Annotated in this window: 55 protein-coding genes, 1 tRNA gene, 1 pseudogene and 1 riboswitch (2 of these 58 cut by a window edge); of the genes and pseudogenes, 36 read left to right on the top strand and 21 right to left on the bottom strand. The window is 60.9% G+C overall.

The features are described 5' to 3' along the window. Positions 1-1,082: the 5' portion of a hypothetical protein gene (locus tag VOI21_RS01400; protein ID WP_323766953.1), read on the bottom strand. The gene continues 277 nt to the left of window position 1, outside the view; only the first 1,082 of its 1,359 coding nucleotides appear in the window; it begins with the start codon at positions 1,080-1,082; its stop codon lies beyond the left edge, outside the window. Positions 1,083-1,441: 359 nt separating this feature from the next. Here VOI21_RS01400 and VOI21_RS01395 point away from each other — a divergent pair, with 359 nt between their 5' ends. Both VOI21_RS01395 and groL read left to right on the top strand, forming a co-directional pair. Next, entirely contained in the window at positions 1,442-1,753 is a 312-nt protein-coding gene (locus tag VOI21_RS01395) for a co-chaperone GroES (RefSeq protein WP_323766951.1), read from the top strand. Between the two features lie 75 nt (positions 1,754-1,828). Beyond that, positions 1,829-3,472: a chaperonin GroEL gene (gene groL / locus VOI21_RS01390; protein WP_323766949.1), complete on the top strand. Its 1,644-nt coding sequence runs from the start codon at positions 1,829-1,831 to the stop codon at positions 3,470-3,472. 199 nt (positions 3,473-3,671) lie between these two features. Here the strand turns inward: groL and VOI21_RS01385 are convergent, their stop codons facing one another. Next, positions 3,672-4,112, bottom strand: a complete 441-nt coding sequence (locus VOI21_RS01385) for a gamma-glutamylcyclotransferase family protein (protein WP_323766947.1) — start codon at positions 4,110-4,112, stop codon at positions 3,672-3,674. Between the two features lie 172 nt (positions 4,113-4,284). On the opposite strand from VOI21_RS01385, the gene VOI21_RS01380 reads away from it, so the two are divergent. From VOI21_RS01380 to VOI21_RS01350, 7 genes are all read left to right on the top strand, one after another. Then, positions 4,285-4,614, top strand: coding sequence for a hypothetical protein (locus VOI21_RS01380; protein WP_323766945.1), 330 nt, complete (start codon positions 4,285-4,287; stop codon positions 4,612-4,614). Between the two features lie 93 nt (positions 4,615-4,707). After that, complete coding sequence (locus VOI21_RS01375; protein WP_323766943.1) at positions 4,708-5,838, top strand: hypothetical protein; 1,131 nt, start codon at positions 4,708-4,710, stop codon at positions 5,836-5,838. 46 nt (positions 5,839-5,884) lie between these two features. Next, entirely contained in the window at positions 5,885-6,514 is a 630-nt protein-coding gene (locus VOI21_RS01370; protein WP_323766941.1) for a ribonuclease HII, read from the top strand. Between the two features lie 89 nt (positions 6,515-6,603). Further along, positions 6,604-7,713 (top strand): site-specific DNA-methyltransferase, encoded by a 1,110-nt coding sequence (locus tag VOI21_RS01365; RefSeq protein WP_323766939.1) that lies wholly within the window; start codon positions 6,604-6,606, stop codon positions 7,711-7,713. A gap of 176 nt (positions 7,714-7,889) precedes the next feature. Next, a complete protein-coding gene (locus tag VOI21_RS01360) occupies positions 7,890-8,561 on the top strand; it encodes a cupin domain-containing protein (RefSeq protein ID WP_323766937.1) in 672 nt (223 codons plus the stop codon). Between the two features lie 74 nt (positions 8,562-8,635). Beyond that, positions 8,636-9,526, top strand: a complete 891-nt coding sequence (locus tag VOI21_RS01355; protein WP_323768394.1) for a DMT family transporter — start codon at positions 8,636-8,638, stop codon at positions 9,524-9,526. A gap of 108 nt (positions 9,527-9,634) precedes the next feature. Next, positions 9,635-11,620, top strand: a complete 1,986-nt coding sequence (locus VOI21_RS01350; protein WP_323766935.1) for a methyl-accepting chemotaxis protein — start codon at positions 9,635-9,637, stop codon at positions 11,618-11,620. A 16-nt stretch (positions 11,621-11,636) separates the two neighbouring features. Here VOI21_RS01350 and aroC read toward each other — a convergent pair whose 3' ends face one another. Next, complete coding sequence (aroC, locus tag VOI21_RS01345) at positions 11,637-12,752, bottom strand: chorismate synthase (protein ID WP_323766933.1); 1,116 nt, start codon at positions 12,750-12,752, stop codon at positions 11,637-11,639. A 346-nt stretch (positions 12,753-13,098) separates the two neighbouring features. Beyond that, a riboswitch (TPP riboswitch) is annotated at positions 13,099-13,209 on the top strand. Between the two features lie 45 nt (positions 13,210-13,254). On the opposite strand from aroC, the gene thiB reads away from it, so the two are divergent. From thiB to VOI21_RS01330, 3 genes are read left to right on the top strand one after another with little or no spacing between them, the layout of a single operon-like run. Next, positions 13,255-14,241, top strand: a complete 987-nt coding sequence (gene thiB / locus VOI21_RS01340; protein ID WP_323766931.1) for a thiamine ABC transporter substrate binding subunit — start codon at positions 13,255-13,257, stop codon at positions 14,239-14,241. Beyond that, a complete protein-coding gene (locus tag VOI21_RS01335) occupies positions 14,217-15,734 on the top strand; it encodes a thiamine/thiamine pyrophosphate ABC transporter permease ThiP (RefSeq protein WP_323766929.1) in 1,518 nt (505 codons plus the stop codon). The genes thiB and VOI21_RS01335 overlap by 25 nt, the downstream gene beginning before the upstream one ends. Then, positions 15,721-16,425, top strand: coding sequence for an ATP-binding cassette domain-containing protein (locus tag VOI21_RS01330; RefSeq protein ID WP_416358944.1), 705 nt, complete (start codon positions 15,721-15,723; stop codon positions 16,423-16,425). Before VOI21_RS01335 ends, VOI21_RS01330 begins: the two co-directional genes overlap by 14 nt. Before the next feature lie 74 nt (positions 16,426-16,499). Here VOI21_RS01330 and VOI21_RS01325 read toward each other — a convergent pair whose 3' ends face one another. Genes VOI21_RS01325 through petA form a run of 3 tightly spaced genes read right to left on the bottom strand, consistent with a single transcriptional unit; the run spans position 16,500 to position 19,248 of the window. After that, positions 16,500-17,276: a cytochrome c1 gene (locus VOI21_RS01325; RefSeq protein WP_323766927.1), complete on the bottom strand. Its 777-nt coding sequence runs from the start codon at positions 17,274-17,276 to the stop codon at positions 16,500-16,502. Positions 17,277-17,296: 20 nt separating this feature from the next. Further along, positions 17,297-18,643 (bottom strand): cytochrome b, encoded by a 1,347-nt coding sequence (petB, locus tag VOI21_RS01320; protein ID WP_323766925.1) that lies wholly within the window; start codon positions 18,641-18,643, stop codon positions 17,297-17,299. 11 nt (positions 18,644-18,654) lie between these two features. After that, complete coding sequence (gene petA, locus VOI21_RS01315) at positions 18,655-19,248, bottom strand: ubiquinol-cytochrome c reductase iron-sulfur subunit (RefSeq protein WP_323766923.1); 594 nt, start codon at positions 19,246-19,248, stop codon at positions 18,655-18,657. 222 nt (positions 19,249-19,470) lie between these two features. Between petA and VOI21_RS01310 the strand changes: the two genes are divergently transcribed. Then, on the top strand, positions 19,471-20,124 hold the full coding sequence (locus VOI21_RS01310) for a lipid A oxidase (RefSeq protein WP_323766921.1): 654 nt from the start codon (positions 19,471-19,473) through the stop codon (positions 20,122-20,124). Between the two features lie 85 nt (positions 20,125-20,209). Here the strand turns inward: VOI21_RS01310 and VOI21_RS01305 are convergent, their stop codons facing one another. From VOI21_RS01305 to VOI21_RS01295, 3 genes are all read right to left on the bottom strand, one after another. Further along, positions 20,210-20,815 (bottom strand): glutathione S-transferase, encoded by a 606-nt coding sequence (locus tag VOI21_RS01305; protein WP_323766919.1) that lies wholly within the window; start codon positions 20,813-20,815, stop codon positions 20,210-20,212. A 66-nt stretch (positions 20,816-20,881) separates the two neighbouring features. Beyond that, a complete protein-coding gene (locus tag VOI21_RS01300) occupies positions 20,882-21,805 on the bottom strand; it encodes a tyrosine recombinase XerC (RefSeq protein ID WP_323766917.1) in 924 nt (307 codons plus the stop codon). A gap of 13 nt (positions 21,806-21,818) precedes the next feature. Continuing rightward, positions 21,819-22,526, bottom strand: a complete 708-nt coding sequence (locus VOI21_RS01295; RefSeq protein WP_323766915.1) for a DUF484 family protein — start codon at positions 22,524-22,526, stop codon at positions 21,819-21,821. A gap of 183 nt (positions 22,527-22,709) precedes the next feature. Here VOI21_RS01295 and VOI21_RS01290 point away from each other — a divergent pair, with 183 nt between their 5' ends. Continuing rightward, complete coding sequence (locus tag VOI21_RS01290; protein ID WP_323766913.1) at positions 22,710-23,027, top strand: antibiotic biosynthesis monooxygenase family protein; 318 nt, start codon at positions 22,710-22,712, stop codon at positions 23,025-23,027. An 8-nt stretch (positions 23,028-23,035) separates the two neighbouring features. On the opposite strand, the gene VOI21_RS01285 is transcribed toward VOI21_RS01290, so the two are convergent. Beyond that, positions 23,036-23,725 carry a response regulator transcription factor gene (locus tag VOI21_RS01285; RefSeq protein WP_323766911.1) on the bottom strand — a complete coding sequence of 230 codons (690 nt, stop codon included), beginning with the start codon at positions 23,723-23,725 and terminating at the stop codon, positions 23,036-23,038. A gap of 267 nt (positions 23,726-23,992) precedes the next feature. Here VOI21_RS01285 and VOI21_RS01280 point away from each other — a divergent pair, with 267 nt between their 5' ends. The 4 genes from VOI21_RS01280 (at position 23,993) to VOI21_RS01265 (ending at position 26,245) form a co-directional block, all read left to right on the top strand. Then, on the top strand, positions 23,993-24,406 hold the full coding sequence (locus VOI21_RS01280; RefSeq protein WP_323766910.1) for a universal stress protein: 414 nt from the start codon (positions 23,993-23,995) through the stop codon (positions 24,404-24,406). After that, positions 24,375-24,989 (top strand): hemerythrin domain-containing protein, encoded by a 615-nt coding sequence (locus tag VOI21_RS01275; RefSeq protein ID WP_323766908.1) that lies wholly within the window; start codon positions 24,375-24,377, stop codon positions 24,987-24,989. The genes VOI21_RS01280 and VOI21_RS01275 overlap by 32 nt, the downstream gene beginning before the upstream one ends. A gap of 173 nt (positions 24,990-25,162) precedes the next feature. Next, the gene (gene trxC, locus VOI21_RS01270) at positions 25,163-25,588 is read left to right on the top strand and encodes a thioredoxin TrxC (RefSeq protein ID WP_323766906.1); all 426 of its coding nucleotides are present in this window, start codon (positions 25,163-25,165) and stop codon (positions 25,586-25,588) included. A gap of 57 nt (positions 25,589-25,645) precedes the next feature. Further along, positions 25,646-26,245: a rhodanese-like domain-containing protein gene (locus VOI21_RS01265; protein ID WP_323766904.1), complete on the top strand. Its 600-nt coding sequence runs from the start codon at positions 25,646-25,648 to the stop codon at positions 26,243-26,245. Positions 26,246-26,289: 44 nt separating this feature from the next. Here VOI21_RS01265 and VOI21_RS01260 read toward each other — a convergent pair whose 3' ends face one another. Beyond that, on the bottom strand, positions 26,290-26,577 hold the full coding sequence (locus VOI21_RS01260) for a hypothetical protein (protein ID WP_323766902.1): 288 nt from the start codon (positions 26,575-26,577) through the stop codon (positions 26,290-26,292). 534 nt (positions 26,578-27,111) lie between these two features. Here VOI21_RS01260 and VOI21_RS01255 point away from each other — a divergent pair. Then, on the top strand, positions 27,112-27,318 hold the full coding sequence (locus VOI21_RS01255; protein ID WP_089276256.1) for a cold-shock protein: 207 nt from the start codon (positions 27,112-27,114) through the stop codon (positions 27,316-27,318). Between the two features lie 95 nt (positions 27,319-27,413). On the opposite strand, the gene VOI21_RS01250 is transcribed toward VOI21_RS01255, so the two are convergent. The 3 genes from VOI21_RS01250 to uvrB all read right to left on the bottom strand — a co-directional run bounded on the left by VOI21_RS01250 (position 27,414) and on the right by uvrB (position 30,799). Further along, positions 27,414-27,752, bottom strand: coding sequence for a hypothetical protein (locus VOI21_RS01250; RefSeq protein ID WP_323766899.1), 339 nt, complete (start codon positions 27,750-27,752; stop codon positions 27,414-27,416). Positions 27,753-27,968: 216 nt separating this feature from the next. Continuing rightward, complete coding sequence (locus VOI21_RS01245) at positions 27,969-28,601, bottom strand: hypothetical protein (protein ID WP_323766897.1); 633 nt, start codon at positions 28,599-28,601, stop codon at positions 27,969-27,971. Continuing rightward, the gene (gene uvrB, locus VOI21_RS01240) at positions 28,601-30,799 is read right to left on the bottom strand and encodes an excinuclease ABC subunit UvrB (protein WP_323766895.1); all 2,199 of its coding nucleotides are present in this window, start codon (positions 30,797-30,799) and stop codon (positions 28,601-28,603) included. The genes VOI21_RS01245 and uvrB overlap by 1 nt, the downstream gene beginning before the upstream one ends. Positions 30,800-31,100: 301 nt before the next feature. On the opposite strand from uvrB, the gene VOI21_RS01235 reads away from it, so the two are divergent. The 4 genes from VOI21_RS01235 (at position 31,101) to VOI21_RS01220 (ending at position 32,825) form a co-directional block, all read left to right on the top strand. Then, positions 31,101-31,487 carry a hypothetical protein gene (locus VOI21_RS01235; protein ID WP_323766893.1) on the top strand — a complete coding sequence of 129 codons (387 nt, stop codon included), beginning with the start codon at positions 31,101-31,103 and terminating at the stop codon, positions 31,485-31,487. Between the two features lie 412 nt (positions 31,488-31,899). Further along, the gene (locus VOI21_RS01230; protein ID WP_323766891.1) at positions 31,900-32,211 is read left to right on the top strand and encodes an ETC complex I subunit; all 312 of its coding nucleotides are present in this window, start codon (positions 31,900-31,902) and stop codon (positions 32,209-32,211) included. After that, positions 32,199-32,705 (top strand): GNAT family N-acetyltransferase, encoded by a 507-nt coding sequence (locus VOI21_RS01225; RefSeq protein WP_323766889.1) that lies wholly within the window; start codon positions 32,199-32,201, stop codon positions 32,703-32,705. The genes VOI21_RS01230 and VOI21_RS01225 overlap by 13 nt, the downstream gene beginning before the upstream one ends. A gap of 43 nt (positions 32,706-32,748) precedes the next feature. Further along, positions 32,749-32,825 (top strand) — tRNA-Arg (locus VOI21_RS01220). 109 nt (positions 32,826-32,934) lie between these two features. Here VOI21_RS01220 and VOI21_RS01215 read toward each other — a convergent pair. The 5 genes and pseudogenes from VOI21_RS01215 to VOI21_RS01195 all read right to left on the bottom strand — a co-directional run. After that, positions 32,935-33,066 (bottom strand): annotated as a pseudogene (locus VOI21_RS01215) (IS5/IS1182 family transposase); the annotation flags it as partial. A gap of 186 nt (positions 33,067-33,252) precedes the next feature. Then, on the bottom strand, positions 33,253-33,618 hold the full coding sequence (locus tag VOI21_RS01210) for a hypothetical protein (protein ID WP_323766887.1): 366 nt from the start codon (positions 33,616-33,618) through the stop codon (positions 33,253-33,255). Beyond that, positions 33,615-34,475 carry a hypothetical protein gene (locus VOI21_RS01205; RefSeq protein WP_323766885.1) on the bottom strand — a complete coding sequence of 287 codons (861 nt, stop codon included), beginning with the start codon at positions 34,473-34,475 and terminating at the stop codon, positions 33,615-33,617. Before VOI21_RS01205 ends, VOI21_RS01210 begins: the two co-directional genes overlap by 4 nt. Before the next feature lie 94 nt (positions 34,476-34,569). Then, positions 34,570-36,081 (bottom strand): amidohydrolase family protein, encoded by a 1,512-nt coding sequence (locus VOI21_RS01200; protein WP_323766884.1) that lies wholly within the window; start codon positions 36,079-36,081, stop codon positions 34,570-34,572. Between the two features lie 30 nt (positions 36,082-36,111). Beyond that, the gene (locus VOI21_RS01195) at positions 36,112-37,038 is read right to left on the bottom strand and encodes an IclR family transcriptional regulator domain-containing protein (RefSeq protein ID WP_323766882.1); all 927 of its coding nucleotides are present in this window, start codon (positions 37,036-37,038) and stop codon (positions 36,112-36,114) included. Positions 37,039-37,130: 92 nt separating this feature from the next. Here VOI21_RS01195 and VOI21_RS01190 point away from each other — a divergent pair, with 92 nt between their 5' ends. The 13 genes from VOI21_RS01190 to VOI21_RS01130 all read left to right on the top strand — a co-directional run bounded on the left by VOI21_RS01190 (position 37,131) and on the right by VOI21_RS01130 (position 49,816). Then, the gene (locus VOI21_RS01190) at positions 37,131-37,943 is read left to right on the top strand and encodes a citryl-CoA lyase (RefSeq protein WP_323766880.1); all 813 of its coding nucleotides are present in this window, start codon (positions 37,131-37,133) and stop codon (positions 37,941-37,943) included. A gap of 9 nt (positions 37,944-37,952) precedes the next feature. Next, positions 37,953-39,101 (top strand): CaiB/BaiF CoA-transferase family protein, encoded by a 1,149-nt coding sequence (locus VOI21_RS01185; protein ID WP_323766878.1) that lies wholly within the window; start codon positions 37,953-37,955, stop codon positions 39,099-39,101. 30 nt (positions 39,102-39,131) lie between these two features. Beyond that, complete coding sequence (locus tag VOI21_RS01180) at positions 39,132-39,536, top strand: YciI family protein (protein ID WP_323766876.1); 405 nt, start codon at positions 39,132-39,134, stop codon at positions 39,534-39,536. Between the two features lie 19 nt (positions 39,537-39,555). After that, positions 39,556-40,626, top strand: coding sequence for a C4-dicarboxylate TRAP transporter substrate-binding protein (locus VOI21_RS01175; protein WP_323766874.1), 1,071 nt, complete (start codon positions 39,556-39,558; stop codon positions 40,624-40,626). 12 nt (positions 40,627-40,638) lie between these two features. Further along, positions 40,639-41,208: a TRAP transporter small permease gene (locus tag VOI21_RS01170; protein WP_323766872.1), complete on the top strand. Its 570-nt coding sequence runs from the start codon at positions 40,639-40,641 to the stop codon at positions 41,206-41,208. Further along, positions 41,205-42,518, top strand: a complete 1,314-nt coding sequence (locus VOI21_RS01165) for a TRAP transporter large permease (RefSeq protein ID WP_323766870.1) — start codon at positions 41,205-41,207, stop codon at positions 42,516-42,518. The genes VOI21_RS01170 and VOI21_RS01165 overlap by 4 nt, the downstream gene beginning before the upstream one ends. Positions 42,519-42,537: 19 nt before the next feature. Then, a complete protein-coding gene (locus tag VOI21_RS01160; protein ID WP_323766868.1) occupies positions 42,538-43,062 on the top strand; it encodes an NADPH-dependent FMN reductase in 525 nt (174 codons plus the stop codon). A 302-nt stretch (positions 43,063-43,364) separates the two neighbouring features. Next, a complete protein-coding gene (locus tag VOI21_RS01155) occupies positions 43,365-44,372 on the top strand; it encodes an ABC transporter substrate-binding protein (RefSeq protein WP_323766866.1) in 1,008 nt (335 codons plus the stop codon). Positions 44,373-44,433: 61 nt separating this feature from the next. Further along, on the top strand, positions 44,434-45,231 hold the full coding sequence (locus VOI21_RS01150; protein ID WP_323766864.1) for an ABC transporter ATP-binding protein: 798 nt from the start codon (positions 44,434-44,436) through the stop codon (positions 45,229-45,231). Next, complete coding sequence (locus VOI21_RS01145) at positions 45,228-45,989, top strand: ABC transporter permease (protein WP_323766862.1); 762 nt, start codon at positions 45,228-45,230, stop codon at positions 45,987-45,989. Before VOI21_RS01150 ends, VOI21_RS01145 begins: the two co-directional genes overlap by 4 nt. A 174-nt stretch (positions 45,990-46,163) precedes the next feature. Continuing rightward, complete coding sequence (locus VOI21_RS01140; RefSeq protein WP_323766860.1) at positions 46,164-47,072, top strand: BadF/BadG/BcrA/BcrD ATPase family protein; 909 nt, start codon at positions 46,164-46,166, stop codon at positions 47,070-47,072. Beyond that, positions 47,069-48,190 (top strand): N-acetylglucosamine-6-phosphate deacetylase, encoded by a 1,122-nt coding sequence (nagA, locus tag VOI21_RS01135; RefSeq protein ID WP_323766858.1) that lies wholly within the window; start codon positions 47,069-47,071, stop codon positions 48,188-48,190. The genes VOI21_RS01140 and nagA overlap by 4 nt, the downstream gene beginning before the upstream one ends. A gap of 375 nt (positions 48,191-48,565) precedes the next feature. Next, on the top strand, positions 48,566-49,816 hold the full coding sequence (locus tag VOI21_RS01130) for a lytic murein transglycosylase (protein WP_323766856.1): 1,251 nt from the start codon (positions 48,566-48,568) through the stop codon (positions 49,814-49,816). Positions 49,817-49,937: 121 nt separating this feature from the next. Here VOI21_RS01130 and VOI21_RS01125 read toward each other — a convergent pair whose 3' ends face one another. Together VOI21_RS01125 and VOI21_RS01120 are read right to left on the bottom strand one after the other, a co-directional pair. Further along, entirely contained in the window at positions 49,938-55,109 is a 5,172-nt protein-coding gene (locus tag VOI21_RS01125) for a Hint domain-containing protein (protein ID WP_323766854.1), read from the bottom strand. A 273-nt stretch (positions 55,110-55,382) separates the two neighbouring features. Then, positions 55,383-55,794 carry the final stretch of a transcriptional regulator gene (locus VOI21_RS01120; RefSeq protein ID WP_323766852.1) on the bottom strand. It continues 1,199 nt past the right edge of the window, so only the last 412 of its 1,611 coding nucleotides appear in the window; its start codon lies beyond the right edge, outside the window — the gene reads right to left on this strand; it ends in the stop codon at positions 55,383-55,385.

Genomic DNA, 55,794 nt, shown 5'->3' with positions numbered 1-55,794 from the left:
AAGTTGGAATCAAACCCAAAGACCTTCATGGCGGGGTTGTTTCCGTGATCGGTGGTGATGCCCGGCACGCCGTAGGCGATCCCGGCCGCGTCGCCCTGACATGAGGTCAGCAGGCGCAGGTCGTCCAGATGGGTATGGGCGGTCAGCATAGCCGATATCGTTTTGGAATGGCGGGCCGTCAGGGCAAGGAACACATTTTCGATGGTATAGTCGCCCGCCGCGCTGGCCGCCTGAAACAATGGATCGTCACCAGTGTAACTGGTGTCCTGAAAGCCTCGGGCGTCGGTCCACATCTGGCCCCCGCCATAGCCGTCGATGCCGGGCGGGACGTGCATCGCCAGAATGACCTTTTCACCGGCGGCCTCGGCCTCTGCCAGTTGCGCGGCGAGCCATTCTAGCTGGGTGGCAATCCGGGTTTCGATTTCTGTGATGGTAAGGGCATTCTCGCATTTGTCCCAGTTGAACCCGGTGCCGTAGTCGTCGGTGAACATGACTGTGTTCAAGGCGATCAGCCGCAGGCCGGTGTCGGGCAAAAGCGGATGGGCCGAATAATAACCGTGGTCGATATGGCTGGCGTCGATCAGTGTGTCGCCGGCGCGCAGGGTCGGCCATTGATTGGTGGGCGGGCCGCTCTTGGTGGGGTCATAGTTGTCGTCCGCGACAAAGGGCACCTGATTGCCGCTGTCGAAGGCGCAGTAGTCGCGGTCAAGGCTGTCATTGTTGCCGGGCAAAAAGTAGAGCCGGTGCGTATCGCCCGCGATCGCGGCCAGCCCGGACAGGACAGTGGTGAACTCTAGCTTGCGGGCTGCGTCGGCCTGATTGTGGGCGGGCATGTCCCCCAGATAAAGCGTGAAGGCTGCGGATTCGCTGTCGCGCAGGGCGCGGGCCTTGGTCTGGGCCTTGTCCCAGAGTGCTTTGCTGGTCTCATGGCTGTGGCCCCAGACGTGCTCCTCTGCCCCGACGCCGTAATGCACGTCCGAAAGGGTGAGGAATGTGGTCTGGGCCTCGGCAAAGGGCGCTAGAGCCAGCAGAACAGCGGGGCAAAGCGCGAGAGAACGGAGGCATCTCGTCAAGCGGGTCATGGGCAATCCTTGCGGCAATGTGTTTCTCAATTCACCGCAGCTTTTCGCAAATGGCGATTCGAGGCGAGTCGTCTTCGGTCTTTTCTCGGATCAGGAGAGGGGCGGTTTGGCGCGGTCTGATCGGAGGTGGGGGTGGTCAAAGGGCAATCGCGGTCTTAGGTGACAGGGGTGCCGGGCCACCCTGCCCCTTGGCCCACGTCCGTCGCGGCAAGCGCGCCAAATTTTCGCGGTCTCCATGTTGACAGAACTTGGACTCATCCTTAGCTAGACGTCGTTAGCACTCGACTACGGTGAGTGCTAACGCCCCCGCTCATACGACGAGGGGGCATAGGAGAAACTTTGAGCTAGGAGACTCGAAGATGGCATTCAAACCGCTTCATGACCGCGTGCTTGTCCGTCGCGTAGAAGGTGACGAAAAGACTGCTGGTGGGCTGATCATTCCCGACAGCGCCAAAGAAAAGCCGGCTGAAGGCGTGGTTGTCTCGTGTGGCGAAGGCGCACGTAAGGACAGCGGCGAGCTGATCGAGATGGCCGTCAAAGAGGGCGACAAAGTCCTTTTCGGCAAGTGGTCCGGCACCGAAGTCAATGTCGGCGGCGAAGAGCTGCTGATCATGAAGGAAAGCGACATCCTCGGGATCATCACTGACGAAGCAGCAGCAGCCGCTGCCTGAACGCCAGTCGTGATCGACGGAGCGCAATGAATGCGTCCGTCATAGGTTCCAGTCTGTCTATTAGGAGAAGATTAGATGTCCGCAAAAGACGTGAAATTCGACACCGACGCCCGCAACAAGATGCTGAAGGGTGTTAACATCCTTGCAGACGCGGTGAAGGTGACCCTCGGCCCCAAAGGCCGCAACGTGATCCTGGACAAGTCGTTCGGCGCACCGCGCATCACCAAAGACGGCGTTTCTGTCGCTAAAGAAATCGAACTGGAAGACAAGTTCGAGAACATGGGCGCGCAGATGGTGAAGGAAGTTGCTTCCCGCACCAATGATGAGGCCGGCGACGGCACCACCACCGCGACCGTTCTGGCCCAAGCCATCGTCAAAGAAGGCCTCAAGGCCGTTGCCGCTGGCATGAACCCGATGGACCTCAAGCGCGGCATCGACCTCGCGACCTCGAAAGTCGTGCAGTCGATCAAAGACGCAGCCCGCAAGGTCGAAAACTCGGACGAAGTCGCTCAGGTTGGCACCATCTCCGCCAACGGCGAAGCTGAAATCGGTCGTCAGATCGCTGACGCGATGCAGAAAGTCGGCAACGAGGGTGTTATCACCGTCGAAGAAAACAAAGGCCTCGAGACCGAGACCGATGTTGTCGAAGGTATGCAGTTCGACCGTGGCTACCTGTCGCCCTACTTCGTGACCAACCCTGACAAGATGATTGCAGACCTCGAAGACTGCATGATCCTGCTGCACGAGAAGAAGCTCTCGTCGCTGCAGCCGATGGTTCCGCTGCTTGAGCAGGTCATCCAGTCGCAAAAGCCGCTGCTGATCATTGCTGAAGACGTCGAAGGCGAAGCGCTGGCGACCCTCGTGGTCAACAAGCTGCGCGGCGGCCTGAAGATTGCAGCCGTCAAGGCACCGGGCTTTGGCGATCGTCGCAAGGCGATGCTGCAGGACATCGCGATCCTGACCGGCGGTCAGGTGATCTCCGAAGACCTCGGCATGAAGCTGGAGTCGGTGACCATGGACATGCTTGGCACCGCCAAGAAAGTCTCGATCACCAAGGACGAGACCACCATCGTCGACGGCGCAGGCGAAAAGGCCGAGATCGAAGCACGCGTTTCCCAGATCCGTACCCAGATCGAAGAAACCACTTCGGACTACGACCGTGAAAAGCTGCAGGAACGTGTTGCCAAGCTGGCCGGTGGCGTTGCCGTCATCCGCGTCGGCGGCATGACCGAAGTCGAAGTGAAAGAGCGTAAAGACCGTGTTGACGACGCTCTGAACGCGACTCGCGCAGCCGTTCAGGAAGGTATCGTCGTTGGTGGCGGTGTTGCTCTGGTTCAGGGTGCCAAGGTTCTCGAAGGCCTGACCGGTGCCAACAGCGATCAGAACGCAGGCATCACCATCGTTCGCAAGGCTCTGGAAGCACCTCTGCGCCAGATCGCCGAGAACGCCGGTGTCGACGGTTCGGTTGTGGCTGGCAAGATCCGCGAGTCGAATGACCCCAAGTTCGGTTACAACGCGCAGACCGATGAATATGGCGACATGTTCAAGTTCGGCGTGATCGACCCGGCCAAGGTTGTCCGCACCGCTCTGGAAGACGCGGCCTCGGTTGCTGGCCTGCTGGTCACCACCGAAGCGATGGTTGCCGACAAGCCCGCCAAAGAAGGCGCAGGCGCCGGTGGCGGCATGCCCGACATGGGCGGCATGGGCGGCATGATGTAATCACGCTTCGCCCTGCGAAGCGGGATACCGGGGGGCGTTTGTCCCCCGACATCGCCCGATAAATTTCACAAAGGCGCCCTTGGGCGCCTTTGTTCGTTTGAGGGGATTCAGCGGTCGGTTTAGGCAGCCTTAGACAGGCGCGCGATGGGGCACCGCCGCGCATAAAGCGGATCACCAACCTCGCGGCCTATGCGCCGCTTTAGCTGGCCTTGGGAACGTGGCGGTTGAACCGGCCTGATGGCACCTGCGTCGCGCGCGACAGGTCCCAGGCATAGAAATATGAAATGGCCTCAACCACGCGATTGTCTTCGAGCGTGACGGGAACCCGGCGGCGCATGAATTCGTGCGGTTCCGGGCGCGAGGGATCGCAGGCCTCATAGATGTCGAAGGCGGCAATCAAGCCCGCGGCGTCATCGTGCAGTGCGTATACCTCACCGTGGACACGATCGTGGTCATAGCCTGATGGCACGGCACCGGGATAGCGATTGCCAGGTTCTTCCGGGTCTTGGATGTGATAGAGGCACGCGCGAATCCAACCCAGCCCGATGAGATCAGAGCTTTGTCTGAGTTTGTTGCCGATTGGGTGGTCGGCGGCGGTCATCAACGTTCCGTAGACGAATAGGTATGTAATGTGGGACATGCGTACCTTCGCGACCAGACCGAACGCACGCGTAGTACCTTGCTTTGGGCATGTCGGAAAGAGGCATGAGAGGCGCGTGCAATGTTTGCGTCACTAACAACTTTCACGAGATGAGGTCTCGCCGCCACCGGGCAATCTGCTAAGGTCGGCGAACCCGAAAACGAGGATCGCCATGAGTCGTCGTGACCCGAGAAAAGCGTTGGTCCTGGGCCTGCCCGAATCGCTGCGAAAGGGGCTGGTGCGCCAGTCCAACGCGCATGTTCCGCTGGCCTATCTTGTGAGGCAGACCCTGAGGCGCGCTCTGGATGCCGGGACGCGCTGGACCAAAACCGTGCCCCCCGGAGACCGGCGCCCGATCCTTGTGCAATTGAGCTGCGAAGAGCGTGCGCGGCTTGAAATGTGGATTGGCTCCCGCAAAGTATCCGAAGAAGAGGCCGTGCTGACCCTGATCACGGCGTTTCTTGAGAGTGAAGCCGCGCAGGTCGAACCCAAAAGGGGTTGAGACCGGCCCGCGACCCGCGCTTTAAGGCAGCGCAAGGCGGCTGACACGATCTGCCGCTAGAATCGGGCCGCGTAAAGCAGGGGAGTTCAGCCTATGTTGAAGAGATGTCTGGTGATGCTGGGCCTGATGCTGGCCGTTCCGGCCATGGCACAGGACGAGACAGAGCAGGCCATGTTCGGCAATGACGTCTACGAGGCAGGGGCCACCGTCCGCATGAGCGCGCCGGGGCGCGACGATGCCTTTTTGGCGGGCCAGCGGGTGCAACTGGCCGCGCCCGTGACCGGGACGGCGCATATGGTCGGGCGCTGGGTCGATGTGGACGCCGAACTGGGAGGCAGTCTTTATGCTGCGGGTCAGCGGGTCCGGATAGGTGCGCCGATTTCCGGTGATGCCGCGCTGGCCGCGTACAGTATTTCGGTGAACGCAGCGATTGCGGGGGATCTGCGCACCTTTGGCTCTGAGGTTATTTTGAACGGCGCGGTCGGCGAAAGCCTGATTGCCAATGGGGAAATCGTTGAGTTGAACGGCGCAGTCGCGGGCGACGCGGTGATCTCTGCGCGGGAACTGACATTTGGGCCGGAGGCGCGGATAGACGGCACGTTGACGCTCTACGAAGAAGAGATCGGTGCCACCGTGATCCCCGAAGCAGTGGTCGCGGCGGACCGGCTGACTCGGGTCGAGTTGACTTATAAACGCGTCAGCGGGGCGTTTCAGCATCCCGCTGGCCCACCGAAACAAAGCTTTGGCGAAAAGCTGTCTGATTTTGTGATCTGGGTATTGGTGGTTGGCCTGATCACGGCAGCCGCTGCGCTGCTCATGCCCGTTCGGATGGCGAATATGGGGGACCAAGTGGCCGCGCGTCCGTTGCGCCTTGGCGGCGTTGGTTTCCTTGCGCTGTCGGTTCTGACGGGGGGGGGCGTCCTCGTTGCGCTGACGATGGTCGGCGCGCTGCTGACGCCGTTCTTCTGGCTGGCGGCTTTTGCCTTGGGCGGGGCTGGCTTGTTTGTCGGGGTCTATGCGCTTGGCAATTGGGCGTTGAGCTATGTCCCGAACCTGCCAAATCCTCGGTTTGATCGTGTCGCGGCGGCGTTCCTTGGGGCCTTGGTGGCTGGGCTGTTCAGCCTGATCCCGGTACTGGGATGGATTGCACTGGTGGTGCTGGCCATTGTCGGCGCGGGGGCGCTGTCGCTGCGCGTGGGCGCGGTGCGGCGTATGGCAGGCTGACCGCCATGGCCCTGAACGCCGCCTGCCAGTCTTGGTGAACCGAAGCATGGCCCTGACACTGCATCTGGAAGAGGCGCTCTGGGCGCGCGGCTGTGCCTGCGTGGCCGGGGTGGATGAGGTGGGGCGTGGACCGCTGGCCGGACCCGTGGTCGCCGCTGCCGTGGTGCTCAACCTCGAGTCCTTGCCCGACGGCCTGAACGACTCCAAGAAACTGACAGCCAAAAGGCGCGATCATCTGGCGCCGCTGCTGCGGCAGAGCGCGCTGGTCGGGCTGGGTGTGGCCAGCGTCGAAGAGATCGATGAGATCAACATCCTGCAGGCGAGCCTGTTGGCGATGCGTCGCGCCGTGGCAGATTTGCCCGTCACGCCCGACCATCTGTTGATCGACGGCAACCGCCTGCCAACAGGATTACCCTGTCCGGCGACGCCCGTGGTCGGCGGTGACGGTGTGTCGCCGTCCATTGCCGCGGCCTCAATTGTGGCGAAAAACTGGCGGGATAATGTCATGAAAGAGGCCGCAACACGGTTTCCCGGATACGGCTGGGAAACAAACGCGGGCTACCCGACGAAGTGTCACAAATCTGCACTCCGAGATTTGGGGGTGACCCCTTTGCATAGACGTTCCTTTGCTCCGGTGCGCGATATCTTGTGGCAAGCGAAAAACTCAAGTGACTGATTCAAAATTAGAATTGACCGCGAATCACCTTTGACTCATCTTTTGCTTAACCAATGAGCGCGAAAACGCGCCGGGGACAGAGGCAGAGAATGACGAAGATGACCAAGGTGACGAGCGCGAATGCGCTCCCTCTCAACACGATTCTGGCGGGGGACTGCATCGATGTGATGAACAGTCTTCCGGAGGCGTCGGTTGACCTGATATTTGCCGATCCGCCCTACAACCTGCAGCTCAAGGGCACGCTGCATCGTCCGGACAACTCTCAGGTGGACGCGGTCGACGACCACTGGGACCAGTTTTCGAGTTTTGCCGCCTACGACAAGTTTACCCAAGACTGGCTCGCAGCGGCGCGCCGATTGCTCAAGCCCGACGGGGCGATCTGGGTAATCGGCTCCTATCACAACATCTTTCGGGTCGGGGCTGCGTTGCAGGACGCGGGCTATTGGATCCTGAACGATGTGGTCTGGCGCAAGGCGAACCCGATGCCGAACTTCCGGGGCAAGCGGTTCACCAACGCGCATGAAACGATGATCTGGGCGTCCAAAGGGGAGGGGGCAAAGTACACCTTCAACTACGAGGCACTGAAGGCCCTGAACGAAGGCATCCAGATGCGCAGCGACTGGGTGCTGCCGATCTGCAATGGCGGCGAGCGGCTGAAGGATGAAAACGGCGACAAGGCACATCCGACGCAAAAGCCGACCTCGCTGCTGCACCGTGTGCTGGTCGGCTCGACCAAGCCCGGTGACGTGGTTCTGGACCCCTTCTTTGGCACCGGCACGACGGGTGCCGTAGCCAAGATGCTGGGCCGCGACTGGATCGGGATCGAACGAGAGGACGCCTATCGCGAGGTCGCGGAAAAGCGGATCGCCAAGGTGCGGGCCTTTGACAAGGCGGCGCTGGAGGTCAGCACCTCGAAACGAGCCGAACCACGCGTGCCCTTTGGCCAGTTGGTCGAGCGTGGGATGCTGCGCCCGGGAGAGGAACTGTGGAGCATGAATGGCCGTCACAAGGCCAAGGTGCGCGCAGACGGGACGCTGGTCGGCAATGACGTCAAGGGGTCGATCCATCAGGTTGGTGCCCAGCTTGAAGGGGCGCCTTCGTGCAATGGCTGGACCTACTGGTGTTTCAAACGCGACGGCAAGACCGTCCCCATCGACGTGCTGCGCCAGCAGATCCGCTCTGAGATGAGTGAACGCTAGGGCGTCGCGTCCATCTGAAAATTTTATCGAACACCGCCGATGCCGCGCACATACTCGCGGCTCGAACTGGCCCCGCTTGCCCTTTGGCAGGCGGGGCATTTTTCTTGGCGGAGGTGCGGGCTGGTCTGCGTGGGGATGGGGGCCTAGATAAGGGGGAACTGCAAGGAAGGTGCCAGATGGAACTGAATGCCGAATTTTCGCAGCCGGTTGTGATCCGGCCTGAAGACTACCAATGGCGACCATCACCGGCGAACGGAGTCGCGCGGATGATGCTGGACCGGATCGGCGATGAGGTCGCGCGGGCGACGACCATCGTGAAATTTGCACCGGACAGCGCGTTCGACCGGCACACTCACGGTGGCGGAGAAGAGTTCCTTGTTCTTGACGGGGTGTTTTCGGATGAACATGCCGATTATCCGGCAGGGACTTATGTCCGCAATCCGATCGGGACCGCGCATACGCCACATATCGGGCCGGAGGGCGCGGTGATCTTGGTCAAGCTGTGTCAATTCGACGAGGCGGATACCGAGCAGGTGGTGATCGACACGCGCAGCGCAAAGTTCCAACCGGGGGCTGTGGACGGCATCAGCGTCCTACCGCTGCACAGACATGGATCAGAGGTGGTTCGGCTGGTGCGTTTCGACCCCGGAACCCGGCTGGAAACGCACGGTCACGTGGGCGGCGAAGAGGTGTATGTGATCGACGGCGTCCTTCAGGACGAAAACGGGCGTTACCCTGCGGGAACCTGGCTGCGGAGCCCTGATCGGTCGCAACATGCACCCTTTTCCGACGAAGGATGCCTTATCTTCATCAAGACCGGTCACCTGCCGACCCCGACCCAGACCTGAGCGTGTCGCATGGCAGTCAATCGCTGTGACGATGGGGCTTTCGGAGGTCTGTGAAACGCCCTAAGCCTTGGGCCATGGATATTCGCGCGATTTTGATGGGCCTCGCCTTTGCGGTGATGTGGTCCTCGGCCTTCACCTCTGCCCGTATCATCGTTGCCGCCGCACCGCCGCTGTCGGCGCTGGCGCTGCGGTTCCTTCTTTCTGGGCTGCTGGCAGTCGGGATTGCCTGGATGCTGGGGCAAAGCTGGCGGCTGACTCGGTCGCAGTGGCGCGCGACGATCATTTTCGGCATCTGTCAGAACGCGCTGTACCTTGGGCTCAATTTCGTGGCGATGCAGACAATCGAGGCCTCGTTGGCCGCGATCATCGCCTCGACCATGCCGCTTCTGGTGGCGCTGACCGGCTGGCTGTTGCTGGGCGAGCGGCTGAAACCGATGGCGCTGGTTGGTCTAGTCGCCGGTGTGATCGGCGTGGCCATCATCATGGGCGCGCGATTTGGCGGTGGGCTGGACCTGTTTGGCGTGATGCTGTGCGTGATCGGCGTCGTGGCGCTGACGGTGGCGACGCTGTCTCTGCATGGGGCGACTTCAGGCGGCAATTTCATGATGGTGGTGGGATTGCAGATGCTGGTGGGCAGCGCCGTTCTCTGGGTGCCCGCATTGGCGTTGGAGACGATTGAGATCGACTGGTCCATGTCGTTGGTCGCGGCGTTTCTGTACACCACGCTGGTGCCGGGACTGGCGGCGACATTCGTCTGGGTGTTGCTGGTCAACCGGATCGGCACGGTGCGGGCCGCGACCTTTCATTTTCTCAATCCCTTCCTTGGGGTGGCGATTGCTGCCGTTCTTTTGGGAGAGGCCCTGCGACCGCTCGACCTGCTGGGCGTTGCGGTGATCGCGGCAGGCATCCTTGCCGTCCAGCTGGCCAAGATACCGTCGGCAGAAGGTAAAACTATCAAGAATTGATCGCGACAAAAAGCGCGGGTTGGAAAGCTTTGTTTACCGTCCTGCCGCTAAACCCGGTCCAAAGAGCCGGGATTTTGCGTGCCCGGCATCAAGACGCGAGGGCAATTCATGGGCAGGTTCACGATTCGATTTCAGGTGATGCTGTTGGCATCGGCCTTTATCGCGATACTTCTGGTCCTGTCGGTCATTTCCTGGTCGGTGAAATCCGAATTGACTGGCAAGCTGCACCAGACATCGACCGTCTTTTTGCAGAGCGAACTGTTGGGAGAGATCACCCGACAAACGCAGAATGCAGAACTGGCGATGATGCTTTTCGTGACCGGAGACGATCAGCAAATCGATAAGTTGCGCATGTCGATGAAGGCGCTTCGTGAACACCTTGGCACAGTTCCGGATGTGTTTGCGAACACCTCAGGCGATACGGCTGCCGTTCTGGCGGACCTTTCGACAAATTTGGCGGCATTGGATGCAGAAATTGAAACGCTGGCAGGTCTGACGCTCTTTGATCGCAAGGCTTTTGCCTACAAATCGATCCTGCCCGTGCTCGAAGAAACGCGCGCCGAGCTTGAAACAAAAACGGAGAACTTGGCAAAAGTCGTTTCCGCGCTCGAAGAAGACGCGATCCGTGTGGCCACGGCCGCTGACGTCCAGCAACTTGTCGGCAACGTGCTGGTTGTGGCGGTTGCGTTGATCTTCGCCTTTATCTTTGGCCGGTCTTTGTCCTTGCCTATCCGTCGGGCGCGCGATGCGGTCGCGCGGTTGGCGGACCATGACTATGAGTTCGAGTTTTCCGATACAGAGCGCGCCGACGAAGTCGGTATGATTTCGCGCAAGCTTGAGGAGCTGCGCGGTAAACTGGTCGCTGCCGATACCGCCGAAAAGCGTTCAGCTGAAGAAAACAGCCGACGGGTGGAATTGTTCCAGACCTTCGGTTCGGCAATGAGCCAGTTGAGCAACGGCATTCTGGACAGCCGCATGGAAGGTCAGGACTGGCAAGATCTGGGCGAGAACTATGTGACGCTCTGCACCGATTTCAACGGTCTCGCAGAGTCTCTCGAGGGGCTGGTCGCCTCTCTGAGACAGAGCGCCGATGCGGTAAAAGGCAATGCCAACGAATTGTCGACCATGTCCGATGAGATGTCACGCCGCTCCGAAGTGCAGGCAGCCACTTTGGAGGAATCGGCGGCGGCCCTGGACGAATTGTCGGCCAGTGTACAGTCGGCGTCAGAGCGGGCGCAGGACGTCGAATCAAAGGTAGTCGAAGGCCGAGGGCGTGCCGAACGGGGTGGCGAGGTTATGGCACGCGCCTTGGGAGCAATGGGATCCATCGCCAAGTCGTCCGAGCAGATTTCCCAGATCATCACCGTGATTGACGATATCGCGTTTCAGACCAACCTGCTGGCGCTCAACGCCGGGGTCGAAGCGGCGCGTGCAGGCGAATCCGGCAAGGGCTTCTCGGTGGTCGCGTCAGAAGTGCGCAGCCTTGCGCAACGGGCGTCCGAATCCGCCAGCGAGATCAAGGAACTGGTGCTGAACAGCACGCAGCAGGTTGAGGATGGCGAGAAGTTGGTGCAGGAAACCAGCGAGACGTTGAACCATATCGTCGAAAGCGTGACCGAGGTCTCTGTGATGGTTTCGGACATCGCGACGTCGGCGAGGGATCAGGCCAGCGGAGTGCGTGAGATCAACGTCGGTGTGGGCGAACTGGACAAGGTGACCCAACAGAATGCCGCAATGGTCAGCCAGACCAACGCGGCCAGCCAAGAGTTGCGGGTCGAAGCCTCGCGCTTGTCCGAGGTTCTGGCGCGTTTTTCCTCCTCCGAGACAGTGGACAAGACCGGGTCTTGGGAGGTCGAAACCTCAGAGGACGCTGTTGACCCTGTGTCGGAAGCCGAGCCGACAGAGCCGGACGACCGTTTCCTAACGGCGGATGTCGGAACGCTGGTCCACGGCGACTGGTCGACCCAATCCATGGACCCTGAGCCAGTTCAGCTGATCGTCGACCCGGAAAGCGTGGATGATTTTGAACCGCGAGACATTGCGCCGATCCGACGCAAGGCGGTTGGTGACAAAGGCCAATGGGAAGATTTCTGATCCTTGTCGACGTCACTCAAACGTCGCTGTAATCGCCAATCCGCCCACCAGCATCGCCGATCTGGCCACGATGCAACAGCAAGTGATCCAGAAGAACACATGCCATCATGGCCTCTCCGACCGGCACGGCACGGATGCCAACACATGGATCGTGGCGACCTTTGGTGACGATCTCTGTGTTCTTGCCGTCGACCGTTATCGTTTTGCGCGGCGTCAGGATCGAAGATGTCGGTTTGACGGCAAACCGAACGACGACATCCTGTCCGGTCGAAATGCCGCCCAGAATACCGCCCGCATGGTTTGAACTGTAGATCGGACCATTTTCTCCCATGGTGATCTCATCGGCATTCTCGGTGCCTGTCAGGGTGGCGGTGGCCATGCCATCGCCAATCTCGACTCCTTTGACCGCGTTGATCGACATCATCGCGGCAGCCAGATCGGTATCCAGCTTGCCATAGACTGGCGCACCCAACCCGGCGGGCAGCCCGCGCGCCACCACCTCGATGATTGCGCCCACGCTTTCGCCTGACTTGCGCAAAGTGTCGAGGTATTCGGCCCAGTCTTCCGCCGCTTGCGGGTCGGGGCACCAAAAGGGGTTGGCGTCGATCTGCGCGTCGTCAAAACGCGCTCGATCTGCTTTGCGCGGCCCCATCTGCACCATGTATCCGCGCAGTTCCATTCCCGGAACGAGTGCAGCCAATGCCGCCCTCGCCAACCCACCAGCAGCAACCCGCGCGGCGGTTTCACGGGCAGAGGATCGGCCGCCGCCGCGATAGTCACGCAACCCGTATTTCTGGAAATAGGTTATGTCGGCATGTCCCGGGCGGAATTTCTGCGCGATCTCAGAGTAGTCCTTCGACCGCTGATCGGTGTTCTCGATCATCAGTTGGACCGGGGTGCCGGTGGTGCGGCCCTCAAAGACGCCCGAGAGTATCCGCACCGCATCAGGCTCACGCCGCTGTGTGGTGTATTTGTTCTGACCGGGTTTGCGCATGTCGAGCCAGTGCTGCAACTGCGCCTCTGTAATCTCGATCCCGGGCGGGCAGCCGTCCACTGTCGCACCCAATGCCGGTCCGTGGCTTTCACCCCATGTTGTGACACGAAAGAGATGTCCGAATGTGTTCAGGCTCATGGCGCGTCTCCCTTATTTCGGGCGAAATACGCAAGCTGGAAGCCAAAGCCAAGACTATTCGAGTGAATCCCGCCGCCGTCGGGCGAAATCACCCACTGCGCTGGTGGCGCGGTCGACTGCGATCACGAAAAAGGTGGACAACCAGAGCGGAATTTCAAAGGCCGCCAACCAACCAAAACAAATGTAGATGAGCCAGATACAAGTCAGCTCAAGACATAAAATCAGTATACGCGTTCCCCCAAGGGCGCCTCCTTTCTCCTGAAATTTCTGTATGCATAAGTGGTATCATAATACCGCGAAAAAGTCACGGAGTTTCTTGATGTTCCCACGCAGGGGGGCTAGGTTCCGCCTCACCTCGGGGTGTCGGTTGATGAGCCGTCTGAGATGTCCGTAATCGGATGAACCCGTTGAACCTGAACCGGTTAACACCGGCGGAGGGAAGGGGATGGGTCACTTCGACAGACTCCAAACTTGCCCTCGCGCCGCAATTTTGGAGGATCCTATGCGATCACTGACCTTCACTGTTGCCGCGGGATGTCTCAGCGCTGGCATTGCCATGGCCGAGACGCCTGTTCTGACAGTCTACGCGCCCGACTATTTTGTTTCCGAATGGGGCCCGGGCCCAAAGATCGAGGAACTGTTCGAGGCGCGTTGCGCCTGCGACCTACAGTTCAAACCCGGCGACCTGCTGCCACGCATCCTGTTGGAGGGCGACCGAACAGAGGCGGACGTGGTGATCGGGCTGAACACCGATGTCACGCAAAAGGCGCGTGACTCCGGTCTGTTCGCGCCGCACGGCGTTGACCTGTCGCCGCTGACCTTGCCGCTGGAGTGGACGGATGAGGTGTTCCTGCCGTTCAATTACGGCCACACGGCGTTTGTCTACGACACGACCCGCGTGCAGACCCCGCCAGACAGTTTTGAGGCCCTGCTGAACGCGTCGGATGACTTGCGGCTGGTGATTCAGGACCCGCGCTCTTCGATTTCCGGCCTCGCGCTCGTGCTTTGGGTGCAGGCGGTCTATGGCGATGAGGCTGAGGCCGCATGGGACAAATTGGCCCCGAAGATCGTCACGGCAACCAAAGGCTGGTCGGAAAGCTATGGCATGTTCACCGATGGTGAGGCTGACATGGTGCTCAGCTACACCACCTCGCCCGCCTATCACATCATCGCCGAGGGGGATGAGACCAAGAAGGCGGCCATCTTCCCCGAAGGTCACTATTTCATGGTGGAACTGGCGGCAAAGCTGACTGGAACCGATCAGCCGGAACTTGCGGATCAGTTCATGTCCTTCATCCTGAGCGAAGATTTCCAAGGCATGATTGCCACGGGCAACTGGTCGATCCCGGCGGCATTGTCGCAGGACAAGTGGCCGGAAGGGTTCCAAAAGCTGGACCTGCCGGAGAACGTGCTTTTCTATTCCGAGGACGAAGCAGCAGAGCTGCGCGCAGAGGCCATCGAGGCATGGCGGCGCGCGCTCTCGCGTTAAGCGCGGCGCTGGCCCTGGCGTTCCTGACGTTGGGGCCGGTGGCCGTGGTGCTGGCGCGGGCCGGGGGCTTGGGGGCCCTTGGCCCGGGCGACTGGCAGGCGGTGCGCTTTACACTCTGGCAAGCCTTGTTGTCGGCCACGTTCAGCGTGGCGCTGGCGGTGCCGGTGGCCAAAGGTTTGGCGCGACGGCGCTTTGCCGGGCGCGGGCTGTTGGTGACGCTGCTGGGCGCGCCGTTCATTCTGCCGGTGATCGTGGCGGTCATGGGGCTGATCGCGGTCTTTGGGCAGGCGGGGCTGGTCAACGGCGTTTTCGCCGCGATGGGCCTGCCACGTCTGGATATCTACGGATTGCACGGGGTCGTGCTGGCCCATGTCTTTTTCAACCTGCCGCTCGCGGTGCGGATGTTGTTTTCCGCGTGGCAGGCAGTCCCGGCAGAGCATTTCCGGCTGGCAGCCTCTCTGGGGCTGGGGGGGCGGGCGCAGTGGCGGGTGATCGACGGTCCACTGATTGCGCGGGTCTTGCCGGGGGCGTTTACGGTCATCTTTGTGATCTGCCTGACGAGCTTTGCCGTGGCGTTGACTTTGGGCGGCGGTCCGCGGGCGACAACGGTGGAACTGGCGATCTATCAGGCGATGCGGTTTGAATTTGACCTTGGGCGCGCTGCGGCTCTGGCCATTCTGCAACTTGTGTTGGCGCTGGCTGCGGGGCTGGTGGCGTTGCGCGTGGCGGGGCAAAGCGGCTTTGGTGCCGGACGTGATCGTCAGGTGCCGCGCTGGGATGGACAGGGGGTATTGCCGCGCCTCTGGGATGCAGGGTGGATACTGGCCGCAGCGCTGTTTCTGTTGGTGCCTTTGGGAACAGCCGTCTTGCGCGGTCTGCCGGGGCTATTGCTGCTCGGCCCCGATACACTGCGCGCGGCGGGGCATTCCTTGGTGGTGGCGCTGGGATCGACCGCGCTGTGCATGGCCTGGGCGCTGCCTTTGGCGTCGCGCCGAGGAGAGTTGCTGGCCTTGCCCGCGATTGCGATTTCGCCGCTGGTGCTGGGCACGGGTCTGTTTCTGATCGTGCGGCCCTTTGTGAACCCGTTTGACATGGCATTGCCGGTGACTGGCTTGGTCAACGCGCTGATGGCGCTGCCCTTTGCCTTGCGCATCTTGCGGCCAGAGGCGGAGGCAGTAGAGCGTGACTATGGCCGCCTGCGCGCCACCCTGCGCATGACGCCGCTGGCGTGGCTGCGGCTGGTCTGGATGCCGCGCCTGCGGCGCCCCATGGGCTTTGCCGCAGGGCTGACGGCGGCGCTGGCGATGGGCGATCTCGGTGTGATTGCGCTGTTTGCCGACCCGGACAGGGCAACCTTGCCGTTGCAGGTTTACCGGCTGATGGGATCATACCAGATGGAAGCGGCGGCGGGGGCGGCCTTGTTGCTATTGATGCTCAGCCTTGGGCTATTTTGGCTGTTTGACCGAGGGGGACGCGTGAATGCTGCGACTTGAAGATCTGCGGGTGCCGATGGACAAGGGCGCGTTGGAAGCGGGTCTGATGCTGGCCCCCGGCAGGCAAGTGGCTTTGTTGGGACCGTCCGGCGCGGGCAAGTCGACATTGCTGGACGCCATCGCGGGCTTTCGTGAGACGACTGGCGGACGTATTCTCTGGCAGGGGCGCGACCTGACGCATGAGCGCCCCGAGGCACGCCCGATCTCGATCCTGTTTCAGGACAGCAACCTTTTCCCGCACCTCACGCTGGCGCGGAACCTGTGCCTTGCCCTGCACCCCGACGGCCGTCGACCGGACGCTGAAGCGCGTGCACGCATCGACGGCGCGTTGGGCCGTGTGGGGCTAGAGGGCATGGCTGACCGCAAACCCGGCACGCTGTCGGGAGGGCAGCAGGGGCGCGCGGCCTTGGCGCGGGTTCTGCTGATGGCACGGCCGGTGATTCTGCTGGACGAACCATTTTCCGCGCTTGGACCGGCGTTGAAACGCGAGATGCTGGAACTGGTGCGCGAAGTCGGTGAAAGCCTGGCCGCGCTGGTGGTGATGGTCACCCATGATCCGCGAGATGCCGAAGGCTTTGCCGATGAGGTGGTCTTGGTGGCGGATGGGCGGGTTCATCCACCGGTTGCGACCGACAGGTTCTTTGGTGATCCGCCCAAGGCGTTTCGCGACTACATTGGCGCGGCGGGGTAAACCCCGCCCTACATGGTCCAAAAAGAAAAGCCCCGCCAGTTTGGCGGGGCTTTGTCATGTTACCGGAGGTGCGATCAGGCCGTCGGCTTGCGCTTGATCGGGGCCCAGAGGCGCTTGTTGACCAGGTAGAGAAGCGCGGTCAGCACGACCAGAAAGAACACACCGATAAAGCCGGCTTCCCGGCGGGCCATCAACTTGGGCTCTGCGGTCCACATCAGAAAGGCGGCAAGGTCTTGCGCCTCATGGTGCAGGTCGTTGGAGTGACCATCGTCAAAATCGACGTCCTCGCCATACAGCGGCGGGGCCATCGAGATCCAGCCACCGGGGAAGGCGTGGTTCTCATAGAGGATGGAACCCGCTTCTTCCTTTTCTTCGCCAGTGTAGCCGGTCAGCAGCGAGGCGATGTATTCCGGACCGCCCATGCCCTTGAACATCTGGTTGATGCCAAGGCCATATGGCCCGTGGAACCCTGCGCGTGCCTTGGCCATCATGGACAGGTCGGGCGCACCGACCGAGGTCACCGCCGGGAAGTGGTCGGTTGGGATCGCCGGACGGAAGTCGTCAAGCTCTTCGTCGAACACCTCGAAGTTGGCGGAATAGGCGATGACCTGCTCTTCGCTGTAGCCCAGCGCCTTGAGGTCGCGCAGCGGGACGTAGCGCAGCCCGTGACAGGCAGAGCAAACCTCTGTGTAGACCTTGAGGCCGCGTTGCAGCTGGTTCTGGTCCCAAGTGCCGAAGGGGCCTTCGAACGAGAACGCGAAGTCCTCGACATGGGCCTCGCCGCCGGCGGCATGTGCGCCGCCAGTCAGGCCGAGGGCCACGAAGGCCGCGAGGGTAAGTTTCTTGAACATCTCTTACGGTCCTTCCTGTCTTATTCGGCCGGGGTCGGGGCAGATATGCCCTTTGCCGCGTCCTTCGGCGGATAGTGCGCGTCGAAGTCGGCCTCGATTGTGTCGGGCTGTGCCAGTGGTTTTTCGATCACACCCAACAGCGGCAGGATGATCAGGAAATAGGCGAACCAGTAGGCCGAGGCGATCAGCGAGAAGCTGGCATAGGGTTCCTCGGCAGGCATGGCGCCCAGCCACATCAGCGCAAAGAAATCGATCACCAGCAGGCCGAACCACCACTTGAACATCGGGCGGTATTTGCCCGAACGGACCGAAGAGGTGTCAAGCCAAGGCACCAGCGCCATGACGAGGATTGCGCCGAACATCGCCAGCACGCCAAAGAACTTGGCGTCGATGATACCGCCCGTGACGAAGGAGGCGAATTGCACCAGCCAGACGTCAGAGGTGAATGCGCGCAGAATTGCGTAGAACGGCAGGAAGTACCATTCCGGCACGATGTGCGCGGGCGTCGAAAGCGGGTTCGCCTCGATGTAGTTGTCGGGGTGGCCAAGGTAGTTCGGCATGAAGCCGACGATGGCAAAGAAGACGGCCATGATCAGGCCAAGTGCGAACAGGTCCTTGATCACGTAGTAGGGCCAAAACGGAACGGTGTCCTTCTCTGCATCGGCCTTCGATGTGCGGCGCACTTCGACACCTGTCGGGTTGTTGTTGCCCGTGGTGTGGAAGGCCCAGATGTGAACGGCCACCAGAGCGGCGATCACGAAGGGCAGCAGATAGTGCAGCGAGAAGAAGCGGTTCAGCGTGGCGTTGTCCACCGCCGGTCCACCCAGCAGCCAGGTCTGGATCGGTTCACCGATCAGCGGGATCGCACCGAACAGGCCGGTGATCACGGTCGCGCCCCAGAAGGACATCTGGCCCCATGGCAGAACGTAGCCAAGGAACCCGGTGCCCATCATGCACAGGTAGATCAGCATGCCGATGATCCACGTCACTTCACGCGGGGCCTTGTACGATCCGTAGTAGAGGCCGCGGAAGATGTGGGCATAGACAGCGACAAAGAACAGCGATGCGCCGTTCATGTGCAGGTAACGGATAAAGTGCCCGCCGTTCACGTCACGCATGATGTGTTCGATCGAGGCAAACGCCATGTCGACATGCGGCGTGTAATGCATCGCCAGAATGACCCCGGTGGCGATTTGCAGCACCAGACAGAAGGTCAGGACAATGCCCCAGATCCACATCCAGTTGAGGTTCTTCGGCGTGGGGATCATGATCGTGTCGTAAAGAAGACCCACGATCGGCAGGCGGCTATGCAGCCACTTTTCTACGCCGGTCTTGGGCTCATAATGGTCGTGCGGAATTCCAGCCATGTTCTAGCTCCTTAACCCAGCAGGATCGTGCTGTCGTCGACCCATTCGGCGGGCGGGACAGGCAGGTTTTCGGGGGCGGGGCCTTTGCGGATGCGGCCCGCCAGATCGTAGTGCGACCCGTGGCAAGGGCAGAACCAGCCGCCAAAGTCACCGGCATCCCCCAGCGGAACGCAGCCAAGGTGCGTACAGACACCCATCTGCACCAGCCACGCTTGCGGCGCTTCGCCCTCGGGCGAAGGGAGAGTTCGGTTGGCGTCCGTCGCGGGCGCATTGGCGTCGGCGAGGTTGGCGTTGCGCGCATTCGTGTCGACAACGTTCTGGCCAGCGGCAAAAGCCTCTTCCTGAGCCTGGGCTTCCTGAATCTCGGCCCCGGTGCGGTGGCGGATGAAAACCGGCTTGCCCAGCCATTTGACGGTAAGTTGCGTGCCGGGGGCAACGCCCGACACATCGACCCGGATGGTCGACAGTGCGCGCACGTCAGCCGAGGGGTTCATCTGGTTGACCAGAGGCCATACGGCTGCGGCTGTTGTGACGACTCCGGCGCCGCCGGCGGCGTAGTAGAGGAAATCTCTTCTGGTGCCTTCGTGGTCTTCTGCGTGGGACACGAGGTTCGCTCCATTGCTGTGGGGCCGGCGGCCCGCGGTAAACCCATGAATCCGGAGCCTCGACAGACTCCGGACCCCGCTCAGGCACGGTATCTAGCGGGGTGCTTCTGAGTGGTAAAGGATGCAAAAGCCTCACACTCAATTCTCGCGCGCATCTGTCGCGGTTGAAACCGCCCCACCGCAGTGATTATGTCGTTCTTGACGAATGATAGAGGCGGCGACATGCGGCGTTTGATTCTCTCCCTTGGCATCCTGATCGGTCTTGCGGCACCCGTAGCAGCAGAGATGGAGATTTCGGTCTACTCTGGGTGGCAAACGCTGCCCCATAGCCGAATCTCGGGCGATCTGCCGAACGGAGGCGGCTCTTACAACGAACTGGTGGGATGGGAGGGCAAACCTTTCACCATGCCGCCTTATTATGGGGCCCGTGCAACATGGTGGCGAAGTGAGACATTGGGTTTCGGTGTCGAATACACGCACACCAAGGCCTATGCCGATGATTCGACCAAGGCCGCGCTTGGATTCGACCGGCTGGAATTCTCAGACGGCCACAACGTTCTGACCGCCAACGTCTTGCGCCGCTGGCCGGAACGCTGGGGCAAGGTCACGCCCTATGTCGGTGGTGGTTTGGGGATTGCCTTTCCGCATGTCGATGCCGACCATATCAGCGGTTCGGACACGTTCGGGTTTCAGGTGACGGGTCCGGCCATGCGCCTGATCGCCGGTGCCAGCTATCCGATCAATGATCGCTTCTCGGTCTTCGGGGAATACCAGTTCACCTATTCGACCAACGAAGGCACCTTTGACCAAGGCGGCACATTCAAGACCGACATCAAGACCAACGCGCTGAACGTCGGTATTTCGCTGAATTTCTGACAAGGGGCCGTTGGTAAAGGCCGGTGGGTTGAAAACCCACCCTACAGTGTCGTGACGGGCGGACCGGGGTCCGCCCTTTTTCGTGTCAGCCGCTAGGCATCGTCGCGACCATCGACGGGCGTTGCGCAAACTCCGCATACCAGCCGGACAGTTCATCACGCCCCGTCCGCCACGACCGCGCCTCGTGCCGGAAATCCAAGTATCCGAGTGCAGCGCCCACGGCGATATGCCCCATATCGGTACGCCCCTGCAGGTGACTCATCCAACGGGTGCCAAGGGCATCCAGCGCGCGTGAAACCTTGGCCCACTGGCCCTCGATCCAATCCATCGAGACCTTTTCAGCGGGGCGGAACCGCTCTTCGTAGATGATCAGCACCGCCGCCTCCATGATCGCGTCGCCTGTCGCCTCCAGCGTCAGCGTGTCCCAGATGCGGCTGTCCGGATACAGGCCCGCCTGCGCGCGATCATCCAGAAAGCGACAGATCACCCGGCTGTCATACAGCGTTGGACCATTATCGCGCATCAGCGCCGGGATCTTGCCCAAAGGATTCGCAGAGATCAGCGCCGGGTCGGGCGCCACAGGTGTGGTCGAGACGTTCACGATCTCCACATCGTCCATCTGCCCGGTCTCGTGCAGGGTGACCATGACCTTGCGGACAAAGGGCGAGGCGGCGGAATGGAGCAATTGCATCGGGTGTCCTTATCGTTGCAGGGGCGAGTCGCCCGCCGGCAAGGTAAACAGACTGCGGCCCCGGCGTCACGCCTTGGGATGCGTCGCCTCGTAGACCTTCATCAGGTGAACCTCATCCACTGCCGTGTAGGCCTGCGTGGTCGAGAGAGAGGCATGGCCCAGCAGTTCCTGAATCGCGCGCAGGTCGCCCCCGGCGGCCAGCAGGTGGGTGGCAAAGCTGTGGCGCATGGCGTGCGGCGTGGCCGTGGCGGGCAGCCCCAGTTGCATGCGCGCGCGCTCTGTCGCCTTGGACACCAGACGCGGGTTCAGGGGCCCGCCCCGCGCCCCGCGAAACAGCGCGGCGTCGGGCTCAACCGGGTAGGGGCAGAGGCGCAGGTAGGTTTCGACCGCATGGATGGCCACCGGCAGCACTGGGACAATGCGTTCCTTGCCGCCTTTGCCGTGGATTCGCAGCGATGCGCCCAGTGGCAAGTCGCGGCCTTTCAGCCCGAGAGCCTCGGAGATGCGCAACCCGCAGCCATAAAGCAGCGTGACCACGGCGGCGTCCCGCGCGCCTTGCCAGCCTTCGCGCGATTGCAACTCGACCGTGTCGATCATCGCGCGGGCGGCGTCTTCGGTCAGCGGGCGGGGCAGTTTCTTTTGAAACTTGGGGGCGCGGGCAGACAGCACGGCGGTCGGCTCAAACCCTTCCCGGCGGGACAGCCAGCGATAAAAGCTTTTGACCGCGGACAGTTTGCGCGCGACCGATCGTGCGCCGATCTCTTGCCGCCGCAGATGTGCCATCCAAGACCGCATGTCGGTTGTCGTGACCCGGGACAGCGGGGCCAACCCCTGCGGCTCGGCATGATGCGCGGTCAGGAAGGCGATGAAATCCAGCACGTCGCCACGATAGGCGGTCAGGGTGTTCTCTGCCGCCTCGTCCAGCGCCTTGCAGGCGTCCAGCCAATTGGCCAGCGCATCGCGTGCGGCGGGAGAGATTTCAAAGCTCATGACCGCACCGGCCTCAGGCCAGCCAGCGCCGCATCGCCCGTTCAAACACGCCGCCAAAGAAGGCCAGCAGATCAGTGCCTTGTTGCGGAGTGAACTGGTGCGGGTCCTCCGCCCCCATGACAAGCAGGCCAGGCAGGCGGCCGGGTCCAAAGTCCAGCCGCAGGCAGGCCTCAGAGCGTATCCATTCGGCGCGCTCGCCAAAGATCGCTTCGCTGCCCTGCTGGACCTGACGTAGGACGACCGGGCGCATGGGGGCCTCACGGCCTTCGCCCACATAGGCCTCGACAAAACCGGGCTCTGCCACGGACAACACGTCGCCAAGTCGGCGCACAACCGGATCGTCATCCTCTTGTGCGGTCTCCAGCACAAGGCGGATCATGTCGACCCGCAGGATCTGTGCCACTTCGCCGCCAAGGTCATGCAGGAAAGTCTCAAAATCGACGGGGTCCAGCATCCGCAGAACGGCGCGGTGAATCTGGTTGGTCCCGGCAAGGTTCTCATAGGCCGCTGCGATCACGCTGCGATGGGTGTCTTCCAGCCGGTCCAGCCGCGTCTCCAGACGCTCCATCGCGATGCCGCGCAAGTCGATGATGTTGCCGCCCATGGCGCGCTCGTTGGACGCGATCAAGGCCTGCATCAGGTCCTTGTCGTCCAAAATGATGTCGGGGCGGGAAATGATGGAATCGCGGATCGACTCCTCGATACGCTGGGTGCTGCTCATGGGCCTGTGTCCTGCTCGTGCCGCGCTTGTGCGCTTGATCTTGTTGGATTGGACACTGTGTGACCCTTCACGCCACGGCCTGTCAAGAATTTCCACCCCCGGGGCAGGGTGTCGCCCCCTGACCGCGCGGGTTTGGCCACGGTCACAATCCGTGCCAATGTCGGGCCAGAAGAGGAGAACCCGATGCCCAAGATTACCGTGTCGTCCGACGCCCAGACCGTCATCACCACCTTTGAGACCAGCCCCGGCCAGTGTCAGGATCTGCTGGATGCCCTGCAGTCGGCCTATGCCGAGTTCATTTCGAAACAGCCCGGGTTCATCGCTGCGGCGCTGCACGTCAACGATGCGCAAACGCGGATCGCCAACTATTCACAATGGGAGCGGCGCGACGATTTTCTGGCCATGCTGCGCTCTGGCGAAATGCGTGAACGCAACCGCGCACTGAATTCGTTTTGCCGTAGTTTCGAGCCGGTGCTCTACGACGTCGCGGCGACCTTCTGAAATACGACTCAGGCGGCGATGGCCCCATCGAGGCAGGCAGGGACAAAGCGATAGCCGGACCCGCGCACTGTTTCGATGTCGACCGCGCCGTCCGAGGCTGCAAGGCAGGCGCGCAGATTGCAGACATAGACGTCAAAGACCCGCGGGTCGGGTTCATCCTCCAGCCCGTACACATGGCCCAGCAGCGCCGCGCGGTTGACCAGCTGCCGGGGCCTCAGGGCGATGTATTCCAGCAGCTCATAGACCTTGGGGCTCAACTTGATCGGGCAGTCGGTCAGATATGCCTTGCGGGTTTGCAGGTTGATGGCCAACGGACCGTAGCGCAGCATGGGTTGCGCCAGTCCATGCGCCCGACGCGCGATGGCAGAAAGCACCATCATTATCTCTTCCGGAGAGCTTCCCGGGTTCAGCACCGTATCTGCGCCGCTTTGCAGCCAGCGCACGATTTGTACCTGTGAAGCATCCTTTGCCGTCAATGCAATCGGCGTATCAGGGTGAGAGCGCCGCAAGTTGGCCAGAGACAAGCCGGGCCGGTCAAGATCACCGGCGTCGAGAATCAACAGATCCGATGGAGTGGTGTGCAGGAAGTGGGGAATATCCTCCGGTCGGTCGGTCCGTGTCAGAAGAACCCCCGCATCGACCAATGTCTTGGCCAAGGTCATCAGGGGCCAACTGGTTTCGGCGATCAGATAACGCATCGCGCAAACTCCTTGCCATCTTTCCGGCAAGGACATGTCGGGTCCGACCGGAAAGGTCGCCGTTCGGCGACCGGACCCTGCCGACCCGTTCTGTGAACGGCAAAGAGGCCAGTTTGCGGTGCGTTCTGACACCGGAAGTTTTTTTAATCGGGCAATATGTCCGGATCATGGCCGCCTTGTGGCCCCCGGATGGCGACGCAGGCATGACCTGCATCAAGGCACGCCCCTGCGCTTGGCGTCACTCTGTATCCAACAGGAGGAGTGACCATGTACAAGAACATCCTAGTCCCCGTCGCTTTTGGCGAAAACAGCGATGACCGGATCCGGGCCGCCACGGCTGTGGCGCAAAAGCTGGCCGCAGAGGGCGCGCGCATCACGTTCATGCACGTTCTGGAGCAGGTGCCGGGCTATGTTACCAATTACCTGCCAGCCGACTATTCCGCGCAGGCGCGCCTCGCCATAGAGGGCGAGCTCAACGATATCGCTTCGGTGGTTCCGGGCGGCGTGGGGCTGGTGGTGTCGGGTCATTCCGGACGCACGATCCTTGACTGGGCCGCAGATAACCCGGTCGATCTGATTGTGATCGCCTCTCACCGGCCGGGGATGCAGGATTTGCTGTTGGGGTCGACCGCCGCGCAAGTGGTCCGCCATGCACATTGTGCTGTGCACGTGCTGCGTTGACTTTGCATCGATCCGCCCCATCCTGCGGGTCATGGACAGCACTCTTGATCTGACCCGCCGTGACGGACTGCCAGAGGCTTTATATGCCCTGCGCGCGGATTACCCGCGTGACACGTGGCAGGACCACAAAAATTTCGACGGATTGGTGGCCTTTTGGCTGGACCGCCATCTGATGTTCCGTCGCCTCTCGGAGACACTGCGGCAGGACGCCGAGGCGTTGGTCGATCGCAATATCGAACCGCGCCAGATGCAGGCGCGGCTCTCGCGGTTTGGCGGCATGTTGCTGCAACAGCTTCACGGGCATCATCAGATCGAAGATATGCATTATTTTCCCAAGCTGGTAGGCGTCGAGGCGCGTCTATCGCGCGGCTTTGAGATCTTGGATCGTGACCATCACGCGATGGACGGGCTGCTGCAACGTTTTGCCGATTCAGCCAATGGGGTGCTTCAGGACAAGGTGGAGGCTGGGGCCTATCACACCGAGGTCACCGGGTTCGAGGCGCTCTTGCTGCGGCATCTTGAGGACGAGGAAGACCTTATCGTTCCCATTTTGCTGAAACACGGCCCCCAAGGGATAGAGTGAATGCTCCTCTCGTCCGCTTGGCACCGTCCGGGGTGGGCTGGAAAGTGGGCAATTGGGGGTGGTGCACGTGTTTCGATAGGCAATCCTCGGCACGCAGATTTTTGAGCGGCCTGCTTGATGACGTGCGCCGTCAGTCACATATTTACTTTCGAATGTGAATCGGAGGATTTGGGATGGCTGGCAAGAAACTGACCTGTCTTGACTGTGGACAGGTGAACCGGGTTCCGGCGGAAAAACTGGCGTCAGGGCCAAAGTGCGGAACCTGCGGCGCGAAACTGATGCCCGGTAAGGCCGTCGAGGTCGATGCCGCCACGCTCGCCAAGGCCGCGCGCACCGACGAAGTGCCGTTGGTGGTGGATTTCTGGGCGCCGTGGTGCGGCCCCTGCCGCATGATGGCCCCCGAGTTCGGAAAAGCGGCCTCAGAGCTGGGTGGCGAAGCGCGGCTTGTGAAACTCAACACCGAGGAATTTGCTCAGGCGGGCTCGCAACATGGCATTCGCGGGATTCCGACCATGGTGACCTTTACCGGCGGGCGTGAGAAAAAGCGCCAGTCCGGGGCGATGCCTGCGGGCCAGATCGTTGGCTGGGTACGAAGCTGATTCGTTTGCGCGGTGGTTTCACCGCGTCAGGTCGGATTTTAACGAAGGGGGAGAAACATGAAACAGATTGCTTTTCTTGCGCTGGTTTTGGCGCTTGGCGCGCCTGCCGGGGCTGATGAAGTCAACATCTCGCGAGATGTGGCCTCTGTCACCGTGGCGACGCCCGGCGGCGGAGAGGTCACGATCTCACGGGTTCAGGACACGGATGCGGTGATCGAAGGCGATTTTGCGCGCATCGCCCGTCCGTGTCCCAGCTTTTGCATCCAGCCGATCTCTCCCGCTGAGGGGGTCACGACGATCGGAGAGTTGGAGGTGCTGGCCGCGCTTCAGGACGCTGACATCATGGTGATCGACAGCCGGGTGCGCCCCGACTGGGAGACCGGGACTATCCCCGGGTCAGTCAGCATGCCTTACACGGAAATGGTCGACCGTCTGGGCGAACTGGGCTGCGAAGTGGATTTCGAAGGTTTCGAATGTGATCCGGATGCCGTTTCGCAGGTTGTCCTGTTCTGCAACGGGCCATGGTGCGGTCAATCGCCGACGGCGATCAGACGCATGATAGAGGCAGGGTATCCGGCGGAAAAGATCAGCTACTATCGCTGGGGGATGCAGGGCTGGCGGATGCTGGGCCTGACGGTTGCCGGTGGCGAGAGTTAGGTGTCTTGCCCCTGTCCGGCAACGCCAGACAGGGGCTGCAAGCCTCAGCTGCCGCCGTCTTCGCCATCGCGCAGTGCGATGGAAAGCCGGGTCAGGCTGTCGATGGCGGTGAGGCCATCTTCGCCCGCGGTCTCATAGCTCAGCAGGACACGGTCGCCAGCACCAAGGTCGGCGGGCACGTCGATCCCGGACGGCAGTTGCCAGATGGTCTTGTCAGTGAGGACAAGAAGATCGGCCTTGCGATCGTAGGCAAGGACAAGCCCTTCGGTTTCGTCGGCGACGGCGGGGAGGGCGAAAAGGACCGCGATGGCGGCGGCGAACAGGGTGCGCATGGGCATGTATCCATGTGAGGAAAGCGCTCTCGGCGCGACCTCGCGCCTGCAGCCGCCGGGTGGAGCCTCACACCCGGATGGCGCGAAAGTGGGATGGGGCAGGGGGCGCTGCAAGAGGTCCGGAAAGAAATATTTGATGGGGTCAGGAACGCGGCAAAAGGTGGGTTGAAAACCCACCCTACGCAGGCCTTTGGGGTCCGGTGGTACGCTTGGCAAAGGGCGCATTTGGTGGATGTCAAAACCGCGAGTGACAAGCATTGCCAGCGTGTCAGTTGTGCGGGTGCGCTACCTGCCGCCAGAGGCCATCGCTGCCCCTGTGCTGCAGGTATCAGGTCGGTCGAGGGCGGGCATGGTCGCCAAGTCCGACCTGTACAAGACACTTGCGTTTGCGGGGCATATCTGGCATATGGGCCGGGCTAAAGACCTTCTCTTCGACTTCTGTTTTCCGTCACCGGCACGCAGCTACTCGATCAAGACGCGCCTTTGCCGGGCCGCTGCATATTGCGAGCGGTATAGAAAACAAGGAAGTATCACATGGCCAATGGCACAGTGAAATGGTTCAACACCACCAAAGGTTTCGGTTTCATTCAGCCTGATGCAGGCGGCAAAGACGTGTTCGTGCACATCTCGGCTGTTGAGCGTTCGGGCCTGACCGGCCTCGCAGACAACCAGAAAGTTACCTACGACGTGGAAGCAGGCCGTGACGGCCGCGAAAGCGCCGTGAACCTGGAACTCGTGTAAGGCATATCGCCTTTCGACGTGATGTGGCGCGGTCCCCGAAAGGGGGCCGCGCTTTGCGTTTGGGGCAATCGTTTCGGGCGCGCGGACCTTGGCCGTCAGGTCACCCGCACCATCAGGACCATGGCGGCGATGGCGCAGGCGATTCCCGCATACTCGCGGACATAAAGACGTTCGCCGAACCAGATTACGCCGATGGCGCACAAGGCGAGCAGCGTGAGTATCGAATAGGCTACGCCAGCCTGCGCAAGCGTCATGTGACGCATGGCCCAGAACCAGAAGATCGCCGAGACCGCGTAGATAACGCACCCAGCGACGACCAAGCCGGACATCAAAGGCTTGCCGCTGTCGGCAGCGTGTTTGAGCAGCGTATCGCCAACAATGACGACAAGGGCGGTGAGTAGGGTAAATGCAAAGCCGACAAGAACATGTGACATTGGACAGGCTTCCGAAAAAGGCTTGATGGTCGCCGATGCGACGGCCAAGGGAATTCAGGAAGTGTGCCTTGGTCGTTTGGCGCGCGTCAGTGGGGCAAACCTGACCCTGATGTCGGCAGGGGGAGCGTTGTGGTGGCGGAGTCATGCTTTCAGTATGATGCTCGCGCGGCGGCTTGTTCGCCGCTCGAGCGAGGAACGTTTTCGAATGACATGAATTTAAATGATTTTGTTCGCTGCGAAGTTTGCAATGGGCACTTTGATTTTTGGTTCGTGTTTCTGAAGATATTCGCAACAAAGATTTAGGTTGTTGATTATGCGACTTTTTTTGTCGATTTCCAGCAAAATCACAGCGTTCAGTGCGGGCTCGGTCATGTTGCGCAATACAGTTAGAAGTTTCTCGTGCTTGCTGCGATCAGTATGAAATAGGCGGCCGTTGAAGTAGGTATCAATGATCTCGTTGCTTGAAAAGTAGTGCCACGACTGTAGGGCGCTTTCTTGGTCCCAAACGGATTTTTCATATTCTAAAAATTCTCTGACGTGGGATTCGGTAAACCTTTGCGTTAACTTATTGCAAATTTTCTTATACTCAGTGGTTTCATTTCTTGCTATAAAAACACGAAAATCCAAGAAAAGTCCCTTGAGGCGGTGGGGGTTTTGTAGAAGAGCGTTTTCTTCAATTTTCCCTGATGAACGGTCGAAACTCATTGCCAGTGTTTTTCGACTTCCTAAAAAGTCTATCCAGTTCTTGCGGAGTTGGTTTGCCCGAAGGCAAAAGCTCTCAAACTGTTGGTACTCAACGGTTTCGATTCTGCTCGAAGCTTCGTACACCTTCCACTTTGAAATAGGCATCACCGCTTCCGCCGCTTCACATTCCCCCCGCGCTGTCCCGGCTTACCTGCCGTAGACCGCCCCTTGGCCTTGACCGCCGCCTCTGACGCTCGCTCCACCGCCTGCTGCCGCGCCAGCGGATCGTCGGACACCGCCAGATCGACCGCTTCCAGCCGTTTGACCTCATCCCGCAGGCGTGCGGCCTCTTCGAACTCGAGGTTCTCGGCGGCCTTGCGCATATCGGTGCGCAGCCCGTCCAGAACCGCTTGCAGGTTCGCGCCTTGCCGCGCCGGGTCGATCTTGGCGGTCACGCGGTTCATGTCCACGTCGCCCTTGTACAGCCCGGCAAGAATGTCTTCGACGTTCTTTTTCACTGTCGCGGGCGTGATGCCGTGTTCCTTGTTATAGGCGATCTGCTTGTCGCGGCGGCGATTGGTCTCTGCCAGCGCCCGCTCCATGCTGCCGGTCATGCGGTCGGCGTACATGATGACGCGACCGTCCGCGTTCCGCGCGGCGCGCCCGATGGTCTGGATCAGCGAGGTCTCGGAGCGCAAAAAGCCCTCTTTGTCCGCATCCAGAATGGCCACCAGCCCGCATTCGGGAATATCCAGTCCCTCGCGCAGCAGGTTGATGCCGATCAGCACGTCAAACGCGCCCAGCCGCAGGTCGCGCAGGATTTCTATCCGTTCGATGGTGTCGATGTCCGAATGCATGTAGCGGACCTTGATCCCCTGCTCGTGCATGTATTCGGTCAGGTCCTCGGCCATGCGTTTGGTCAGGGTGGTCGCCAATGTCCGGTAGCCTGCGGCCGTGACGCGGCGCACTTCGTCCAGCAGATCGTCCACCTGCATTTCGACCGGACGGATTTCGACCTGCGGGTCCAGCAGCCCGGTAGGGCGGATGACCTGTTCGGTGAAGACGCCGCCAGTCTGTTCGATCTCCCACTTGGCAGGGGTGGCCGAGACAAAGACCGACTGTGGGCGCATGGCGTCCCATTCCTCAAACTTCAGCGGCCGGTTGTCCATGCAAGAGGGCAGGCGAAAGCCGTGCTCCGCCAGCGTCATCTTGCGGCGGAAGTCGCCCTTGTACATGCCGCCGATCTGCGGGACCGAGACGTGGCTTTCATCGGCAAAGACAATCGCGTTGTCGGGGATGAATTCGAACAGGGTGGGGGGCGGCTCACCGGGGGCGCGGCCGGTCAGATAGCGTGAATAGTTCTCGATCCCGTTGCAGACGCCGGTCGCCTCCAGCATTTCGAGATCAAAGTTGGTGCGCTGTTCCAGCCGTTGCGCCTCTAGCAGTTTGCCCTCATTCACCAGTTGATCCAGCCGCTGCCGCAGCTCTTTCTTGATGCCGATGATCGCCTGATTCATCGTCGGGCGCGGCGTCACATAGTGGCTGTTCGCATAAAGGCGGATACGCTCAAACGTATCGGTCTTTTCCCCCGTCAGCGGGTCGAATTCGGTGATCGATTCCAGTTCCTCACCGAAGAACGACAGCCGCCAGGCGCGATCCTCAAGGTGGGCGGGCCAGACCTCTAGAGAATCGCCGCGCACCCGGAAAGACCCGCGCTGAAACGCCTGATCATTGCGGCGGTACTGCTGGGCCACCAGATCGGCCATGACCTTGCGCATTTCGTATTCGCGGCCCGTGTGCAGATCCTGCGTCATGGCGCCATAGGTCTCGACAGAGCCGATACCGTAGATGCATGAGACCGACGCCACGATGATGACGTCGTCCCGTTCCAACAGCGCCCGGGTGGCCGAGTGGCGCATCCGGTCGATCTGTTCGTTGATCTGGCTTTCCTTCTCGATGTAGGTGTCCGACCGCGCGACATAGGCCTCTGGCTGGTAGTAGTCGTAATAGCTGACGAAATACTCGACCGAGTTGTCGGGAAAGAAGCCCTTGAACTCGCCATACAACTGCGCCGCCAGGGTCTTGTTCGGGGCAAGGATGATCGCCGGACGCTGGGTCTCTTCGATGACCTTGGCCATGGTAAAGGTCTTGCCGGTGCCGGTGGCCCCCAGCAGGACCTGATCGCGGTCGCCGTTGTTGACGCCTTCGGTCAGTTCGGCAATGGCGGTCGGCTGGTCGCCGGCGGGCGAAAACTCGGTGTGCAGAACAAACTGCTTGCCACCTTCGAGCTTTTCTCGCTCGCGGACATCGGGGGCCGGCGCGTGCAGCAGCGCGGGCATTTGCTCGGGGGAATTGTTGTGCATGGGGCAGCTCCGTTCCCGGAGAATATGTCGCGCGGCAGGGGGCGGGACAAGGGGAGGGGGCGGGATTGATCCCTGTGTTGCGGTCGCAGGCCTGCCTGCGGCGTCTCGGAAAGCAATGCAAAAAAGAGGGTGGGTATTCCTTTGCGCGACTTTCAACCTAAAGGGGAGTGGGTTACTATTCCCTTCCGGCACCGCCTCAATCTGGCCGTTTCCGGGGGGATAAAAAGGACCCAAATCAATGGGTATACTGCCCGATTGCATTACTGAGGCCACGGTCCAGTTTGACGCGGCTGAGGGGGTCGTGACCCTGATGGTCTGGCGTTTCGGAGATGGACGCCGCATGCTGCGCGGGCGTCCCAACGGTTATCTAGCGCCCGAGGATCTGGCGAACGCGATGAAACTAATCGTCGAAGATCCGCGCATCGGTCCGGGACTGCCGACATTGTGGGACTTCAGAGGGCATGATTTTTCGGTGTATTCCTCATCCGAATTTCGCACACATGCCTTTCTCATTCCGAAATTTCCGGGGCGATTGGGGATCAGGCGGGGTTACCTTGTAGACAGCGATACTGGATTTGGCACCTTGCGCATGTTCCAGGGGGCGGCAAGCGGATACAATTTTGAGGATCAGGACAATCTGATGGTGTCCTACAGTCTGGAGGAATTGATCGACTGGTTGCTGGTCTGACGGACCCGCCATTCGACAGGATTCGGGCGTGGCAGTCGGGCGGTGTCCCTTGAGGCCGGGACAGTGCCGATTTGACGGGGAGTACGGGCGCAAAGGTCCCTCACCGCTTCTGAGATAACTGGCAATAATTTCAGATAAATAGACGGGGTTGTCTGGTCAACAAATTGAAATGCATGAGAAAAATAGATAGATTGATATTGCCTTAATCGAAAATCGAGATGTATCTTTTTAAGGACAAGCAGGCGGGAATCGGGCTTTCGTCTACACCTACCCACCCCTCGCTCCCTGTGGACATCCCTGACTCGTGCCTGCTTGTTCAATCCGGGATAAATGTGACATTAGGCGCCCTTGCGGCTCTTGTGTCGGGCCTGCATATCACGCATGAACATGGTCATAGACAGGGAGTTGCGACATGCGGGCACGCATTTATCAGCCAGCCAGAACGGCCATGTCGTCTGGGCAGGCCAAGACCAAAGGTTGGACGCTTGAGTTTGCACCGGACTCGCCCCGATCCGTGGATCCGCTGATGGGCTGGACCTCGTCTCGCGATACGCAGGCTCAGGTCCGGTTGCAGTTTGACAGCAAAGACGCCGCACTGGCCTATGCCCGTGAACACGGGATTGATGCGCAAGTGCTTGAGCCGAAAAAGCGCAAACCCAATATCCGCGCGCGTGGTTACGCCGAAAACTTCGCTGTGGACCGACGCACCGCTTGGACGCACTGACACCACGTCTGCATGAGATCTTTAGTGAAGCGCCCGAGGTTGAGGCGCTTCTTGCCGCGCATCATGCACAGATGCGCGCTCAAAGCCCCGAGGAAAGCTGTCACGTCATGACCGGCGAAGACCTGCGTGCGGGTGGGGCACGGGTGTTTGCCCTGATGCAACGGGATGGGGCGGTGCTGGCGGTCGGTGCGTTGCAGATCGTTCAGGACGGGGCAGAGCCAGCCAAGCTATCCCGACGGTCTCCGGTGTTTGAACTCAAGAGCATGCATGTTGCCGCAGTTCGGCGCGGGCAGGGGCTGGGCCATATGCTTTTGTCCGCAATACTGGGTGAAGCGCGTAAATCAGGGGCTGCGGGTGCCTGCCTTGAAACGGGGTCGGCGCCGGGTTTTGCCGCCGCCCGGGCACTGTACCTATCGCAGGGATTTGAGACATGCCCACCCTTCGGGTCATATGCCCCGGACCCGCTGAGTGTTTTCATGTGTCGCAAGCTGTGAATGCTTGCCCTGCGGCACGAAAATCTGCAAAAACCCCGTCAGCGGTCCCTTAGCTCAACTGGATAGAGCAGCTGACTTCTAATCAGCAGGTTGAGGGTTCGAGTCCTTCAGGGATCGCCAGCGAGTCTTCAGGTGCTGCTCAGGCCCGTCTTGGTGTGTGGCTTGCCGCCAGTGGTTTCCAGATAGGGGAAAACGCCCTCCGGCAGACAAGCCATTAGCAAGTGCCAGATATCTTCAAGGCTTGGCGATCCGGGTTTCTCGCGGCGATGCGCTCGCCGAAAGACTTTAGGCAGCGCATCTTGGCCTCGACGCGGCTTCGGAGGTGGTATCCTGACCACCGCTTCCTGAATGCCCTGCCATAGCAAACCGCCGAAACCCACATCCGCGTCGCACTTTTCAATCGCTTCAACGCCCTCGGCACAGCCAGTTTCGTCCCCTTGGCCTGAACCTGAAGGGGCAAGGGAAGTCACGCCTCAAGCGGCTATTTTGCAACAACGCCGATCCGGGATGCTCCGGATAATTGAAGATCTACAATCCCAATAGCGTCTTAAGTGGCGACTGACGGATACTCCTTCCCGACCCAATGTTGCAGCTTGGCTGCAAACTCCTTCTGAAAGGAAAGGGGGCCGGATTTCTGAAGGTAGGGTTCATCATAGATCCCGATAAAGATCGTCAGATTGAGAAAGAAATGAGCACCCATTTCAAAGAGGGCGACATAATCGTGATTGATCAAAGCGTCACGTTCCTCGGGCGTGAAAGCGTTGACTGTCGACATTTCGGCATCGCTCAGTCGCGGGCCGATCGACTGTTCCCACGTGGCGACAAAGTTGCGTGGGTCTTCGGTGTAGCGTTTCAGATACTCAGGGTCACGATCAACGGTGAACAGGAATTTGTTGACGTAGTACTTGCTCATGCTGCGGCCTCCTTTGGATACCAAGTAAAGTAGGCTTCCATCGTGTGGAACAGATCGAGGTTGTCGACGTAGTCGGCACCCTCTGGCCCCGCGACGCCCAACATCAGAATAAAGTTCAGGAAACCGTGCGTGGCATTCCCGCTTTGGGCCATGCTTTCGTGATCGACGTTGTCTAGGATCGCATCAATGTCGCCGTTGCGCAGCCATTCGATCGCCTGATGATCGAATTCAGGGTCTGGCCCGGTTTCCATGAACTGGCGCGGTCCGCCCAATTCCAGCGACAGGTGACCTGTGCCGATGGCGGCGACGCGTTTGTCCGATGGATAGGCGTCAATCGCTTTGCGGATGGCGCGGCCCAGATTGTAGAAACGGCGCGGAGAGGGTAGCGGCGGGGCAAAGATATTTGTGTAGATCGGCACCACGGGCAGATCCGCGTCTGGACGCACGGTGATGATCGGACAGATGATGGAGTGGTCGATCTTCAGCTCATTCGAAAAGGCAAAGTCAAAGTCCTGATCCATCAGGTGTTGATGCATGAAGCCTGACATATCCTCGTCGCCTTCAAGTACGTACTTTGGAATGCCGAATTCGCGTTCCTCATTGTAAAAGGTCGCGTCGTAGCGCGGCGCTTTGCCAATCAGGAACTGTGGGCAGTTGTCCAGAAAGATCTGGTGAAAGTGGTCAGAGCCGATCATCACCAGAATATCGGGTTTGGTGCGTTCCAGAGTCTCGCGGTAGGCCTCGATCTTGCGCTTCCACTCCGGTGCCTGCGGCATCTGCTGCTCTGGCGGCATTGTCGTCGCCTTGAGATAGAACGGGTGGTGGGTCGAGGCCAAGGTGGCAACCAGTTGGGCCAAAGTCACACTCCTTCATCAATCGTATGGCCCAGACGGGCCGGTCTATGGGGAGAGCCCCGCAGCGATTGGCCACGGGGCTGATTTGCATCTGGGATCAGGCGAAAAGATCGTGTTCGATGCCTGCGGCCTGAAACAGATAGTCTCGGCTCGATTCCAGCTCACCGCGCAGGCGTTCGATGTCAAAGCCCAGCATCTGGCCTTTCCATTTCTTGACCTGACCGGCGACCATGACGGTATCGACGTTGTTGCGTTCCATCAGGGTGACAACAGCGCCCGGCACGTTGTTCAGGGGCGCGACGTTGATCGCTTGTGCATCCAGCAGAATGATGTCCGCTTCTTTGCCGGGGGTCAGTGACCCGATCTTGCGGTCCAGCCTGAGCCCTTCGGCCCCGCCCATTGTCGCGTGCCGGATGGCCTGCATGCACTGCATCAATTCGGGGTATTCCTGGCCCGACAGCGCCTTTTCGTTTGCAAACATCCGCTGCAATGTGATCAGGCCGCGCATCTGAGTGAAGAAGTCCGCCGTCATGGTGCATTCCACATCTGTGGACAGCGACGTTGACATGCCCAGATCAAGGGCCTTTTGGATCGGTGGGGTGCCGTGGCGCATGTGCATTTCAATCGGCACCGCCAATGAAACGTGTGCACCTGCATCCTTGGCGTATTTCCAGCCATCGTCAGACATGCCGGTCATGTGGATAAAGATGTTGTCTTCGCCGAACATGCCAGACGCGCCCAGCTCATCAAACGTGGGTTGCATGCCAAAGGTGCCGACCACATGCAGGGCAATCGGTAGGCCCAATTCGCGGCCGATCTTCCATGCGGCTTCGTACCCGGGCAGGTAGATTTCGCCGCCCATGACCATCGTAGTCAGTTGGTCGTCAGAGCTGAAATACTGTTCCTTGATGCGTGCGGCATCCGTCGGGTATTTCGCCCGGTCGCCCCAGCCCTCGAAGTAGCCAAAGACCCCTCGGCGACCCGCGTCGCGCAGGCCCTCGATGGCGGCATCGGAATGTTCGGGCGAGTGGTGGATCTGGCTGACATCCATGACCGTTGTCACGCCGGCGTCAAGCTGTGCAATGCCGCCGAACAACTCGTTGATATAGACGTCTTCAGGCCGGTAGTGCATCGAAAAGCCCTGCAGGATCGTCTCGTAATAGTTGGACGCGTTCGCGGGGCGGCCATCATTGATCAGAATGCCATTGGACAGTTGGCTGCGCAGCGCGGTTTCGAACTGGTGGTGGTGGGTGTCAACAAAACCCGGCATCACCACTTTGCCCGCCGCATCAATCACGGCTGCGTCGGGTGCATCTATATTGGCCCCGACTTCTACAATGGTCTTGCCGTCAATCAGCACGTCGCCGACGGCAAAGTTGCCCACCGCATCGTCCATCGACATGACTGCGCCGCCCTTGATCAGCACGCGCCGTCCGGGGGTTCCAACGCCTTCGGGCAGGGTTGCGGCAGCAGCATCCTGAGCATGTGCCGTTCCAGCAATCGAAATTCCGGTGGTGCCGGCCACACCAGCGATCGCGGATGCCTTGAGGAAATCGCGCCGTGTGGGGCAGGGCAGCTGGGGCTTTTGGGGATCGCAAAGTCTACACAATTTGGTCTCTCCTCCTGAAGTGTCTCTTTGTTATTGTCCGATCACCGTCGCCAGTGCGGGATAACGCGTGAGGGACTGAGCAATGCTGGACGCGACGACCCGCATTTCGGGCAGGCGTTCGCGGATCAGGTAGTCGGCATCGATCATGCCGCTGTAACCGGATGTATTCAGAGCGGCGATTGTCCGACCATCCACAGCACGGATCGGCACGGCGAGCGCGGTGATCCCGTAATCAAGCTGATCGACGGTGGTCGAATAATGCGCTTCGCGAACCGCATCGATTTCGGCACGCAACGCAACAGGATCGGTGATTGTCTTCGATGTCAGCGGCGCAATGACAAGGCCGTCGAAATAGGCGTCCAGAGCATCCTCAGAAAGCCCGGCAAGCAGAACTCGTCCCAGTGATGTGGCGTAGGCCGGATACCGCGCCCCGACAACCGCTGCGGCCCGACGGGCACGTTGCACAGAACTGTGCGCGATATAAATGACGTCCTTGCCGTCCAGCGTTCCGACAGAAGAGGCATCGCCGAACTTGGCCACCAGATCACGCAAAAACGGCTGAAGCACCTCATCGATTCGCGCCGAGTAATAGAACGCCGACCCAAGGGTCATGATCTTGGGCCGCAGATGAAAGCGCTTGTTGCTTTGCCCGACATAGCCAAGCGTCGATAGGGTGATCAGGCTGCGACGTGCGGCGGCCGGGCTTAGCCCGACCTTGCGGGCAATTTCACTGAGCGTCATCTCAGGGCTGCCGACGTCGAAACTCTCAATAATCGCAAGGCCCTTTGCAAGAGCCTCGACGAATTCGGCGGGTCTCTCGGCGACAGCTTCGCCGCGCTTCCTGCCGGTATTTTTCTTGCCCTGATCGTGACGTTCGCTTGGTTCAGGCATTCCGCATTTTTCCACTTCCCAAGAGAGCCGCGTCTCTTTGTTTCGTGTCCAATGATGCGCTGTCACAGCGGCAAAACATTGAAGCTTGACGAAACCTTAAATCGCTGCAATGCTTTCGGCAAGAGAAAAAATTTTCGGTATGCGAAAAGAGGTGTGGGATGCGAATTGGCAAGCAGGATCAGGCGTACACGGCAATCGCGACATCAGATGCTGAATCGATCACGGTCCGCGGCTATGACCTGTGCGATGATTTGATCGGTCAGATCGATTTCAGCGACTATTTCTGGCTGCTGGTGATCGGGCAAAAGCCAACGCCTGAGCAACGCAAGGTGCTTGATGCGTGCCTTGTCGCTATTGCCGAGCACGGTCTGGTCCCCAGCGTACAGGCCGCACGTATGACGCTCGCCGCGGGTCCGGACGCATGGCAGGGGGCAATGGCGGCGGGCCTTCTGGGTATGGGCTCTGTGGTGGCTGGCAGCACCGAGGTTTCGGGGCGGTTCCTGGCAGAGGTCATGGAAAAAGCGGATGCAGACGGCACCGAACTTGAGACCGCAGCCATCGCAAGCCTGATGAGCCTCAAGGCGCAACGCAAGAAAGTGCCCGGTCTTGGCCATCCGCAACACAGTGACGGTGACCCGCGTGCCAATAAGCTGTTGGAGATTGCCGACGATCTGGGCGTGACCGGGCGGTACATCGAAACTCTGCACGTTCTTGCCAAACATGCTCCGGGGATCATCAACCGTCCGCTGCCGATCAACGTGTCGGGTGCCATTCCGGCGGTGATACTGGATGCGGGCTGGCCGCTTGAGGCGCTCAAAGCGGTGCCTCTGCTGGCGCGCACGGCCGGACTGGCCGCACATCTCTATGAGGAATCTCTGAGGTCCATCGGGTTCATCATGTCCCATCAGGCAGATCTGGCGATCTCCTACGATGGTGAAGCCCCAGAGTCCCACACAGAAAAATCAGCTTGAGGCGGAATCATGGTCAAAATTCTAAAGGATATCCGCGTTGTTGAAATGGGCACCTATATCACCGGGCCCGCAGCTTCGATGCATCTTGCCGATCTGGGTGCCGATGTGATCAAGGTTGAACGCCCCGGTCAGGGTGACCCGTTCCGGGCGTTTAAGGGCGGCCTCTACTCTCCGCATTACCAGACCTACAATCGCAACAAGCGTTCGATTGCGCTGGACACAAAGCAGCCGGACGATCTGGCGACGTTTCACGAACTGATCGCCTCGGCGGATGTGTTTATTCAGAACTTTCGTCCCGGGGTGGCGGAAAAGCTGGGCGCGGGCGAGGACGATCTGCGCAAGATCAACCCGTCCCTGATCTATTGTGCGATTTCTGGTTTCGGCAAGTCAGGCCCGTATCGCGACAGACCCGCCTATGACACGGTAGCGCAGGCCGCCAGCGGCTATTTGCGGTTGCTGACGCCTCCGGCCAATCCCCGGGTTATCGGCCCCGCGATCGCGGATTCCGTCACCGGCCAATACGCCGCGATGGGGATTCTGGCGGCGCTGGTGGAACGGGGCAGCACCGGCAAGGGCCGCAGGCTGGATATCTCCATGCTTGAAGCGATGACGCATTTCAACCTCGACAGCTTTACGCACCATTACTCAGTGGGAGAGGTCATGGGGCCGCTGTCGCGCCCGGTTGTCTCGCAAAGCTACACGTTCGAATGCAGCGACGGCAAATGGGTGGCCATTCACCTGTCTTCGCCCACCAAGTTCTGGGAGGGATTCCTGTCGGCCACCGGGCAGGAGGTCTTGAAAGACGACCCAAGGTTCGCGGACCGTCTGGAGCGTATCAAGCATCAAGACGAGATGATCGAGATCATGACGCCGGTCTTCAAGTCGCAGACGCGTGAGACGTGGTGCAAACGGTTTGAGGCGGCAGAAGTCCCGCATTCACCGGCCTATGACGCTGACGAAGCGTTGGAAGATCCGCAAGCCAAACATCTGCGGATCGCGGTCAGTTCAGAGCACCCGGAGATGGGCAAGTTCACAACGGTGCGCCCGCCTTACAGCTTTGATGACACGCTCGAATATGAGGTTCTGCCACCCCCGACGCTGGATGAGCACGGTGATGAGATCCGGGCTGAACTGACCAGCGCGCGCAAGGCTGGCTGACACCGATTTGCGATCAGGGAGGAGCAATACATGAGTGAGGCGGATAATCCCAAGGCCGTGCCTGCCGCCGCAGTGCGGGAGGCCAGCAGTGCGATGCTGCAAAAGCAGCTTTACGCGATCTTCACGACGCCAACCGACGGGCTGGGCGCGGTCTTTGCCAATCTGGAGGCGCATCTTGCGTTTCAGGTCGGGCTTGAAAAGGACAGCATCCTGTACGCTGCCGGACCGCTCTGGACTGACGACGAAAACCAGTGGGAGGGGGAAGGCATGGTCGTTGTGCGCGCCGGTTCGCGCGCAGAGGCCATCGCCATTGCGGAGCGCGACCCCATGCATCGAAGCGGAGCACGCACGTTCACGGTACGCCCGTGGATGATCAACGAGGGCACTATCGACGTGCGGCTCGATTTCTCGACGCAAACTTTTGAAATCAAATGAACATCTAGGGAGGAAGACAATGAAGACTATTCTGGGAACAATGGCGGCGGCGATCGCCTTTCCGGCGGCGCTTCTGGCGCAAGAGACGGTCTATCTGACGGTGGCGTCTAGCCATCCGACCGTTGTGCCGTGGGTTGGCATGATCCAGACGCATTTCATGGCCCGCACGGATGAAATCCTTGCCGAGACCGGAGACTACGAGATCTCTTGGAATGAGGCCTTTGGCGGCACCCTGTACAAGGCGAATGCCACGCTGAGTTCGGTCGAAGAGGGCATTACCGACGTGGGCTGGGTGTTTTCATTCCTGGAACCGGCGCAGCTTCCGCTTAGCCAGGTGTCCACGAACACGCCGTTTGCCACCGCGAACCCTCCGGTCCTGCTGGACGTCATGGAAGAGCTGCTGGAAACGAACGCTGCCTTCCGCGCCGAATGGGAAGATCACAACCTGAAGGTCCTGGGCCTGACCGCAACCGACCTTTACGATATCTACACCAAGCAACCGCTGACCGGCATTGCCGATATCAACAGAATGAAATTGTCCGCTCCCGGTGTCTTGGGGAGCTGGCTGCGCGGAACAGGCGCCAACGCCGTCGACGGCGCGTTGACGACATTCTACACGGATGTGCAGACGGGGGTGTCCGATGGCGCCTTGACGCTGGCGCTTGGGGCGATGCCGATCAAGCTTTACGAAGTGGCCCCCTACATCAACCGCTTTGATGCCGGCGCGGCCTTTTCGGGTGCCATCGCCATCAACCGCGACACGTGGGACGGCCTGCCGGAACCGGTACAGGCGGCGATGATCGAGGCCGGGAAATACTATACCGAAAGCCATGGTCAGGACATGGTGGATCGCCATGAGCTGATGCTGAACCTGATGGTCAAGAACGGTGCGACCCAAACGCCCCCCGTGACCATTGTCCAGATGCCTGCGGGCGAACGTCAGGCATGGGTCGATATGCTGCCTGACTTGGCTGGTGAGTGGGCCGCAGCCGTGGATGCGCAAGGCGCGCCGGGAACGGCTTTCCTGACAGAGTACATGGACGCGTTGCGCAAAGCGGGTGAAACCCCTGCGCGCGACTGGGACAAGTAACGGTCCAGACCCGTGAAAACCGAGAAAAACCCCAATAGTGCCCGCGCAAAGCGTGGGCACAGCGGACACGGCATTGCGCGCATCTGGGCGTTTGTCGTCGAAGGTCTTGCGGTCATCGGGACACTGATGATCGGCGTGCTGATGGTTATCATTTGTTCCGACATCATTTTCCGCAACCTGCTGGGCGCGTCGTTGCCGCTGGTATCGGAACTTGGGGCGCTGGTTCTTGTGATGATCGTCTACCTGCAACTTGCAACGACGGTGCGGGCCAACAGGCTGGCGCGGACAGAGATCTTTCTGCCACCGATAAAGCGGCGCTTTCCCAAACTGGGGGCACTGATTGCCGCCCTGTTCAATCTTGTCGGTGCGGCGATGCTGGGCCTGATCGCGTGGTCGACCCTGAGGATTTTCGAAAAAGACTTCAACTCGGGCGAATTCATCGGCGTCACCGGCATCGCAACGCTGCCGACGTGGCCGTTTCGCGCCATGATCCTGCTGGGCGTGACCGTCGCCGCAATCGAATTCATCGTGCGCGCTGCGAGCAATCTGCGGACGTCCGACACAGGAGCTGATCCCCGATGACCCCTATTGAAATTGGGACCTACGCAATCGGCGCGCTGATCCTGCTGATCTATATCGGTTTGCCCATTGGAATCGGCATGCTGCTTGTGTCTTTTGCGGGCGTCGCCTTGATGCGGAACGATGTTGTCGCGACCCGTATGATCGGCGCCGTGGCAAATGACTCGCTGCAGGAATACCTGTTCGCCGTGGTGCCGCTGTTTGTTCTGATGGGGCTGTTGGTGACGGTGTCCGGTGTGGGTAAGGACACGTTCGATGTCTTTGAACGTCTGCTGAAACGGGTGACTGCGGGGCTTGGTATCGCCACGGTCTTTGCCAATGCCGTGTTCGCCTCTATCACGGGCATCTCCATCGCATCGGCAACAGTCTTTAGTCGCGTGGCTGTGCCGGAAATGACGCGACACGGATATACCAAGAAATTCGCGACAGGCGTCGTGGCCGGGTCGTCCGTGCTGGGCATGATGATCCCCCCATCGCTGTTGATGATCGTTTATGCCGTCCTGGCCGAAGAATCTGTCGGACGGATGTTTCTGGCGGGCATTGGCCCCGGCCTGCTGCTGGCGGTGATGTTTTCCGCGACGATCATTTTGCTGGCCAAAACCAAAAAGGACTTCGTCTTTACCGACACAGAGGACACAAACGCGTTTCACGACATCACCGGGGGTGAGGTCGTCCGAAAATCCATACCGATCGTCAGTCTGATGCTGTTGGTTCTGGGCGGATTGTACGGCGGGTTCTTCAACCCGACCGAGGCCGGTGCCGCGGGTGCATTTGGCGCACTGGTCATCGCATTGCTGCGCAAATCGCTGGGCAACGGAACGCTATGGAAGTTACTGGTAGAAACTGGCCAGATCACCGTGTCTGTCCTGCTCCTGATCATGGCTGCCACGTTCTTCAGCCGAATGCTTGCTTTGTCCGGTGTGCCGCGCGAATTGGCAGAGTTCTTTTTGTCTGGCCCGGTTGGACCGTTCGGCTTTCTGCTGCTTTACCTGCTGATCATCATCGCCCTCGGTTGTCTGATCGACTCGATCTCGATCATGTTGATCATGCTGCCAATCGCCTTGCCCGTGGCCAATGCCGCTGACTTTGACCTGATCTGGTTTGGCGTTCTGACCGTGGTTGCTGTTGAGATCGGATTGCTGACGCCGCCTTTCGGGCTGTCCGTCTACACGATCAAATCGGCGATGGATGACCCCGACCTCAAGGTTGGCGAGATCTTTCGCGGCGCACTTCCATTCGTTGTCGCAATGCTCGCCTCGCTGGCGTTGATTATTGCGTTCCCTTCAATCGCGACATGGCTCGCGCGCCTGTGACCCAAGAGAGAAGAACTCTATGACCAAACTGCTTTTCGTGATCGGAAGCCTGCGATCCGCATCCGCATCAATGGCGACTGCGCGCGCGCTTGTTGATCGTCTGGGATCTGATGTGGTGTGCAGCTTTGCCGACATCGGTGGGTTGCCACACTACAATGCCGATCTGGGCGATGTCCCCCCGGTGACGGAGCTGATCACCCAGCTGCGCGATGCGGACGGGGTCGTGTTCGTGACGCCCGAGTATAATTACAGCATCCCCGGCGTTCTGAAAAACGCGATCGACTGGGCGTCGCGACCGGCGTTTGAATCCGTGTTCAAGGGAAAGAAATGCTTTGTCATCTCTGTCTCCGGCGGGGCTCTGGGGGGCGTGCGGGCACAAGGACATCTGAAGTATGTATTGAACGGCATGCTTGCGGACACTTTTGCCTGCAAAGAAATTGTCGTTCCGTCGGCCAACGCAAAGATCACCGATGGAAAACTTAACGACACGTTTATTCTGGATTTCGCCGAAGAAAATCTGCGCGGATTTCTGGTGGGTCTTTGACTGGTGCCGACAGGTTTCCAAAGGGGTTCCTGTCGACCCGCGCTCTCTGCGGTCGTCATGTTCCGGTTATAAAACCTGACCCGGCGTCGTCCTGTGCTCGGGCGGCGACTGCGAAGGGAGGTGCTTTCCGCAGGAAAAAGACCTCATCTCATTGCGTGCTTGCATAATAAATGGGCGATACGCGCCCCTTGTCCCAAAAAAGTGTCGCTACCCGGATCGCTGGGTCTTGGCCGGACGGCGCGTGGTTCCCCTTGTCCCTGACCTGCAGCAGTGTCGCGCGGGACTGATCTCAGGGAGTGACCATGTTTAGACATAGTTTTGCGGCCTTCGCCGCGACCGTTGTGATGGCGGGTGCCGCAATTGCGGAAACCGCCGTGCCTTTCGCGCTTGACTGGAAATTCGAAGGACCGGCTGCGCCGTATTTCGTCGCCATCGACAAGGGCTATTTCGGAGAGCAGGATCTGTCGGTCGAGATTTCGGCCGGGCAGGGGTCTCTTGATGCGATCCCGAAGGTGGCGACCGGCGCATTTCCGGTGGGCTTTGCCGACATCAACTCTTTGATAAAGTTCCTTGATCAGAACCCCGGCGCGCCGGTGACGGCGGTCATGATGATCTATGACAAGCCGCCCTTTGCCATCGTCGGGCGCAAGTCGCTGGGGATCGAGGTCCCCAAGGATCTTGAGGGCAAAATTCTTGGCGCGCCGCCGCCGGATGGCGCTTGGGCGCAGTTCCCCGCCTTTGCCACCGCCAACGATCTGGACGTGAGCAAGATCACGGTTGAGCCGGTAGGGTTCCCAACCCGTGAGCCGATGCTGGCAGAGGGCAACGTGGACGCCGTGACCGGCTTTTCCTTCTCGTCCTACCTGAACCTTGTGCGTCTTGGCGTGCCAGAGGATGACATCTCGACCATCCTGATGGCGGACTACGGCCTGCAGCTTTATGGCAACGCGATCATCGTCAACACCGACTATGCCGCTGCAAACCCTGCGGTGATCACCGGCTTTCTGACCGCCGTCGCGGCGGGCTGGAAAGACGCCATCGCGGACCCCGAACCCGCCATCGCCAGCCTGATCGAGCGTAACCCGGCGGCGGACGCCGCGCTGGAGCAGCGCCGTCTGGAACTTTCCATAGACGCCAACGTGATGACGGCGTTCGCGCTGGAATTCGGTATGGGCGGCATTGACCCGGCGCGTCTGGACGCCGCGCTGGAGCAACTGGCCGAGACCTATGAGTTCCAGAACGCCCCCGATGCGGCGCTTTACTTCACCGACGCTTATCTGCCCGACGCTTCGGCGCGTATGTTGAAGTAACTTTGATCTGGCCCGCGGCGCGTTGCGTGCCGCGGGTCTTTTGCTGCAAGGAGCGTGCCGCGTGTCGCAACCGCTGATCGAGATCAAGGGCGTCCGGCACGCCTACAAGACACAGGCCGGCCCCTTGCCGGTGCTGGACGGATTGGAACTGAGCGTGCCCGAGGGCGGCTTTGTCGCGGTGGTCGGGCCATCGGGTTGCGGAAAATCCACGCTGACCCGGCTGGTCGCCGGACTGATGAAACCCGACGAGGGTGAGGTTTGGCTGCATGGCGAGCGGGTCAAGGGGCCGCGTTCGACCGTAGGTATGGCCTTTCAGAACCCGGTCCTGCTGGAATGGCGGACGATCCTGCAAAACGTCATGTTGCCGCTGGAAATCGTGTCGACCGGGATGGGTAAGCGCGAAAAGGAAGAACGCGCCCGCCATCTGCTTGCACTGGTCGGGCTGGAGGGGTTCGAGGACAAACGCCCCAGCGAACTGTCCGGCGGGATGCGCCAGCGCGCCTCCTTGTGCCGTGCCATCGTACACAAACCAGACGTGCTGATCCTTGATGAGCCTTTCGGCGCACTGGATGCCTTTACCCGTGAGGACCTCTGGCAGACCATGCACCGGGTCAAGGCCGAGGAGCCCTTTACCGGCGTGCTGATCACCCATGATCTGCGCGAGTCGATCTTTCTGGCCGATCAGGTGGTGGTTCTGTCCGGGCGGCCTGCACGGACGCAATACGTGATGGAGGTGCACCTGACCGGAGAGCGCGATATCGAACATCTCTATACGCCCGAAAGCGCGGAGGCGCTGAACACCCTGCGCCACCAGATTCAAGTCGCGCAAGGGCGCTCTCCGGCGGAGTCGGTGCAATGAGCCTGCAAAAATTCCTTGTCCCCATCGCCGCGATGGTCGTCTTTGGCCTGCTCTGGGAGTTCCTTGTCTGGGCGAACGGCTGGCCGAATTACGTCATGGCTTCGCCGTCGGACCTGCCGCCGGCCTATGCGAAATACTGGAGCCTGTTCCTGACGATGGGCTGGCAGACGTTGTGGCGAACGGTCGTCGGTCTGGTCGTGGCGATCATCTTTGGCGTGCTTGTGGGCATGGTCATGGGCTTTTCTCGCGTGATGCGCGACGCGTTGTATCCGCTGCTGGTGGGGTTCAACGCGGTTCCCAAGGCGACGGTGGTGCCGATTGTGGCGTTGCTGTTTGTCGGTCAGCACAACTTTAACACCATCCTGATCGCCTTTATGATTTCCTTCTTTCCCATCGCGGTCTCTGTCTCGATCGGTTTGTCGACGTTAGAGCCGGAGTATCGCGATATCCTGCGCTCTCTGGGGGCTTCGCAGGCCACGATTTTTTGGAAGATTGCCCTGCCCAAAACCCTGCCAGAGTTCTTTGGCGCGCTGAAGGTGGCCGTCACGCTGGCTTTTATCGGGACCAACCTGATGGAGATCGTCTCTCCCCACGGGCGCGGGTTGGGGGCGTTGTTCGACAGTGGCAAAACGAACTCGGATTATCCGCTGATGTTCGCCGTCCTGATCGCGCTCGCCCTGATGGGGATACTGCTCTACTACGTGGTTGTGGCGCTGGAAAAGGTCTTTGCCGGTTGGGCGGAACGCTCGCCGGGGTGACGTGACCTTTGCGCGGTGGGCGTCGGCCAAGGGCGCCCACAGGTGCCACAGCGGTATCGTCACAGGCGGCGTTTCATCGTGGCCATGCTGCGTGTCAGTGTCCGTTGCCTGCCGCATCGTCCCTCCCGGTATGATGCCATAAGGCGGGTGATCCGTTGGAATAGAGGCTTTTTCATGCAGCGCGCCTGTGCCAATGATCCGGGTATGGGGCAGAATACCAACACTCTTTTAATCGCGGTTGACGGTGGCGGTTCCGGCTGTCGGGCGGTTGTCGCGACGTCTGCGGGGCGCGTGTTGGGTGAGGGAAGCGCGGGTCCAGCCAACGCCACCACCGACCTTGATCAGGCCATATCGAACGCGCGACTGGCACTACAGGCCGCGCTGGCATCTGCGGGACTGGGCGAAGAGGCCTTGAAACGCTCTGTCGGCCATCTTGGACTGGCCGGTGCTCTGAGTCCTGAGGTGACGGCACGGATTGCGGCGGGCAGCGGTCTGTTCAATGTCACAGTGAGCGACGATCTTGAGACTGCCGTCGCCGGGGCGCTGGGCGCTGGCGACGGGGTGCTGGTTTCGGTTGGGACCGGGTCGGTTCTGGCGGCGCGGATGGGGGGCACGCTGGTCCGGATCGGCGGCTGGGGACTGCAGGTGTCGGATCAGGCGTCAGGCGCGTGGCTGGGGCGGAATCTGCTGGAACGGGTCCTGTTGTGTCATGACGGGCTGGAAGAGCACTCCGCTCTGACCCGCGCCGTGCTGGAGGAAACTGGGGGAACGGCGATGGACATCGTGCGCTACGCGGCCACGGCGCAGCCGGTGGATTATGCAAGATTGGCACCGCGCGTTGCTGCCTCGGCCCAAGATGCCCACGGCAGCGCGCTCTTGCAGGAGGGGGCCGACTACCTGTGCCGGGCGCTGGATGCGCTTGACCCAGAGGGGCGCGCGCCGGTTTGTCTGGTGGGGGGATTGGGGCCAGTCTATGCGGATTGGCTGCCCCTGGCAGTACAGGCGCGGTTGGTCCCGGCCGCAGGTACGGCGTTGGATGGTGCCTTGCGGATGGCACGCAACGCGGCGGAGCGTGGGGCATGACGCGGGTCATCTATTCCGGCGCGCAGGTGTTTGACGGAACCAAGCTGCACGACGACGCGGTCCTTGTCGTTGAGGATGGCGTGGCAGTCGCCGTCCTGCCGGCATCCGAGGCCCCAACCGGCAAGTCTGTAGACATGAAAGGCGGCGTACTGACGCCCGGGTTTGTGGACTTGCAGGCCAATGGCGGCGGCGGCGTGATGTTCAACGACGAAACCAGCGTCGAAGGCTTGCGCGTGATCGCCGCCGCACATGCCTCGACCGGAACGCGGGCCTTCCTGCCGACGCTGATCACCGACACGCCAGCCCGCACCCGCGCCGCGATAGAGGCGGTGGTGGCGGCCATTGCCGACGGTGTGCCGGGCATCGCGGGTTTGCACCTTGAAGGCCCGCACCTTTCCGTTACGCGCAAGGGCGCGCATGACCCGGACCTCATCCGCCCGATGACAGAGGCGGATGTGGATCTGCTGGAGCAGGCCGCGCAAAGACTGCCGTTGCTCAAGCTGACCGTGGCCCCCGAAAACACGCGCCCCGCGCAGATCGCGCGGCTTGCCCGGGCCGGGGCGCTGATCTCTTTGGGCCACAGCGATTGCAGTTATGAAAAGGCCATGGTGGCATTTTCCGCCGGGGCGCGCTGCGTCACCCATCTGTTCAACGCCATGAGTCCGCTGCGGCACCGCGAACCGGGCCTTGTCGGCGCGGCGCTGGATGCGGGGACGGTTTCGGCCGGGATCATCGCCGATGGCGTGCATGTGCATCCGGCGGCACTACGCGCTGCGGTTGCGGCCAAGCGTGGGCCGGGCCAGTTGTTTCTTGTGACCGACGCCATGGCCACGCTCGCGTCCGGGTTGCAGGAGTTTCGGCTGGGCGGGCGACGCGTTCTGCGGGCAGAGGGGCGGCTGACGTTGGAGGATGGCACGCTCGCGGGGGCCGATCTGACGATGCCCCAAGCGATTCGCGTGATGACTCACGAGGTGGGTGTTCCCCTTGCTCAGGCACTTGCCATGGCGACGACGATCCCCGGTGGGTTCCTGTCCGCAGCCACCGCCAACAGCACCCCGTTTCGCACCCCATTTGTCCATCTTGCAGAGTGCGGAAATGCGTCGCCGATTGAGGTCTAGCTTTGGCTCCTGCCCCAACTTTCGCAACCGGTTGACGCGAAGTGATGATATTTTGTGCTGTTCATTAAGTGCTTGGAATATATATTAAGATTAGATGAGTGTACCGTTTTTACAACGGGATGAAATGTCGTGAGTTTCCGTCCGTTCAAGTGCAGCTGCAACCATGATCTTCGCTATGGAACCAGTACGTGCAGCTATTGCTTTTGCCCTACGCCGATCTGGAACCGCTGGTGGCTGCCGATCATCCTGATTGCTGTCGTCGGCATGATCGTTTTGGTGAATTGGTCGTGATCCGCCCATCGCAACCGGCGCGGTTGTGGTTGTACGCGATGTCGTTCTAGCGTAGCGGCGGCAACATCGGGCAGGAGACAAGACATGCGTCTGACCAGAAGAGATTTTGGGCTGGGACTATCGGGAGTCGTGTTGGCCGGGTGTCTGCCCGGAGGAGGCGCGCTCCCGCAGGTTGCGCGACCTGATCCGGCGCTGGAGCCGGGTCTGCGGCCGCAGCCGAATCCAGCTTATGATCAGTGGGTTGCAGCGTTCAAGACACGCGCCATGTCACAGGGGATTACACAGGGAACACTGGACCGCGCCTTTCGTGGGCAAGGCTTTTTGCCCGGCGTGATAGAGCGTGATCGCAACCAGACGGAATTCCGTCGCACGCTGGAGGATTACATCGCCATCGTCGCGCCGGAGGAAAAGGTCAAGTTTGGCCGAAGCGCCTTTGCGCGGCAACGTAGCGCGCTTGACCGTGTTGAGGCCCAGTACGGTGTCCCGGCGCAGGTCATGGCCTCGATCTGGGGCGTTGAGAGTTACTTCGGAACCAAGCGTGGCAAGATCCCGGTGATCTCGGCCACGTCGACCCTAGCGTGGGAAGGGCGGCGCGGTCGCTTTTTCGAATCAAACTTGATGGATGCTTTGAGAATCGTCCAGACGGGTGACGCCCGACCCGATCAACTGGTCGGAAGCTGGGCCGGGGCGATGGGTCACACGCAATTGATCCCCAACGCCTACCAGGCAAACGCGGTTGATTTCGACGGTGACGGCAAGCGGGATATCTGGTCAGAGAACCCGATTGACGCCTTCGCCACCACGGCGCGCTTTGTGTCGCGCGCGGGCTGGAAGCGGGGTGCGCCATGGGGCATTGAGGTGCGTCTGCCGCAGGGATATTCTGGGCCGACAGGACGCAAAAACCGGGCTGCCGTCTCGCGGTTTCAGGACCTGGGCGTGCGCACCGCGCGGGGGGGATCGCTGCCTGATCACGGGTCCGCCGCGATCCTTGCCCCGATGGGCGTCGGCAAACCGGCCTTTCTGGTCTTCCACAACTTCAACATGATCCTCCGGTACAACCCTTCCGAGAACTATGGACTGGCTGTGGGCTATCTTGCGGACCGTCTTGCCGGTGCGGGGCCCTTGGTGGGTGACTTTGGTCGCGACAAATACGGGCTGAGCCAGGAAGAGCGCAAAGCCCTGCAACGCGGCCTGACGCGGGCAGGGTTTGACGCGGGGACACCGGACGGGGTGTTCGGCAAAAAAACTGAGGCGGCAATCAGGGCCTACCAGACCTCAAAGGGATTGACGGTGACCGGCGAACCTTCGCGGGCATTGCTGGACATGCTGGGCTGAAAAGGGCGTGCGGCCTCGCCGAATTTGGGGCCGCACCGGATAATACACGCAAGCCTCTGCCAAGCGCCCCGTGCTTTAGTTTGACAACACCACAGGCGTCCGGGGGCAGAGCCCCCGGCAGTCAGGCCGCCAGCAAAATCCGCGCCTGTTCGGCCTTCAGTGAGGCACGCGCGGCGGTGTAAGAGCTTCGGCCCGGGGCGTTGGACAGTTCCGGAAACAGCGCCAATAGTTCTGAGCGTTGCGCCGAATCCAGACCTGCCAATGACAGGTCGCCGGGCTGAAAACTTTCGGTCCATGCGCCGTCGGACATGACCAGTTCATGGGCGTTGAACATGAAATGTACGTAGGTGATGCCATCGGGCGGCGATTCTCGGGTGATGCCCGGGCGGCCGACAAGGTAGCTCGCCGCGACAAGAACCTCGTCTTCGCCGAACAGCAGTTCCACCGTTGCGCCGCCCATGACGACCCGGTGTTGGGGGGAGACCAGCATGTCGCGTTCCGGTACGCCGCGCCCCAATGCGCCCGCCAGAATGCGGATCGGGCGCAGGTCGGGGCAGGCGGCCAGCGTGGCCCCACTCAGGGTTTTGGTTCCAGCCCATAGCACCCGTTTGTAGCCGTTGTCGCGGGTCAGCACCCGGTCGCCGCGCGCGATTGCCGCCGCATCGACCTCGCCTCTTGTGGTTTTGATCATCGTGCCGGGAGTAAAGCAGGGCGTGTAGTTGACGTTCTCGATTTCCGAGAAGGTGAGCGTGGAGCCGTCATTCCACGTGACAGTGCCGGATTCCGCGCCTGTCATGGTGACGACCGCCGGTCCGGTGACATTCAGCGTGTCGCCGCCGGCTTCGCCGGTTTCTCCGCCGGTGATGGTCAGGTTTGCGCCGGACACATCGCCTGCCGTGACGTTGAACACGTCGTCGCCGTCGCCGCCTGTCGCCACGTCGCCGGAACCCGCGTTGATCGTGTCGGCCCCGTCGCCACCAGAAAGAGTGTCTGCGCCCGCGCCGCCGGTCAGGCTGTCAGCACCTGCGCCGCCGTCCAGCATGTCGTCGCCGGAACCGCCGGTCAGGTTGTCACTACCGTCACCGGCAAAGACCGCCATCCCGGCGCTGTCGGCGCTGCCGTCGACGCTGTCATTTCCGCCGCCAAGCGTCAGCGCCTCTATTTCCGAGAAACCCGCGCTGTCGGTGCCGTCACTGATCGTTCCGGCCTCGTCGCCGGTATAGGTGACCGTAACGGGACCGGGGACCGCGGAGGCGTCGAGGGTGTCGTTATCACTGCCAGTGGTGGCGGATTCGCCGCCCGCGATGGTGTCTGCGCCAAACCCGGGTGCCAGCACAAATGAATCCGCGTCCGCGCCCCCGATAAGCAAGTCGCCGTCTGCGCCGCCCAGCAGAACATCCGCGCCGTCGCCGCCGTCCAGCGTGTCAGACCCGCTTGCGCCCTCCAGCGAGTCGTCGCCGGTTCCTCCAAGAACGCTGTCGTCGCCAAGGCCCGCCAGGACGGTATCATCGCCGCCGTAGGCAAGGATGGTATCATCCTGGCTGCCGCCGATGCCGTCACTGTTGTCGACGAAGTCACCGTTGGGGTCGTCTGCGTAGACCGCGCCGATCAGATCGCCCGTTGCCGTTCCCTCGACGATGAAATCGCCGGGGCTAAGCGGGATGCCCATGGCGTTCAGTTGCTCGGGGGTTTGCACCTCGGAGATCGAAACGCCGACAAGGGTGATGGACTCGCCGTTGGGAAAGGTCAGAATCGCGTGGCCCGATCCGTCGCCTGCCGTGTCGGTGACGGTGACATCTCCGGTTGTGACCGGGTTGCCGTCGAGATCGGTCAAGGCGCTCACGTCCAGCAGGTCGTTGCCAACAAAGGCTCCGCCGCCAAGGTCCGTGGGGGCCTCAAAGCTGGAAATCACGTCATCGCCGGACCCGTCGGCCAGCACCACCACGTCCTGTTCCCCGTCGCCTGCGCCGACATCGATGATGTCGTTGCCTGCGCCGCCCTCGACCGTGTCCGCGCCCGAGGAGGTCAGCAGGCTGTCGTCACCCGCGCCGCCCGAAACGCTGTCATTGTCGAAGCCGGAGAAAATCGTGTCGTTGCCGCCGCCGCCAAGGATCGTGTCATCGCCGTAGTTGCCGATGATGTGTTCCGCCCCATCGGAGCCGACAACGCTGTCGTTGCCGGTGCCCATCTGGAACCGCTCGATTTCCTCGAAAGTGGTGGTGTTGACGCCGTCCGTCAGCGTGCCGGTTTCTGCGCCTGTGTAAACGATGGTGATGTCGTCCGAGATGGTCGAAAAGTTGATCCGGTCGCCTTGGGTCTCGCCGCTTTCGCCGCCGACGATGCTGTCATTGTCGAGCTGGACATCGAGAAAGATCTCGTCATCGCCAGAGTCGCCAAACACCGTGTCGTTCCCGGCCCCCGCGTCGATCACGTCGTCGCCCGCGCCCGCCTGCACGATGTCGTCGTTGGAGTTCACCGGGTAGTCGGAGTTGTCGATCCGGTCGCCGTCGGGGTCGCCAGTGTAGGCTGTGTTGATGGTGTCGTCCCCTGCGGTGCCCGAGACGATGAAATTGTCCGAGACCGCAGGCGGCACGCCGATGGCCTCTAGCTGGGTCGGAGTGGCAACGGCCGAGGAGGACACGCCGATCAGGGTCAGCGATGTGCCGTCGGGGAAGGTCAGGATGGCATCGCCGCTGCCGTCGCCGTTGGTGTCCGAAACGGCCACATCCTCGGTCGAGACCGGGTTGCCCGAACCGTCCAGCATCCCGGAGACGTCGATTTGATCTTGGGACGTGCCGTCACCGGAATCGCTTATGTCGAAGCCGGTGATCGACTGGCTGTCGCCACCGCCCAGCACGATCGTGTCGCGCCCGGTGCCCAGCTGGATCGTTTCGATCTGTGAATAGGACAGCGTGCCTGTGCCGTCAGAAATGGTCCCCGCCTCTGGGTCGGACCCCGACATATCGACCGTGACGCCGCTCGCCACGGCCTGCATGTCGATGGTGTCGGCGTCGGTGCCCGCCTCGCCGCCAGTGATGGTGTCGCTGCCAAATCCATCGTCGAGCACAAACAAGTCACCATCCGCACCACCGGACAGGACATCCGCCCCGCCCCCGGAAATGATCGTGTCGCTGCCTGTGCCGCCGGTGATGGTTTCGGCGTCGCCCCCGCCGACGATGTAGTCGTCGCCCGCGCCACCATCCAGCGAATCTGCGCCACCCTCACCGTAGATGAAATCGTTGTCCGCGCCGCCAAGGACCGTGTCATTGCCCTGGCCCGCATAGATCGTGTCGGACCCCGCGCCACCGTCAAGGTAGTCGTCGCCTGCATGCTGTACGGCCGCCTGATCGTCGATCAGATCATTGCCGTCGCCGCCGTAGACCGTGCTGGAGCCTTGGCCATAATGCAGTGTGTCGTCACCGGCGTGGCCATCCAGATAAACGCCGGACGTGTTTGCGGTCGCATCGATGGAATCGTTGCCCTGTGTCGCTTCGATCCCCTCGATCTCGGAGAATGTGACCGTCTGGCCGCGGATCGAAACGCTGCCCGCCTCGTCACCGCTGAAGGTCACAGAGATGGTGTCGCCCGCGTCGCTCTCGTTGGAAAAGTCGAGCACGTCGAAATCGGTGCCGGTGGTGACGGTCTCACCGCCGGTCACCACTCTGTCGAAATCAGAGCCTTCGAGCAGTATCCGGTCATTGTCGGCGTCGCCAAAGACAGTGTCTGCGCCAGTCACCGCGTTCAGAGTGTCTGCGCCGTCGCCGCCGCGCATCAGGTCGCCGTCGGCCCCGCCGTCGAGGTAGTCATCGCCACTGCCACCGTCCAGCGTATCCTGCCCCGCGCCGCCGTCGAGCGAGTCGTCGCCAGAACCGCCAAGAACCGAGTCGTTGCCGTCCCCGCCCTGAAGCGTATCGTTGTCCGCCCCGCCGTCGATGGTGTCGTTGCCCGCCATGCCGTCGATGAAATCACCGCCCGCGCCGCCGTCGATCACATCATCCTGACTTTCAGGGGTGGCGTTGATCACTGTGGGCGGGTTGGAAAAGCCAGTTGTCGAGAAGGCATAGTTCGTGCCGGCCCCGCGCGAGGTGACCTCGAACACCAGTTGCTGCTGATCGACATAAGCGAATTGCGCCCAGTGGTTCTCATCCGCATTACCAGAACTGGTACCATCGGACTGCGCGCCCAGTTCCTCGCCTGTATCGGTGGCGCTCAGGTTGGTGGTCGGCGCAGTGGCGAGTCCAAGGCTGACAACATCGGCGGTCTGGGCTGTGACGCTTTCGGCTGTGGTGTCGATGTCCTGAAAGGTGAAAGAGCCGGTGATCTTGATCGGCTCACCCGTCGCCTGATCGAAGAATTCGAACCCCAGCGTCACGCCGGTGCCCGAGTCCGATGCGCCATCGCGGTTGATGTAGACAGAGTTGGTGTTGAACTCGATCTGGATGTTCGGATCGTCCGCGTCGAGCACGGTCAGGCGGGCCTGTACCACCACGCCCTCATCGGTAACGCCGATGTTGTCGTAAACGGCATAGGACCCGATGACGCCGGTGCCGGTATCGCCTGTTTCGCTGACCGTATCGAAATCGAAGGAGGACAGCGTACCGGCGCTGACACCCAGATCAGAGCTGTCGCCATAGATCGTGTCGTTGCCGCCGCCGCCATCGATGGTGTCCTGACCGGATCCGCCGGTGATCAGGTCCGCCCCCGCACCTGCGATGATGCTGTCCGCGCCTGTGCCGCCGTCAATCGTATTGTCGCCGCCAAGAGCGTTGATCACGTCTGCGCCCGCGCCGCCCTGTAGCTCGTCCGACCCGGAATCCGAACTCAGCGTATCGTCGCCGTCGCCGCCGAGGATGGTATTGTTGCCGCCTGTCGCGGTGACGCTTTCGTCGCCATCGCCTAGGTTGACGAAATCATCGCCGTCAATGCCGGTGACAGTGTCGTTGCCGTCAGAGGTGAAAATCGTATCGCTACCACCGCCCAGATCGATGTTTTCGCTGCGGTCGCTGCCAGCGTAGAAATCCGATCCATCAGGGAGGCGAACGGTGGTGAAGAATTCGAATTGCGTTCTGCCGCCCAGATCCGCATCGCTGGTCCCGGTGAAGTACCTGTCGCCGACGGTATACGTCGTGGACCCGTTGGAGATTTGCAGCGCGCCGCTGACGGTGTTGTAATTGACCGAATACCCCGATCCAAGGCTGGAGAAATCCAGCGTGTGACCGGCCCTGCTCTGCGAGATGCCGCCCCAGAAGGACGCGGAATTCCAGTTGAAACTCGTAACCGAATATGTCGCCATCTCAGCGATACCCACCTTTTTCCGAAGCGGTCGCCAAAATCCACGGCTCCGCCTCGATCTGCCCCAATTCGTGGCGTCTTGCGCGCATTCCTTAGACTTGGGAATTGGGGCCGCAGTGGGTCAAATTATTGGAAAATGCGCGTGAAATTGTCGCTGATTGGGCCACAATCGAATGCGCGTCGCCACACTTTCGCCTTATTGTTGTTCGTTCGAGAGGTGGCACAGGTGGTCCTCAACGTACAAGCATACCTGTTGATTTCCTCGGGGCGTCGATCAAAGCAGGGCTTTGATCGGCTCCAGCATACCCTTGTTGCGCAGGGTTCGGACAGGGTAGCTGTCATCGTTGACCAGCCGGTCGAGGGAAAAGCCCGGTTCGATCTTGGCCAGTTTTTCGGCCACCGCCTGCGCCTTGTCCAACTGTCCTTCGAGGGCATAAAGCGCCAGCAGATGCCGATGCGCAGGCCGCGACAAGGGGGCCGATCTGACCGCCGCCTCGCCCGCCTCTATTGCTTCTTGCGGACGGTTGCAGGCAACGGCGACAATGCAATGGCCGGTGTCCCAGAAATGTTTGAAGGGTGAGGTGCGCGCGATCAGGCAGGCCCGGGCCGAGGCAGTGAAAGCGCCCTCCAGATCGCCCGACAGGATCAACGCCTCCGACAGGGATTTCCACGCAAAGGCGCTGGCC

Origin of the sequence: Antarctobacter sp. (assembly GCF_034670325.1) — a bacterium.
In the GTDB taxonomy this organism is placed as follows: domain Bacteria; phylum Pseudomonadota; class Alphaproteobacteria; order Rhodobacterales; family Rhodobacteraceae; genus Antarctobacter.
The sequence above is the reverse complement of the archived record's forward strand: the minus strand, read 5'-3'. Positions and strand labels throughout refer to the sequence as shown.

Excerpts from the sequence above, each read along its gene's own strand:
- VOI21_RS01395 (WP_323766951.1), top strand. The coding sequence starts at position 1,442 with ATGGCATTCAAACCGCTTCATGACCGCGTGCTTGTCCGTCGCGTAGAA.
- groL (WP_323766949.1), top strand. The coding sequence starts at position 1,829 with ATGTCCGCAAAAGACGTGAAATTCGACACCGACGCCCGCAACAAGATG.
- VOI21_RS01385 (WP_323766947.1), bottom strand. The coding sequence starts at position 4,112 with ATGTCCCACATTACATACCTATTCGTCTACGGAACGTTGATGACCGCC.
- VOI21_RS01380 (WP_323766945.1), top strand. The coding sequence starts at position 4,285 with ATGAGTCGTCGTGACCCGAGAAAAGCGTTGGTCCTGGGCCTGCCCGAA.
- VOI21_RS01375 (WP_323766943.1), top strand. The coding sequence starts at position 4,708 with ATGTTGAAGAGATGTCTGGTGATGCTGGGCCTGATGCTGGCCGTTCCG.
- VOI21_RS01370 (WP_323766941.1), top strand. The coding sequence starts at position 5,885 with ATGGCCCTGACACTGCATCTGGAAGAGGCGCTCTGGGCGCGCGGCTGT.
- VOI21_RS01365 (WP_323766939.1), top strand. The coding sequence starts at position 6,604 with ATGACGAAGATGACCAAGGTGACGAGCGCGAATGCGCTCCCTCTCAAC.
- VOI21_RS01360 (WP_323766937.1), top strand. The coding sequence starts at position 7,890 with ATGGAACTGAATGCCGAATTTTCGCAGCCGGTTGTGATCCGGCCTGAA.
- VOI21_RS01355 (WP_323768394.1), top strand. The coding sequence starts at position 8,636 with ATGGATATTCGCGCGATTTTGATGGGCCTCGCCTTTGCGGTGATGTGG.
- VOI21_RS01350 (WP_323766935.1), top strand. The coding sequence starts at position 9,635 with ATGGGCAGGTTCACGATTCGATTTCAGGTGATGCTGTTGGCATCGGCC.
- aroC (WP_323766933.1), bottom strand. The coding sequence starts at position 12,752 with ATGAGCCTGAACACATTCGGACATCTCTTTCGTGTCACAACATGGGGT.
- thiB (WP_323766931.1), top strand. The coding sequence starts at position 13,255 with ATGCGATCACTGACCTTCACTGTTGCCGCGGGATGTCTCAGCGCTGGC.
- VOI21_RS01335 (WP_323766929.1), top strand. The coding sequence starts at position 14,217 with ATGGCGGCGCGCGCTCTCGCGTTAAGCGCGGCGCTGGCCCTGGCGTTC.
- VOI21_RS01330 (WP_416358944.1), top strand. The coding sequence starts at position 15,721 with ATGCTGCGACTTGAAGATCTGCGGGTGCCGATGGACAAGGGCGCGTTG.
- VOI21_RS01325 (WP_323766927.1), bottom strand. The coding sequence starts at position 17,276 with ATGTTCAAGAAACTTACCCTCGCGGCCTTCGTGGCCCTCGGCCTGACT.
- petB (WP_323766925.1), bottom strand. The coding sequence starts at position 18,643 with ATGGCTGGAATTCCGCACGACCATTATGAGCCCAAGACCGGCGTAGAA.
- VOI21_RS01310 (WP_323766921.1), top strand. The coding sequence starts at position 19,471 with ATGCGGCGTTTGATTCTCTCCCTTGGCATCCTGATCGGTCTTGCGGCA.
- VOI21_RS01305 (WP_323766919.1), bottom strand. The coding sequence starts at position 20,815 with ATGCAATTGCTCCATTCCGCCGCCTCGCCCTTTGTCCGCAAGGTCATG.
- VOI21_RS01300 (WP_323766917.1), bottom strand. The coding sequence starts at position 21,805 with ATGAGCTTTGAAATCTCTCCCGCCGCACGCGATGCGCTGGCCAATTGG.
- VOI21_RS01295 (WP_323766915.1), bottom strand. The coding sequence starts at position 22,526 with ATGAGCAGCACCCAGCGTATCGAGGAGTCGATCCGCGATTCCATCATT.
- VOI21_RS01290 (WP_323766913.1), top strand. The coding sequence starts at position 22,710 with ATGCCCAAGATTACCGTGTCGTCCGACGCCCAGACCGTCATCACCACC.
- VOI21_RS01285 (WP_323766911.1), bottom strand. The coding sequence starts at position 23,725 with ATGCGTTATCTGATCGCCGAAACCAGTTGGCCCCTGATGACCTTGGCC.
- VOI21_RS01280 (WP_323766910.1), top strand. The coding sequence starts at position 23,993 with ATGTACAAGAACATCCTAGTCCCCGTCGCTTTTGGCGAAAACAGCGAT.
- VOI21_RS01275 (WP_323766908.1), top strand. The coding sequence starts at position 24,375 with ATGCACATTGTGCTGTGCACGTGCTGCGTTGACTTTGCATCGATCCGC.
- trxC (WP_323766906.1), top strand. The coding sequence starts at position 25,163 with ATGGCTGGCAAGAAACTGACCTGTCTTGACTGTGGACAGGTGAACCGG.
- VOI21_RS01265 (WP_323766904.1), top strand. The coding sequence starts at position 25,646 with ATGAAACAGATTGCTTTTCTTGCGCTGGTTTTGGCGCTTGGCGCGCCT.
- VOI21_RS01260 (WP_323766902.1), bottom strand. The coding sequence starts at position 26,577 with ATGCGCACCCTGTTCGCCGCCGCCATCGCGGTCCTTTTCGCCCTCCCC.
- VOI21_RS01255 (WP_089276256.1), top strand. The coding sequence starts at position 27,112 with ATGGCCAATGGCACAGTGAAATGGTTCAACACCACCAAAGGTTTCGGT.
- VOI21_RS01250 (WP_323766899.1), bottom strand. The coding sequence starts at position 27,752 with ATGTCACATGTTCTTGTCGGCTTTGCATTTACCCTACTCACCGCCCTT.
- VOI21_RS01245 (WP_323766897.1), bottom strand. The coding sequence starts at position 28,601 with ATGCCTATTTCAAAGTGGAAGGTGTACGAAGCTTCGAGCAGAATCGAA.
- uvrB (WP_323766895.1), bottom strand. The coding sequence starts at position 30,799 with ATGCACAACAATTCCCCCGAGCAAATGCCCGCGCTGCTGCACGCGCCG.
- VOI21_RS01230 (WP_323766891.1), top strand. The coding sequence starts at position 31,900 with ATGCGGGCACGCATTTATCAGCCAGCCAGAACGGCCATGTCGTCTGGG.
- VOI21_RS01210 (WP_323766887.1), bottom strand. The coding sequence starts at position 33,618 with ATGAGCAAGTACTACGTCAACAAATTCCTGTTCACCGTTGATCGTGAC.
- VOI21_RS01190 (WP_323766880.1), top strand. The coding sequence starts at position 37,131 with ATGCGAATTGGCAAGCAGGATCAGGCGTACACGGCAATCGCGACATCA.
- VOI21_RS01185 (WP_323766878.1), top strand. The coding sequence starts at position 37,953 with ATGGTCAAAATTCTAAAGGATATCCGCGTTGTTGAAATGGGCACCTAT.
- VOI21_RS01180 (WP_323766876.1), top strand. The coding sequence starts at position 39,132 with ATGAGTGAGGCGGATAATCCCAAGGCCGTGCCTGCCGCCGCAGTGCGG.
- VOI21_RS01175 (WP_323766874.1), top strand. The coding sequence starts at position 39,556 with ATGAAGACTATTCTGGGAACAATGGCGGCGGCGATCGCCTTTCCGGCG.
- VOI21_RS01165 (WP_323766870.1), top strand. The coding sequence starts at position 41,205 with ATGACCCCTATTGAAATTGGGACCTACGCAATCGGCGCGCTGATCCTG.
- VOI21_RS01160 (WP_323766868.1), top strand. The coding sequence starts at position 42,538 with ATGACCAAACTGCTTTTCGTGATCGGAAGCCTGCGATCCGCATCCGCA.
- VOI21_RS01155 (WP_323766866.1), top strand. The coding sequence starts at position 43,365 with ATGTTTAGACATAGTTTTGCGGCCTTCGCCGCGACCGTTGTGATGGCG.
- VOI21_RS01145 (WP_323766862.1), top strand. The coding sequence starts at position 45,228 with ATGAGCCTGCAAAAATTCCTTGTCCCCATCGCCGCGATGGTCGTCTTT.
- VOI21_RS01140 (WP_323766860.1), top strand. The coding sequence starts at position 46,164 with ATGCAGCGCGCCTGTGCCAATGATCCGGGTATGGGGCAGAATACCAAC.
- nagA (WP_323766858.1), top strand. The coding sequence starts at position 47,069 with ATGACGCGGGTCATCTATTCCGGCGCGCAGGTGTTTGACGGAACCAAG.
- VOI21_RS01130 (WP_323766856.1), top strand. The coding sequence starts at position 48,566 with ATGCGTCTGACCAGAAGAGATTTTGGGCTGGGACTATCGGGAGTCGTG.
- VOI21_RS01125 (WP_323766854.1), bottom strand. The coding sequence starts at position 55,109 with ATGGCGACATATTCGGTTACGAGTTTCAACTGGAATTCCGCGTCCTTC.